The 56209-nt window shown below is 67.2% G+C and carries 58 protein-coding genes and 1 tRNA gene (2 of these 59 only partly in view); 32 read left to right on the forward strand and 27 right to left on the reverse strand.

The window, feature by feature from the left end; translation table 11 throughout:
* The 5 genes from JW805_17080 to JW805_17100 form a co-directional block, all read right to left on the reverse strand.
* On the reverse strand, positions 1–135 hold the beginning of the coding sequence (locus tag JW805_17080) for a TerC family protein (protein MBN2973723.1). Its footprint begins 513 nt before the window's first position; the window shows 135 of its 648 coding nt (coding positions 1–135); it begins with the start codon at positions 133–135; its stop codon lies off the left edge, out of view.
* Positions 136–189: 54 nt separating this feature from the next.
* Positions 190–501: a PilZ domain-containing protein gene (locus JW805_17085; protein ID MBN2973724.1), complete on the reverse strand. Its 312-nt coding sequence runs from the start codon at positions 499–501 to the stop codon at positions 190–192.
* Between the two features lie 219 nt (positions 502–720).
* On the reverse strand, positions 721–1977 hold the full coding sequence (gene rho / locus JW805_17090) for a transcription termination factor Rho (GenBank protein ID MBN2973725.1): 1257 nt from the start codon (positions 1975–1977) through the stop codon (positions 721–723).
* A gap of 298 nt (positions 1978–2275) precedes the next feature.
* Entirely contained in the window at positions 2276–2731 is a 456-nt protein-coding gene (locus JW805_17095; GenBank protein ID MBN2973726.1) for a CopD family protein, read from the reverse strand.
* On the reverse strand, positions 2728–3921 hold the full coding sequence (locus tag JW805_17100) for a uroporphyrinogen decarboxylase (GenBank protein MBN2973727.1): 1194 nt from the start codon (positions 3919–3921) through the stop codon (positions 2728–2730). The genes JW805_17095 and JW805_17100 overlap by 4 nt, the downstream gene beginning before the upstream one ends.
* Positions 3922–4068: 147 nt before the next feature.
* On the opposite strand from JW805_17100, the gene JW805_17105 reads away from it, so the two are divergent.
* From JW805_17105 to JW805_17155, 11 genes are all read left to right on the forward strand, one after another.
* Positions 4069–4893, forward strand: a complete 825-nt coding sequence (locus JW805_17105) for a kinase/pyrophosphorylase (protein ID MBN2973728.1) — start codon at positions 4069–4071, stop codon at positions 4891–4893.
* The gene (locus tag JW805_17110; GenBank protein MBN2973729.1) at positions 4890–5486 is read left to right on the forward strand and encodes a Maf-like protein; all 597 of its coding nucleotides are present in this window, start codon (positions 4890–4892) and stop codon (positions 5484–5486) included. The genes JW805_17105 and JW805_17110 overlap by 4 nt, the downstream gene beginning before the upstream one ends.
* Entirely contained in the window at positions 5483–6298 is an 816-nt protein-coding gene (gene aroE / locus JW805_17115; protein ID MBN2973730.1) for a shikimate dehydrogenase, read from the forward strand. The genes JW805_17110 and aroE overlap by 4 nt, the downstream gene beginning before the upstream one ends.
* Positions 6298–6996 (forward strand): dephospho-CoA kinase, encoded by a 699-nt coding sequence (locus JW805_17120; GenBank protein ID MBN2973731.1) that lies wholly within the window; start codon positions 6298–6300, stop codon positions 6994–6996. Before aroE ends, JW805_17120 begins: the two co-directional genes overlap by 1 nt.
* Before the next feature lie 8 nt (positions 6997–7004).
* Positions 7005–7694, forward strand: a complete 690-nt coding sequence (dnaQ, locus tag JW805_17125) for a DNA polymerase III subunit epsilon (GenBank protein ID MBN2973732.1) — start codon at positions 7005–7007, stop codon at positions 7692–7694.
* A gap of 56 nt (positions 7695–7750) precedes the next feature.
* Positions 7751–8344 carry a ribosome-associated translation inhibitor RaiA gene (raiA, locus tag JW805_17130; GenBank protein ID MBN2973733.1) on the forward strand — a complete coding sequence of 198 codons (594 nt, stop codon included), beginning with the start codon at positions 7751–7753 and terminating at the stop codon, positions 8342–8344.
* Between the two features lie 21 nt (positions 8345–8365).
* The gene (locus tag JW805_17135; GenBank protein ID MBN2973734.1) at positions 8366–8839 is read left to right on the forward strand and encodes a PTS sugar transporter subunit IIA; all 474 of its coding nucleotides are present in this window, start codon (positions 8366–8368) and stop codon (positions 8837–8839) included.
* Positions 8826–9299: a PaaI family thioesterase gene (locus tag JW805_17140; protein ID MBN2973735.1), complete on the forward strand. Its 474-nt coding sequence runs from the start codon at positions 8826–8828 to the stop codon at positions 9297–9299. The genes JW805_17135 and JW805_17140 overlap by 14 nt, the downstream gene beginning before the upstream one ends.
* The gene (locus JW805_17145) at positions 9296–9625 is read left to right on the forward strand and encodes a DUF1491 family protein (GenBank protein MBN2973736.1); all 330 of its coding nucleotides are present in this window, start codon (positions 9296–9298) and stop codon (positions 9623–9625) included. Before JW805_17140 ends, JW805_17145 begins: the two co-directional genes overlap by 4 nt.
* Positions 9626–9799: 174 nt before the next feature.
* Positions 9800–10483 carry a cell wall hydrolase gene (locus JW805_17150; protein MBN2973737.1) on the forward strand — a complete coding sequence of 228 codons (684 nt, stop codon included), beginning with the start codon at positions 9800–9802 and terminating at the stop codon, positions 10481–10483.
* Between the two features lie 51 nt (positions 10484–10534).
* Positions 10535–11035, forward strand: a complete 501-nt coding sequence (locus tag JW805_17155) for an MmcB family DNA repair protein (protein MBN2973738.1) — start codon at positions 10535–10537, stop codon at positions 11033–11035.
* A gap of 43 nt (positions 11036–11078) precedes the next feature.
* Here JW805_17155 and JW805_17160 read toward each other — a convergent pair whose 3' ends face one another.
* On the reverse strand, positions 11079–11678 hold the full coding sequence (locus JW805_17160; protein ID MBN2973739.1) for an ankyrin repeat domain-containing protein: 600 nt from the start codon (positions 11676–11678) through the stop codon (positions 11079–11081).
* 6 nt (positions 11679–11684) lie between these two features.
* On the opposite strand from JW805_17160, the gene JW805_17165 reads away from it, so the two are divergent.
* From JW805_17165 to JW805_17175, 3 genes are read left to right on the forward strand one after another with little or no spacing between them, the layout of a single operon-like run.
* Positions 11685–12341 (forward strand): SCO family protein, encoded by a 657-nt coding sequence (locus JW805_17165; protein ID MBN2973740.1) that lies wholly within the window; start codon positions 11685–11687, stop codon positions 12339–12341.
* Positions 12338–12778, forward strand: a complete 441-nt coding sequence (locus tag JW805_17170) for a YcgN family cysteine cluster protein (protein ID MBN2973741.1) — start codon at positions 12338–12340, stop codon at positions 12776–12778. Before JW805_17165 ends, JW805_17170 begins: the two co-directional genes overlap by 4 nt.
* On the forward strand, positions 12775–13458 hold the full coding sequence (locus JW805_17175; GenBank protein MBN2973742.1) for a M48 family metallopeptidase: 684 nt from the start codon (positions 12775–12777) through the stop codon (positions 13456–13458). The genes JW805_17170 and JW805_17175 overlap by 4 nt, the downstream gene beginning before the upstream one ends.
* Here the strand turns inward: JW805_17175 and JW805_17180 are convergent.
* The 6 genes from JW805_17180 to JW805_17205 all read right to left on the reverse strand — a co-directional run bounded on the left by JW805_17180 (position 13431) and on the right by JW805_17205 (position 19521).
* Positions 13431–15596 carry a PBP1A family penicillin-binding protein gene (locus JW805_17180; protein ID MBN2973743.1) on the reverse strand — a complete coding sequence of 722 codons (2166 nt, stop codon included), beginning with the start codon at positions 15594–15596 and terminating at the stop codon, positions 13431–13433. The two genes, JW805_17175 and JW805_17180, sit on opposite strands and share 28 nt — an antisense overlap.
* 63 nt (positions 15597–15659) lie before the next feature.
* Entirely contained in the window at positions 15660–16058 is a 399-nt protein-coding gene (gene msrB / locus JW805_17185; protein ID MBN2973744.1) for a peptide-methionine (R)-S-oxide reductase MsrB, read from the reverse strand.
* Positions 16059–16090: 32 nt separating this feature from the next.
* Positions 16091–17170 carry an FAD-dependent monooxygenase gene (locus tag JW805_17190; GenBank protein MBN2973745.1) on the reverse strand — a complete coding sequence of 360 codons (1080 nt, stop codon included), beginning with the start codon at positions 17168–17170 and terminating at the stop codon, positions 16091–16093.
* Positions 17149–17838, reverse strand: a complete 690-nt coding sequence (locus JW805_17195) for a methyltransferase domain-containing protein (protein ID MBN2973746.1) — start codon at positions 17836–17838, stop codon at positions 17149–17151. The genes JW805_17190 and JW805_17195 overlap by 22 nt, the downstream gene beginning before the upstream one ends.
* Complete coding sequence (locus JW805_17200) at positions 17835–18983, reverse strand: type III polyketide synthase (protein ID MBN2973747.1); 1149 nt, start codon at positions 18981–18983, stop codon at positions 17835–17837. Before JW805_17200 ends, JW805_17195 begins: the two co-directional genes overlap by 4 nt.
* Complete coding sequence (locus JW805_17205) at positions 18907–19521, reverse strand: methyltransferase domain-containing protein (GenBank protein ID MBN2973748.1); 615 nt, start codon at positions 19519–19521, stop codon at positions 18907–18909. Before JW805_17205 ends, JW805_17200 begins: the two co-directional genes overlap by 77 nt.
* A 145-nt stretch (positions 19522–19666) precedes the next feature.
* Here JW805_17205 and JW805_17210 point away from each other — a divergent pair, with 145 nt between their 5' ends.
* A complete protein-coding gene (locus JW805_17210; protein MBN2973749.1) occupies positions 19667–20959 on the forward strand; it encodes an MFS transporter in 1293 nt (430 codons plus the stop codon).
* Here JW805_17210 and JW805_17215 read toward each other — a convergent pair.
* On the reverse strand, positions 20928–23228 hold the full coding sequence (locus JW805_17215; protein ID MBN2973750.1) for a CDC48 family AAA ATPase: 2301 nt from the start codon (positions 23226–23228) through the stop codon (positions 20928–20930). The two genes, JW805_17210 and JW805_17215, sit on opposite strands and share 32 nt — an antisense overlap.
* A 332-nt stretch (positions 23229–23560) precedes the next feature.
* Here JW805_17215 and JW805_17220 point away from each other — a divergent pair, with 332 nt between their 5' ends.
* Positions 23561–24445 carry a LysR family transcriptional regulator gene (locus JW805_17220; GenBank protein ID MBN2973751.1) on the forward strand — a complete coding sequence of 295 codons (885 nt, stop codon included), beginning with the start codon at positions 23561–23563 and terminating at the stop codon, positions 24443–24445.
* Between the two features lie 189 nt (positions 24446–24634).
* On the opposite strand, the gene JW805_17225 is transcribed toward JW805_17220, so the two are convergent.
* A complete protein-coding gene (locus JW805_17225; protein MBN2973752.1) occupies positions 24635–25897 on the reverse strand; it encodes an aspartate kinase in 1263 nt (420 codons plus the stop codon).
* Between the two features lie 57 nt (positions 25898–25954).
* Here JW805_17225 and ubiG point away from each other — a divergent pair, with 57 nt between their 5' ends.
* The gene (gene ubiG / locus JW805_17230; protein MBN2973753.1) at positions 25955–26704 is read left to right on the forward strand and encodes a bifunctional 2-polyprenyl-6-hydroxyphenol methylase/3-demethylubiquinol 3-O-methyltransferase UbiG; all 750 of its coding nucleotides are present in this window, start codon (positions 25955–25957) and stop codon (positions 26702–26704) included.
* Here the strand turns inward: ubiG and JW805_17235 are convergent.
* Together JW805_17235 and JW805_17240 are read right to left on the reverse strand one after the other, a co-directional pair.
* Positions 26682–27710 carry a YihY/virulence factor BrkB family protein gene (locus JW805_17235; protein ID MBN2973754.1) on the reverse strand — a complete coding sequence of 343 codons (1029 nt, stop codon included), beginning with the start codon at positions 27708–27710 and terminating at the stop codon, positions 26682–26684. The genes ubiG and JW805_17235 overlap by 23 nt on opposite strands.
* A gap of 75 nt (positions 27711–27785) precedes the next feature.
* Entirely contained in the window at positions 27786–28157 is a 372-nt protein-coding gene (locus tag JW805_17240; protein ID MBN2973755.1) for a tRNA-binding protein, read from the reverse strand.
* Between the two features lie 48 nt (positions 28158–28205).
* Between JW805_17240 and ung the strand changes: the two genes are divergently transcribed.
* The 9 genes from ung (at position 28206) to JW805_17285 (ending at position 36440) form a co-directional block, all read left to right on the forward strand.
* Positions 28206–28889 (forward strand): uracil-DNA glycosylase, encoded by a 684-nt coding sequence (gene ung / locus JW805_17245; protein ID MBN2973756.1) that lies wholly within the window; start codon positions 28206–28208, stop codon positions 28887–28889.
* Positions 28890–28961: 72 nt separating this feature from the next.
* Complete coding sequence (locus tag JW805_17250; GenBank protein MBN2973757.1) at positions 28962–30446, forward strand: hypothetical protein; 1485 nt, start codon at positions 28962–28964, stop codon at positions 30444–30446.
* A 134-nt stretch (positions 30447–30580) separates the two neighbouring features.
* Positions 30581–31468, forward strand: a complete 888-nt coding sequence (locus JW805_17255; GenBank protein MBN2973758.1) for an alpha/beta fold hydrolase — start codon at positions 30581–30583, stop codon at positions 31466–31468.
* A 248-nt stretch (positions 31469–31716) separates the two neighbouring features.
* The gene (locus tag JW805_17260; GenBank protein ID MBN2973759.1) at positions 31717–32652 is read left to right on the forward strand and encodes a DnaJ domain-containing protein; all 936 of its coding nucleotides are present in this window, start codon (positions 31717–31719) and stop codon (positions 32650–32652) included.
* Positions 32653–32661: 9 nt separating this feature from the next.
* A complete protein-coding gene (locus tag JW805_17265; GenBank protein ID MBN2973760.1) occupies positions 32662–33633 on the forward strand; it encodes a YihY/virulence factor BrkB family protein in 972 nt (323 codons plus the stop codon).
* A gap of 8 nt (positions 33634–33641) precedes the next feature.
* Positions 33642–34433, forward strand: coding sequence for an enoyl-ACP reductase FabI (fabI, locus tag JW805_17270; GenBank protein ID MBN2973761.1), 792 nt, complete (start codon positions 33642–33644; stop codon positions 34431–34433).
* The gene (locus JW805_17275; protein ID MBN2973762.1) at positions 34430–34957 is read left to right on the forward strand and encodes a GNAT family N-acetyltransferase; all 528 of its coding nucleotides are present in this window, start codon (positions 34430–34432) and stop codon (positions 34955–34957) included. Before fabI ends, JW805_17275 begins: the two co-directional genes overlap by 4 nt.
* A complete protein-coding gene (gene aroC / locus JW805_17280) occupies positions 34954–36018 on the forward strand; it encodes a chorismate synthase (protein MBN2973763.1) in 1065 nt (354 codons plus the stop codon). The genes JW805_17275 and aroC overlap by 4 nt, the downstream gene beginning before the upstream one ends.
* A gap of 83 nt (positions 36019–36101) precedes the next feature.
* The gene (locus JW805_17285; protein ID MBN2973764.1) at positions 36102–36440 is read left to right on the forward strand and encodes a hypothetical protein; all 339 of its coding nucleotides are present in this window, start codon (positions 36102–36104) and stop codon (positions 36438–36440) included.
* A gap of 110 nt (positions 36441–36550) precedes the next feature.
* Here JW805_17285 and JW805_17290 read toward each other — a convergent pair whose 3' ends face one another.
* Both JW805_17290 and JW805_17295 read right to left on the reverse strand, forming a co-directional pair.
* Positions 36551–37840, reverse strand: a complete 1290-nt coding sequence (locus tag JW805_17290; protein MBN2973765.1) for an adenylosuccinate synthase — start codon at positions 37838–37840, stop codon at positions 36551–36553.
* Between the two features lie 37 nt (positions 37841–37877).
* Entirely contained in the window at positions 37878–41261 is a 3384-nt protein-coding gene (locus JW805_17295) for a PAS domain-containing protein (protein ID MBN2973766.1), read from the reverse strand.
* Between the two features lie 97 nt (positions 41262–41358).
* On the opposite strand from JW805_17295, the gene JW805_17300 reads away from it, so the two are divergent.
* Positions 41359–42363, forward strand: a complete 1005-nt coding sequence (locus JW805_17300) for a fumarylacetoacetate hydrolase family protein (GenBank protein ID MBN2973767.1) — start codon at positions 41359–41361, stop codon at positions 42361–42363.
* 190 nt (positions 42364–42553) lie between these two features.
* Here JW805_17300 and JW805_17305 read toward each other — a convergent pair whose 3' ends face one another.
* The 5 genes from JW805_17305 to JW805_17325 form a co-directional block, all read right to left on the reverse strand.
* Positions 42554–43297, reverse strand: coding sequence for an extensin family protein (locus JW805_17305; GenBank protein MBN2973768.1), 744 nt, complete (start codon positions 43295–43297; stop codon positions 42554–42556).
* A complete protein-coding gene (locus JW805_17310; protein MBN2973769.1) occupies positions 43294–44049 on the reverse strand; it encodes an NUDIX domain-containing protein in 756 nt (251 codons plus the stop codon). Before JW805_17310 ends, JW805_17305 begins: the two co-directional genes overlap by 4 nt.
* 34 nt (positions 44050–44083) lie before the next feature.
* A complete protein-coding gene (locus tag JW805_17315) occupies positions 44084–44539 on the reverse strand; it encodes a YaiI/YqxD family protein (protein ID MBN2973770.1) in 456 nt (151 codons plus the stop codon).
* Positions 44540–44772: 233 nt separating this feature from the next.
* The gene (locus tag JW805_17320) at positions 44773–46482 is read right to left on the reverse strand and encodes a DEAD/DEAH box helicase (GenBank protein ID MBN2973771.1); all 1710 of its coding nucleotides are present in this window, start codon (positions 46480–46482) and stop codon (positions 44773–44775) included.
* Between the two features lie 104 nt (positions 46483–46586).
* Positions 46587–46662 (reverse strand) — tRNA-Ala (locus JW805_17325).
* Positions 46663–46915: 253 nt separating this feature from the next.
* On the opposite strand from JW805_17325, the gene JW805_17330 reads away from it, so the two are divergent.
* The gene (locus JW805_17330) at positions 46916–48061 is read left to right on the forward strand and encodes a DUF2171 domain-containing protein (GenBank protein ID MBN2973772.1); all 1146 of its coding nucleotides are present in this window, start codon (positions 46916–46918) and stop codon (positions 48059–48061) included.
* A gap of 126 nt (positions 48062–48187) precedes the next feature.
* On the opposite strand, the gene chrA is transcribed toward JW805_17330, so the two are convergent.
* Entirely contained in the window at positions 48188–49408 is a 1221-nt protein-coding gene (chrA, locus tag JW805_17335; protein MBN2973773.1) for a chromate efflux transporter, read from the reverse strand.
* Between the two features lie 245 nt (positions 49409–49653).
* Here chrA and JW805_17340 point away from each other — a divergent pair, with 245 nt between their 5' ends.
* Entirely contained in the window at positions 49654–50631 is a 978-nt protein-coding gene (locus JW805_17340; GenBank protein MBN2973774.1) for a Gfo/Idh/MocA family oxidoreductase, read from the forward strand.
* Between the two features lie 4 nt (positions 50632–50635).
* On the opposite strand, the gene JW805_17345 is transcribed toward JW805_17340, so the two are convergent.
* The gene (locus tag JW805_17345; protein MBN2973775.1) at positions 50636–51523 is read right to left on the reverse strand and encodes a neutral zinc metallopeptidase; all 888 of its coding nucleotides are present in this window, start codon (positions 51521–51523) and stop codon (positions 50636–50638) included.
* 109 nt (positions 51524–51632) lie between these two features.
* On the opposite strand from JW805_17345, the gene JW805_17350 reads away from it, so the two are divergent.
* From JW805_17350 to JW805_17360, 3 genes are read left to right on the forward strand one after another with little or no spacing between them, the layout of a single operon-like run.
* The gene (locus JW805_17350; protein MBN2973776.1) at positions 51633–52778 is read left to right on the forward strand and encodes a patatin-like phospholipase family protein; all 1146 of its coding nucleotides are present in this window, start codon (positions 51633–51635) and stop codon (positions 52776–52778) included.
* 31 nt (positions 52779–52809) lie between these two features.
* Positions 52810–53595 carry a 3-hydroxybutyrate dehydrogenase gene (locus JW805_17355; protein ID MBN2973777.1) on the forward strand — a complete coding sequence of 262 codons (786 nt, stop codon included), beginning with the start codon at positions 52810–52812 and terminating at the stop codon, positions 53593–53595.
* Positions 53592–54245 (forward strand): DUF4893 domain-containing protein, encoded by a 654-nt coding sequence (locus tag JW805_17360; GenBank protein ID MBN2973778.1) that lies wholly within the window; start codon positions 53592–53594, stop codon positions 54243–54245. The genes JW805_17355 and JW805_17360 overlap by 4 nt, the downstream gene beginning before the upstream one ends.
* 128 nt (positions 54246–54373) lie before the next feature.
* Here the strand turns inward: JW805_17360 and JW805_17365 are convergent, their stop codons facing one another.
* Both JW805_17365 and JW805_17370 read right to left on the reverse strand, forming a co-directional pair.
* Positions 54374–55165 carry an SDR family oxidoreductase gene (locus tag JW805_17365; GenBank protein MBN2973779.1) on the reverse strand — a complete coding sequence of 264 codons (792 nt, stop codon included), beginning with the start codon at positions 55163–55165 and terminating at the stop codon, positions 54374–54376.
* A 126-nt stretch (positions 55166–55291) separates the two neighbouring features.
* On the reverse strand, positions 55292–56209 hold the 3' portion of the coding sequence (locus JW805_17370; protein ID MBN2973780.1) for an acyl-CoA dehydrogenase family protein. Its footprint extends 243 nt past the window's final position; 918 of the gene's 1161 nt are visible here — the last part of the coding sequence; its start codon lies off the right edge, out of view; its stop codon occupies positions 55292–55294.

The following is a 56209-nucleotide window of genomic DNA, read 5'->3' on the forward strand; positions in this document are numbered from 1 at the left end:
CAGGGCGCCGACGACGATCGCATTGTCGCCCGCCAGCATGACGTCGATCAGCAGCACCTGAAGAAATGCGCTGAGCGCGGCCGGCGAGCCGATATTGCTGAAATCTGCGACGATATGTTGCCAAAGCTCGGTCATGACCGCAGCGATAGCGGGGAACGCGGCGGCGGGATAGCCATCAAAGGGGCCGCGTCATTGCTTGCCGTAGGCGTCCTGCATTTCAGCCAGCCAACCGGTGCGTGGCACGATCGCCCCGGTGTCGCGACGACGCTTGCGCGCCTCGACCACGTCGATCGGCTCGACGAACGCCAACGCCACGGACGCCTCATCCACACGCACGACGCGCGCGAGGACACTTTCGACCAGGCCGATCGTCACCGCGACCATCTCGCCGATCTTCAGCCCTTCTACCGCCGACATGCGCAGACCCGTTGCCGACAGATTGACCACGCGGTGCGTCGTCGGCGTCGTCTTGTTCTGACGGTGCAGAACGCCGGTGAGCATCACGCTGGCTCGATCGGCTCTGAGAGGGCGGGTCGGCTGTTCCATGACTGTGCGGATAGCCGAAGAAAGCTAATCTACGTTTAATGACGATCGATGCCGCGCATGAATTTTGGTGCGGAGCACAAAAAGGCGTGGGCAAAGCCCACGCCGTCGGCCGGGTTGCACCCGCCGGCCGAACCGGTGCGAGTCCCGGCACAGCGTGCGCCGGGCCGCAGCCGGTTATTGATTCATTGAGTCGAAGAAGTCGTCGTTGGTCTTCGAATTCTTCATCTTGTCGAGCAGGAACTCCATCGCGTCGACCGTGCCCATCTGCATGAGGATACGGCGCAGCACCCACATCTTGGTGAGCTTGTCCTTCTCGACCAGCAGCTCCTCCTTGCGGGTGCCCGACTTGCCGACGTCGAGCGCCGGGAAGATGCGCTTGTCCGCCACCTTGCGGTCCAGGACGATTTCCGAGTTACCGGTGCCCTTGAACTCTTCGAAGATGACTTCGTCCATGCGGCTGCCGGTGTCGATCAGTGCGGTGGCGATGATCGAAAGCGAACCGCCCTCCTCGATGTTGCGCGCGGCACCGAAGAAGCGCTTCGGACGCTGCAGTGCGTTGGCGTCGACACCGCCGGTCAGCACCTTGCCCGAGCTCGGCACGACGGTGTTGTAGGCGCGGCCGAGACGGGTGATCGAATCGAGCAGGATGACGACATCCTTCTTGTGCTCGACCAGGCGCTTGGCCTTTTCGATAACCATTTCAGCAACTTGCACGTGGCGTGTGGCAGGTTCGTCGAAGGTCGAGCTGACGACCTCGCCCTTCACGCTGCGCTGCATGTCGGTGACTTCTTCCGGACGCTCGTCGATCAGCAGGACCAGCAGGAAGACTTCCGGATGATTGTCGGTGATCGCCTTGGCGATGTTCTGCAGCATCACCGTCTTACCGACGCGCGGGGGTGCCACGATCAGCGTACGCTGGCCCTTGCCCTGGGGCGAGACGATGTCGATGACGCGCGCCGACTTGTCCTTCTGCGTCGGATCGAGCTGATCGAGCACCAGCTTCTGTTCCGGGTACAGCGGGGTCAGATTGTCGAAATTGACGCGGTGACGCACCGCATCGGGATCGTCGAAATTCACCTTCAGTAGCTTCGTCAGCGCGAAATAGCGTTCGCCGTCCTTCGGCCCGCGGATCTCGCCCTCGACCGTGTCGCCGGTGCGCAGGCCGTACTTCCGGACCTGGTTGGGCGAGATGTAGATATCGTCCGGCCCGGCCAGATAATTCGCTTCCGGCGAGCGTAGGAAGCCGAAGCCATCGGGCAGCACCTCGATCGTACCCAGACCCATGATCTGGTCGCCGTTCTCCGCCAGCACCTTCAGGATGGCGAACATCAGATCCTGCTTGCGCAGGGTCGATGCGCTCTCGACGCCCAGCTCCTCGGCCATGCTGACCAACTCGGCGGGGCTCTTCTTCTTCAGGTCTTTGAAATGCATCTGTGGCGTCCGGACTTGGAGGCTGTCGGGGGATTTCGGGCGCTGGGGGTCGAAAATCGACGGCGGCGCGTACGAGAGAGGGAGGAAAACGCGCCCGCGAGGCTGCGGTTCGCGCTCTTGAGGCGAGTTAGGAGTCGGCCGGGCCCAAGTCAACCCGCCTCGGGCGCAGGATCTTCATTCTATCTTCCGTTCGTCCTGAGCATATCGAAGGACCGTCCTTCGTGCTGCGAAGGTCCCGCGGGCGCATCGCAGTTCGGTCCTTCGACAGGCTCAGCACGAACGGGGTGACCGGAGAACTTTAGAACGGTTTCACTACCACCAGTACAACGATCAGGATGGCGGCGAGCGCCGGAACCTCGTTGATCAGGCGCAACTGGCGTCCGGTCAGCGTCGCATGGCCCGCCTGGAGCTTACGCGCATAGCCGATCGCCCAGCCGTGATAGCCGCTGAGCAGCACGACGATGAGCAGCTTGGCGTGGAGCCAGCCCAGCCCCGGCACACCATCGAACAGCCCGGCGTTGGCCGCGAGCAGCAGCCCGAGCACCCAGACGATAATGAGCGACGGCGTCAGGATCATGCGACGCAACACGCCCTCGCGCTTCGTCCAGCGGGCTTCCTCGGCCGCGTCGCCCAGTCCTTCCTGGTGATAGACCAGATAGCGCGGCAGCATGAACAGCCCGGCCATCCAGAAGATCACGAAGACGATGTGCGCCGCCTTCACCCACAGATAGGATTGGCCGAGGAGATTGGTCATCGCGGCGACCGTACGTGATCGATCAGCTGCTGAACATGCTCGATCGGGGTGAATTGCCCGATGCCGTGGCCGAGGTTGAAGATGTGCGGACGGCCGGTGAAGGCGTCGAGAATGCGGTCGATCCCGGCGTCGAGCGCGGCGCCGCCGGCGAACAGCGCGATCGGGTCGAGGTTGCCCTGCACCGGCAGGCCGGTCGGCAGCACCGCGTTCGCCCAGGCGGGGTCGACCGTTTCGTCCAGGCCCACCGCATCGGGCCGGACACCCGCGACATAATCGACCAGCTTCGCGCCTGATCCCTTGGGGAAGCCGATCACTGGCGTGCCGGGGCACCGCGCGTGCAGTCGCTCGACGATGCGCGCGTTCGGGGCAATCACCCAATCCTCGTACTGCGTCGGGCTAAGGCTGCCGGCCCAGCTGTCGAACAGCTGCACCGCTTCGACGCCGGACGCGATCTGGTTCGCGAGATAGTCGACGGTCAGATTTACGATCGCATCGACCAGCGCCTCCATCGCGCCGCGATCGGCATAGGCGAGCGTCCGCGCCTCGGCCTGATCCTTCGACCCCTGGCCGGCAATCATGTACGTCGCGACCGTCCAGGGCGATCCTGCGAAGCCGAGGAAGGTCACCTCGGGTGGCAGCGCCGCAGCGACGCGGGTGCAGGTGTCGTAGATCGGCTGGAGCTTGGCCGTGTCCGCCACACCCAGCGCATCGATCGCCGCATGGGTCGTCAGCTTCGGGGCGAGCCGCGGCCCCTCCCCCGCTTCGAACCACAGATCCTGGCCCAGCGCCCACGGCACCATCAGGATATCGCTGAACAGGATCGCGCCGTCGAAGCCGAAGCGGCGGATCGGCTGGAGCGTGATCTCGGCCGCCGCCTCCGGATCGGTCGCCAGGGCCAGGAACCCGCCCTTTTCTGCTCTCAGTGCACGATACTCCGGCAGATAGCGTCCTGCCTGGCGCATCAGCCACATCGGCGGCACCGATGGCATATCCCCCCGGAGCGTCTGGAGGAGCGGTTTCGAAGGCGCAGATCCGGTCACGTCGCGTCCCAACTTAAAAAGAAGAAGAGAGATATAAGGGTTGTTGAAGGTTGTTGGGGCGTGGGTAGCGGGGTTTCTCTCCCCGTCCAGACTCTGCCAACAGATTGACGCTCGAAAAGCGCCGAAACGCGCGCGATTCGATTCCGTCATCCCCGTTATCCACAGCCTGTGCGCACATCGGCAAATTGTGATGTGCGTTGTGGATATCGGTGGATGAACCGGCCGGATTTTGCCGGTTTGGTTGCCGGGCCGAGTTACGCTATCCGCCGTCCCCATGTTGTCCACAGATCGCTCCCGCTGATGCGTCTGCACCTCCACCTCCTGTCGGATTCGACCGGCGAGACGCTGGAGAACATCGCCAAGGCGGCGCTCGCGCAGTTCGACGATGTCGATACCCAGCGCCACTTCTGGCCGATGATCCGCAACGAGGCGCATCTGGAGCGCGTGCTGGCCGAGATCGGCCAGCATCCGGGTCTCGTACTGTTCACGCTCGTCAATCCGGCGATCCGCACGATGCTGGAGGAGCGGTGCCGCGTGATGGGGCTGCCGGCGGTCGCGCCGCTGGACGGCGTGAATGACGCGCTCTCGGGGCTGCTGGGGCAGGAAGCCAAGGCGCGGCCGGGGCGTCAGCATATGCTCGACGCCGCCTATTTCGCGCGCGTCGAAGCGATCCAGTGGACGATCGCGCATGACGACGGCATCGCATCGGACGATTGGGAAGAGGCCGATATCGTGCTGGCCGGGGTCAGCCGGTCGTCGAAGACGCCGACGTCGATCTACCTCGCCAACCGTGGATACAAGGCGGCGAACATCCCGATCGTGGTCGAAAGCCCCCCGCCCCCGATCCTCTTTTCGCTGAAGAAGCCGCTGGTCGTCGGGCTGACGACCAGCACCGACCGGCTGGTCCAGATCCGCCGCAACCGCCTGTTGTCGCTGAACCAGAAGACCGAGACGGCCTATGTCGAGCAGGAATCGGTGGCGCGCGAGGTCGCCTATGCCCGCCGCTTGTTCGCCGACAACGGCTGGCCGGTGATCGACGTGACGCGCCGCTCGATCGAGGAGACGGCGGCGGCGATCATTGCGCTGGTCAGTGAACGCAATTTGCCGAAGGTGGAGCGATGAAACTGATCCTGGCGTCCGGCAGTGCGTCGCGCCGTACGATGCTCGAAGCGGCCGGCGTGACTTTCGCGGTCGAGCAACCGAATGTCGACGAGGATGCCGCCAAGGCGTCGCTGCTCGGCTCCGGCACGGCCCCGCGCGACGTGGCGGACGCGCTCGCGCAGTTGAAGGCAGTGAAGGTGTCGGCGCGCGAACCGGCGGCATTGGTGCTCGGGTCGGACTCGGTCGTCGAACTGGCTGACGGGACCATGCTCGACAAACCGACCAGCCGTCAGGACGCCGCCGACCATCTGCGCCGGATGTCGGGCAAGCGCAGCCGTCTGCATAGCGCGGCAGTGATGGTCGAGGGGGGGCGCCCCGTCTGGCGCGAGGTCGACACCGCGCAACTGTTCGTGCGGCCGCTGTCCGACGCGTTCATCGAGGCGTATCTCGACGTCGAATGGCCGGCGATTTCAGGATGCGTCGGCTGTTTCCGGATCGAGGGGCCGGGCGCGCAATTGTTCTCGCGGATCGACGGCAGTCAGTTCACCGTGCTCGGCCTGCCGCTGCTGCAGGTACTAGATTATCTGCGCGTGCGTGGCGTGCTGATGTCATGACGCCACCGCGCGCCGAGGTGATCGGCGATCCGATCGCGCAGTCGAAATCGCCGCTGATCCACAGATTCTGGCTCGATGCGTTGAGGCTAAGCGGGGATTATCGCCGCGTCCATGTGACCCCCGACGCGCTGGCGGACTATATCGCGCGGTCGAAGGACGATCCTGACTGGCGCGGATGCAACGTCACCATCCCGCACAAGATCGCAGTGATGGACCTGGTCGACGATCCGGGCGACGTGCGAACGTCGATCGGCGCGATGAACACTGTGGTGCGCGCGTCGGATGGGTCGTTGGTCGGCACGAACACCGACGCTGGTGGCTTTGCCGCGCCGCTGGCCGGGCTGGATCTGGTCGACCGTGATGCCGTCGTGATCGGCGCTGGTGGTGCAGCGCGTGCGGTGCTGTTCGCGTTGGCCGAGCGGCAGGTCGGGCGGGTGACGATGCTCAACCGCTCGACCGAGAAGGCTGCCGCGTTGCTCGACCGTTATGGTCTGCAGGGCGAGGCCTTGCCTCTCGACGCGCCGCTCCCGCCGACCGCGACGCTGGTCGTCAACACCAGTGCGCTCGGGATGACAGGGCAACCGCCGCTCGATCTCGACCTCTCGCCGCTGGGGTCGGATGCGGTGGCGTACGACATCGTCTATGCGCCGCTCGAAACGCCGTTGCTTGCGCAGGCGCGAGCGCGGGGGATGGCGACGGTCGACGGGTTGGAGATGCTGATCGGGCAGGCGGCGCTGGCGTTCGCACTGTTCTTTGGAGCCGAGCCACCGCGCGAGCGCGATGCCGAATTGCGGGCGCTGCTGACGGCGTGATGGATCGCCCTCACCCTTCCGGCGCTACGCGCCTCCCTCCCTCTCCCGCTAGGAGAGGGAAGGGGCCCGCTCGCGAAGCGAGCGGGAAGGGTGAGGTTAACCGTCCCCTGATTCTCGGCCTCACCGGATCGATCGGCATGGGCAAGTCCACCGTCGCGGCCATGTTCGCTGACGCCGGTGTGCCCGTGTTCGATGCCGACGCCACCGTCCATGCGCTGCAAGGCCCCGGCGGGCGGATCGTCGCGGCGATCGAGGCGCGGTTTCCCGATACCACCGGGCCGGACGGGGTGAACCGCACGGCGCTGGGCGAAGCGGTGATCGGCAAGCCTGAAGAATTTGCGGCGCTGGAGGCGATCGTCCACCCGGCGGTTGCCGAAGAGCGCGAGGCATTCCTTGCCGCTCATGCCGATGCGCCGCTCGTCGTGCTCGACGTGCCGCTGCTGTTCGAAGCGGGCGGCTGGCAGGCGGTGGACAAGATCGCCGTCGTTTCCGCCGCCCCGGACGTGCAACGCGCCCGCGTGCTCGCTCGCCCCGGCATGACTCCGGCGCGGTTCGATGCGATCCTCGCCAGGCAACTGCCCGATGCCGATAAACGCGCCCGCGCCGACGTCATCATTCCGACGGACGGTTCGCTGGATGCGACACGTTCCGCGGTCGGGCGTGTCATCGCTTGCCTGACAGGCGCGACGGGAGGATAAGTCCTGTCATGCGCGAAATCGTGTTCGACACTGAAACCACCGGCCTCAGCTTCGCCGGTGGCGACCGGCTGGTGGAAATCGGCTGCGTGGAGCTGGTGAACAAGGTTGAGACCGGGCGAACGTTCCACGCCTATCTCAATCCCCAGCGTGACATGCCTGAAGAGGCGGAGCGGGTGCATGGCCTGTCGGCCAAGTTCCTGTCCGACAAGCCGTTGTTCGCGCATATCGTCGCCGACATGCTCGATTTCCTGGGTGACGCGCCGTTAATCGCGCACAACGCCGGGTTCGATTTTTCCTTCCTTAACGGCGAACTGACGGCGCACGGCCATGCCGAGATCTGCCGGACGCGGATGGTCGACACGCTGATGATCGCGCGGACCAGGCATCCCGGCTCCAAACATACGCTGGATGCGCTGTGCGTCCGCTACGGGATCGACCGGTCCCACCGTATCGTCCACGGCGCGCTGCTCGACGCGCAACTGCTCGCGCAGGTCTATGTCGAGCTGACCGGCGGGCGGCAGATTGGCCTTGGCCTCGCGGTCGAGACCGTCGTCGATGCCCCCGCCGCCGTGGCCACCGTCCGCGCCGAGATGCGCCCCCCGCGGCCGCATGCCGCGACCCCGCAAGAGCTCGCTGCCCATGCTGAGTTTATGAAGGGGGTCAAGGAACCGCTGTGGGGGGGCGCCGCGTTCGGTTGACGGAACGGGGGGCCATTCCTAGGTCCCCCACCCCAGAACGAGAAAAGGAGACGCTCATGGAAATCCGGGTTTCGGGTCATCAGGTCGACACCGGCGATGCGCTGAAGAGCCACGTCGAGGACCGCCTCCAGGGCATCGCCGACAAGTATTTCTCGCGCGCCATTTCCGCCCAGGTGACCTTCGGCAAGGGACCGCACGATCACGGCTTCACCTGCGATATCGTCGCGCATGTGATGCAGGGCCTGGTGTTGAAGGGCCATCATTCGAACGCCGGCGACGAAGCGCGCCTGGCTTTCGACGGGGCCGCCGACAAGATCGAAAAGCAGCTGCGCCGCTACATGCGTCGCCTGAAGGACCGTAATGCCGGCCAGGCTGCCGAATTCGCCGAGGCGAACGGCTATGACAATGCGGGCTACACCGTGTTCAACGCGGGCGTGGAGGAAGAGGCCGAGGTCGCCGACGCGCCGCTGATCATCGCCGAAACGCGTGTCGACGTTCCGGACGCCAGCGTGTCGGATGCGGTCATGATGCTCGATTTGCGCAACACCAACGCGTTGCTGTTCAAGAACAGCGGCACGGGCAACTTCAATATGGTCTATCGCCGCCACGACGGAACGATCGGCTGGGTCGAGCCCAATCGGGCCGGCTGATCGCACGATAAAGGGGGCAAGATGACGACGGCCGATCTCGGCGACCTGCTGGTGCCCGATGCGGTGCTGGCCGATGTCGCGGCGGGCAACAAGCGCGCGCTGTTCACCGCGCTGGGCGCCGCTGCGGCCAGGGTCTGGTCGCTCGACGAGGGCGTCGTCGCCACCGCACTCGCCGCGCGCGAGAAGTTGGGTACGACCGGCTTCGGCGGCGGCGTCGCGGTGCCCCACGCCCGAATCGACGGGCTGGAGGCGGTGCGCGGCATCTTCGTGCGGCTGCCGCGCCCGATCGAATTCGATGCGGTCGATTCGCTGCCGGTCGACCTCGTCTTCATGATGCTGTCGCCGCCCGAAGCGGGGGCCGATCATCTCAAGGCGCTCGCCCGCGTGTCGCGCCGCCTGCGTGACCGGGCATTTGCCGAGAAGCTGCGCGGAGCGGGATCGCGCGACGCGCTCTACGCTCTGCTGACCGCGGCCGAGACGCGTGACGCCGCCTGAAAGCGTCCTTTCGGGGGCCGAAGCGCATTTCCGCGCGCTCGAATCGCTCTACGCTTCGGCACCGATCAACGCGCTCTTCGAATCGCGGCTGACGATTCCGGCCGCGGGGCTCAGCCGGATCGCCTTCACGCTCGACGAACGGCATTTTCATGCCGCCGGGGCGGTGCACGGCACCGCCTATTTCAAGATGCTCGACGACGCGGCCTTTTATGCCGCGAACAGTCTGGTGACCGACCGGTTCCTGCTGACGACCGCGTTCAACCTGCTGTTCACGCGGCCGCTCGGGCCGGGCGCGGTGACGGCGGAGGGGCGGTGGGTCAGTGGACATCGCCGCGTCCTGATCGCCGAGGCGCGGATGATCGACGCCTCGGGAGAAGAGGTGGCGCGCGGGACCGGCACCTTTATGAAATCGCGCATCCCGCTCGCCGGGCTCAACGGCTATGGCAGCACTGCGGGATGACGCCGCGGCTGACCAGCGAATTCCGTGCGAAGGCGCTGATCCGCCGGGTCCACGACGCCGGCGGATCGGCGATGGTGCTGGCAAAGGGCGATGCGATGTCGGGCGCGATCCTGGTGGTGGCGCTCGACCGCGGCGCCGATCCGACGTGCTGGGAACGCGACGTGACCGGCATCGGACTCACCCGTTGTGGTCCGACAACTGCCGACCCCCAAGATGTGGCGGCATATTGGCAACGGCGCCGCAAAAACGATCCCGATCTGTGGGTGATCGAACTGGATATCGCAGCAGCCGAACGGTTCGCCGCTGAAACGATCACGTCGAATTGACTCTGAACGCCCGGTGACCGAAAGGCCGGCTTCCTAAATTCGCGTTGTGCCGCGCGGGGTGCGATCCCACACGGTTACGCAGTCGGGGGGACTACCCGCGACGGCACCGGGATAGGTGAAATACACCGCCCGCCCACGCCGTCTCGCGTGCCAACCGCATAATATCGAAGTTGAATGTCGCTGTTCGCTCGCGCCGCATCCGTTGCGGCCGTAACTCTATGTGCCGGTCTTCTGCTGGGCACGACCTCGCCGGGTTTCGCGCAGGAAGTCCCTTCCGCGCATGTCTCGACGCTGAATGCCCTGGCGCTGCCCCAGGTCCCGATGACGCCCACCGCGCCGGACACCGCCGCAGCTGCTCCCCAAGCCAAATTCCAGCCTGCCGTCATCCAGACGGTGCAGTCGCTTCCCGAACCCACCCCTGCCGTTGTCCAGGACGATGAGGACGAGAGCTATGACAGCCTCGCCGATGCCGTCGCGGACCAGTCGGCCGCGCTCGAGGATGCAGAAATGCGCTGCCTCGCCGCCGGCGTGTACTTCGAATCGAAGGGTGAGCCGCTCGCCGGCCAGCTGGCGGTCGCGCAGACCATCATCAACCGCACCAAGTCGGGCCGTTTCCCCAAGTCGATCTGCGGCGTGCTGACCCAGGCGGGCCAGTTCTCGTTCGTGCGCGGTGGCAACGTGCCGACCGCCGAAGGCCGCGCCGGCTGGCAGACCGCGGTTGCGGTGGCGAAGGTCGCAGCCAACGACCTGTGGGACGGTGCCGCGGATAAGGCGCTGTTCTTCCACGCCCGTCGCGTTTCGCCGGGTTGGCGCGCGACCAAGATCGCGGCGATCGGCAACCACGTCTTCTACCGATAAGACGATCGCGCGGGGTTTCCCGCGTTCGCCAGATGTTCTACAAGAGGCGCGATGGCTTCCGTCGCGCCTCTTGTCGTGTCCGATCCCGTAGACCGTCTGGTCGCGACGGACGTCGCGCGCGGTGTATGTCGGATGCTGCTGCGCCACGATATCGTCGCGATCGCCGAAGTGCCGCTCGACGGCGGCCGTCGGGCTGACCTGATGGCGATCGGGCCGAAAGGCGAACTGGTGATCGTGGAGATCAAGGTTTCGCGTGCCGACCTGCTCGGCGACGGCAAATGGACCGAGTATCTTCCGCACTGCGACCGGTTTTTCTGGGCGGTGCCCGCCGGGTTCGACGCGTCGCCGCTGGACGGAGAAGCGTTCCTGCCCGAGCGATCGGGCGTAATCGTTGCCGATCGCTACGACGCGGCGATCGTGCGCGAGGCGGCGGTGGTGGCGATGCCGGCGACGGCGCGGCGCAAATGTACGACAGCGCTCGCAAGGCGCGCGGCGCGGCGCGTGATGGGGTTGGTGGATCCCGAAGCCTTTGGTGCCTTCCCGCGCGGCTAAGGCAGTTAGCCCCTCCCCTAAAGGGGAGGGGAGCACGCAAGATTTAAAGCTTCGGTCCCGACACCGCCCGCGCGCCGGCCTTGGACGCATCGGTCAGCAGCTTCGTCAGCGCCGGCGAGCGGTTGTCCTGCCGGGCATAGTCGCGCGCGCTCATGCCGGCGACGCGGTCGGCCTGGTCGGGGTTCGCACCGGCCTTCAGCAGTTTGTCGGCCAGGTCGAGGTTGCGCAATTGTACCGCGCGGATCAGCGGCGTTTCGCCCGACGTGTTGGGCATGTTCACATTTGCTTTGCGCGTCAGCAGACTGTCGACGCAATCGTCGCAATTCCCGTTGATCGCGATCATCAGCGGCGTGTTCCCGCGGGTGTCCTGCGCGTTGATCGCGGCGCCACGGCTCAGCAGGAACCGGATATAGGTCGCATCGTTGCGGCGGGTGACGATATGCAACGCGGTGTCGCCGCTGCTCGTCTCCTTCGTGTTGATCAGCGTCGAGCCCGGCTTGTCGAGCATCTGCGTCACCTTGGTGCCGTCGGCTTCCTTCACCGCCTTCAAAAACTCGTAGCTGTCGGACATGCGCTGCGCCGGTGCGGCGGCGGGCAGAGTGATGACGGTCGCGGCAAGCAGGAGGGCGAGGGGACGGAACATGGGCAGATGGCCTCTGGCGATGGCTTGGGGTTGCAGCGCGCGGCCTATCAGATCATGGCTGGCGATGCCATGAACAGCTTCAAGCCTGCGATTGCCGCCTTCGCCTTCGCGCTGGCCGCGTGCAACCCGCAACCGACCGGCGCGCCCGCCGAACCCCCGTTGGCCGGAGCCCGGATCGGCGGCCCGTTCACGCTGAGCGACGGCGACGGCAAGACGGTGACCGACCGCGACTTCGCCGGCAGATATCGCATCGTCTATTTCGGCTACACCTTCTGCCCCGATGTCTGCCCGGTCGACGTGCAGACGATCGGTGCGGGGCTGAAGGCGTTCGAAAGGCGCGATCCGGCCAAGGCGCGTGCGGTCGTGCCGATCTTCATCACGGTCGATCCAGAGCGCGACACTCCGGCGGTGGTGAAGGCCTTCGTCGCGAATTTTCATCCGCGCATGGTCGGGCTGACGGGTACGCCACAACAGATCGCCGGCGTTGCCAAGGCCTATGGCATCTTCTTCCAGAAGGGGAAGGTGGCACCGGGCGGCGGCTATATGATGGATCACAGTCGCCAGGCCTATCTGATGGGGAAGGATGGCCAGCCGATCGCGCTGTTGCCTGTGGAGGGCGGCGCGGAGAAAGTTGCCGACGAACTGCAACGCTGGGTTCAGTGACAGATACCGATAACTTCTGGGAATCGACGCCGCTCGCCAAGCTCGATCGCGCGCAGTGGGAGGCGCTGTGCGACGGGTGTGGAAAATGCTGCCTGCACAAGCTGGAGGATGAGGAGACCGGCGAGCTGATGCCGACCAATGTCGCGTGCCGCCTGCTCGACCGGCGGATGGGCATGTGTTCGGATTACAAGCATCGCCATGCTTATGTCGCCGAATGCGTCCGGCTGACCCCGCGGCTGGTCGACGAGCTCGACTGGCTGCCATCGACCTGCGCGTATCGGTTGCGCGGCGAGGGGCGGCCGTTGCCCGATTGGCATTACCTCGTCTGCGGCGACCGCGAAGCGGTGCATGCCGCCGGCGAATCGACTCGCGGCTGGACGATCAGCGAGGACGATGCCGGCGACTTCGAACATCACCTGGTCGAGCGGGAGTTGTGAGCGCGGGCGCCGACGTCGAGGTCGTCCGCCACCCCCGCGCGCGGCGGATGAAACTGGCATTCGATCCGGCGAACGGCCGGGTGCGGCTGGTGCTGCCGACGCGGGCGAAGCTGGCGGCGGGCCTCGCCTGGGTCGAGCAGCATCGGGACTGGATCGCCGAACAGCGAGCGAAGCTACCCGCGGGACGCCCCTTCGTGCCGGGCGCGGCCGTGCCGATCGGCGACGTTGACGTCATGCTGGCATGGGACGAAGCCGGGCCGCGGTCGCCGCGACGGGTTGACGGCCAGCTGATCGTGGGTGGGCCGCGCGAAGGCTTCGAGGCGCGAGTCCAGCGTTGGCTGCGACGAGAGGCCCTGCGCATGCTGTCGCAGGAAACCGCCGACTATGCGGCAAAGGCAGGCGTCACCGTTACAGCCGTCGGCGTCGGCGACACCCGATCGCGGTGGGGCAGCTGCGCGTCATCGGGCGCCATCCGGTACAGCTGGCGATTGATCCTGGCGCCGGCCGCGGTCCGTCGGGCGACCGTCGCGCATGAAGTGGCGCATCGCGTCCACATGAACCACTCGCCGGCCTTCCACGCCCTGGTCGCGCAGCTTTATGGGCGAGATCCGACGCCGGAGCGCCGCTGGCTCAAGACCAACGGCGCGACGCTTCATTGGTACGGGCGCGGAGCATCCTGATCACGCTGGACTGCCGGCGGAAGCTGGCGGACGGGCGCTTCACGTGGAGCATCGGGTCGTCGCTGCGGCGGCAGGTAGCGGGCGTCACGCGCATCGCGTGGCGGCGCGCGGCCCGTGACCCGGTCCAGCCATTCCTGGTCGAGCCGCTGCTGCTCTGCGTCGGGATCGCCCGACCCGGGCGGCGGTGGGATGTCATCGTCGCGACGCGGTTGCTCGGCCGCGCCGTCGGGCGGCAGCGGATTGCCATCGGCATCGACGAAGGCGCCGGCGTCGGCATTGCCGTAATAGGCCTCATCATCGGGTTCGAGCTGCCAGTCGGGCAGGGTAACCTGCGTGTCGAACTGCTCGACCGGGCGGCTGGCCACTGCCTGGCGCATGAAGGCGGCAAAGGCACGCGCCGGCGCGGTGCCGCCCTGCAGGCCGGGGATCGCTTTGGCATCGTCGCGACCCATCCACACGCCGGTGGTCAGCCCGCTGGAAAAGCCCAGGAACCAGCCGTCCTTGTTCGACGACGTCGTTCCGGTCTTGCCCGCGACGGGACGGCCGATCTGCGCCGCACGTGCGGTCCCGGTATTGACCGCAGTCTGCAGCAGGTCCGTCATCTGCGCGGCGACCTGCGGCGACACGAGCACGCGGCTGGTGTCGACCTGATGCTGGTAGATGACCTGGTTGTTCGCGGTGACGCGGGTAATGCCATAAGGCGTCACTGCCACGCCCTTTTGCGAGATGCTGGCAAAGGCGCGGGTCATGTCGATCAGACGGACGTCGCTCGTCCCCAGCACCATCGACGGCTGGGTGTTGATCGGCGTCGTGATGCCGAACCGGCGCGCCATGTCGGCGATCGCGCCGAAGCCGACCTCCAGACCGAGCTTCGCCGCGACCGTGTTGATCGAATAGGCAAAGGCGGTCCGCAGATCGATCGTACCCGAAAAGCGTCGCGACGAATTGCGCGGGCTCCAGCCCTGGATCGTCACGGGTTCGTCGACGATCTGATCGTCGGGCTTGCGTCCGGCCTCCAGCGCGGCGAGGTAGACGAACAGCTTGAAGGCGGAGCCCGGCTGGCGGGTGGCCTGGGTCGCGCGGTTGTAGATCGACGCGACATAATCCTTGCCGCCGACCATCGCACGGACTTCACCGCCGCGGTCGAGCGCGACAAGCGCCCCCTGTGCCCCGCCCGGCGTATTGCCCCGGACCGCCGCATCGGCGGCGCGCTGCATCGACAGGTCGAGCGTCGTCCACACTTCCAGCGGCTCGACCGTCTCGTCGATCAGCATTTCGAGCTGCGGCAGAGCCCAGTCGGTGAAATAGCGCACCGAATTCTGCATCGGTTCGGGTGCCAGCTTGACGCCCTGGATATCCTCCGCGCTCACCTGCGCGGCGCCGGCGACGCCCTGTTGCTGCATCAGGCGCAGCACGACCCGTCCACGCTCGACCGCGGCGGAGGCGTCGGCAGTGGGCGAATAGTTGCTCGGTGCCTTCACCAGCCCGGCGATGATCGCGGATTCGGGCAACGTCAGGCTGGTCGCCGGATGGCCAAAGAATTTCCGGCTCGCCGCATCGATGCCATAGGCGCCGCCCCCGAAATAGGCCTTGTTCAGATAGAGTTCGAGGATCTGGTCTTTGGTGAACTTGCGTTCGAGAGCGAGCGCCAGAATCCCTTCGCGCACCTTGCGGCCATAGGAACGGTTCGAGGTCAGGAAGACGTTGCGCGCCAACTGCTGGGTGATGGTCGATACGCCGGCAACGCGCTTGTCGCGCTCGAAACTGACCTGGATGCCACGGGCGATGCCGACCGGATCGACACCGATGTGGCTGTAGAAACGGCGATCCTCGACCGCGACCATCGCGTCGCGCATCGGTTCGGGAATCTGCGAATAGGGAATCCATTCGCCGTAGCTCGGCCCCAGCGAGACGATGACGGTGCCGTCGGCGGCGTGCACGCGGATCATCTGCCCGTTGGGCGACGACTTCAGCGTGTCGAAACTGGGTAACGACGCGCGCGCCGTATAGACCGCGATGACCAGCGCCAGCAGCCCGAGCACCGCGGTCGTCAGGCCGATGCCGACCGTCCATTTGAGGACGCGGCGCCAGCGGGCGGGCTTTTTCGGGGTGTTGCGGGGGCGGGGACGGTTAGCCATTGGGATCGGCTCAAGCGATTACGCGCTTAGCGAACCCTGAACAAGCGCCCCCGCACGGCGAAATCAGCCCTCGCGCGGGCGGAAGTCGAGGCTGACCGAATTGATACAGTAGCGCAGACCCGTCGGCGGCGGACCGTCGGGAAAAACATGGCCCTGATGCCCGTCGCACGCGGCGCAACGCACCTCGATCCGGCGCATGCCATGGCTGGTGTCGCCATGCTCGGTCACCGCCTCCGGCGAGATCGGCTGGGTAAAGCTTGGCCAGCCGGAGCCGGAGTCATATTTGTCGTCACTGTCGAACAACGGATTGGCACAGCCGGCGCAGCGATAGATACCATCGGCCTTGTTACCGTCGTACTTGCCCGCAAAGGCGCGTTCGGTACCGGCTTCGCGCAGGACGTGATATTGCTCGGGCGTAAGCTTGCGGCGCCATTCGGCTTCGGACAGGTTGACGTGATCCATGTCCGCGAATGTGTGCGGCGCGTCTCGCTTCGTCAATGGCTTGGGTGGGCGATCCTGGTAAGCCGCGCCGCCAGGCGGGCAAGGCCCGGGATTGGGGTTGCGGCAAGCAGCAGTCGCGCGCCCAGCGTATGGTCGGCGGCGGCACGGATCAGCCCGGCGGCGGCGAGCGGACGCGCCGCGCGACGGGCGAAGCCAGCCTGATAGTCCGCAGCAGAACGTCCGGCGGCGACGGCATCTGCGGCCATGACGCCACTTGCCAGCGCAATTCCCAGGCCCTCGCCAGCCAGCGACGGTATGACCGCGGCCTGATCGCCGAGGCGGTAGACGTCGTCGACCGTCGTCGCGGTACGCCAGCCATAAGGGACGTTGGCGACGGCATCGATCGGGGCGGCGGGGTCGAGCCGGGCGAGCCGATCGGCAAGCAGGGGACTTTCGGCGGCGAGCGCGCGCAGCAGCGCGTGGGGGTCGCCCGCGGCCTGCAGCCGCGACCGGGCAACGGCCATGCAGAAATTCGCGCTGCCGTCCTCCTGCACAGCGAGTCCGACGTAGCCGCCATCGAACAGGTGAAGCTCGACCGCATCGCCGATCGCGCGCGAGGCGGGCAGGCGGACGCGAATGCCGAGGATCGGGTCGGCGAGAGGAGTGGGATCGCGCGGGCTGCCCCGCAGGTCGTGCTTGCCGGTCGCGAGCAGCAGCGTGTCGCCGGTCAAGGCGGCGCCATCGCCCAGGCGGACGCTGCGCCCCTCCAGCGCGCGGATCGTGACGCCGCGTTCGATCGCGACGCCCAGCCTTTCCACGCGGTCGAGCAGGAGCGTGTCGAGCCGGGCGCGCGACACGGCGCGGGCCGGGGCGGGGAGGGGGGCTTCGGCGACACGGCCGCCCACGCAGATCCGCACCCGGGTGATGACGTTCGGGTTGAGCGTCTCCGGTGCGAGTCCCAGTCGCTCCGCCGCGGCCAGTGTCTGCCAGCTGAGAAAGCCGCCGCATAGCGCATCGGGCGTCTCGCGCGCGCGCTCCAGGATCGTCGCCTGTATGCCGTGTCGCGCAAGCGCAATCGCCGCCGCGGCGCCGGCCGGACCACCGCCCAGGATCAGCGCCGGCGGTCGACGCATAGCCGGAACGGAAAGACGCGACGGACGCGGGCATCCGCGATGCCGGCCTCAGCCAGGATCGGGGGCCATTCCATGGGGCGATAGCTGCGCGCGATCGACAGATGGCCGTCGTGACGGACAATATCGTGCCAGCGAAATGCGCGCGCGAGCCAGGGCCAGGCGGCATGGGCGAAACCGTGGCGATGCAGATCATTGATCAGCCAGCCGCGCGTCGCCTCTGCCTCCATGAAGCGCAGGAAGGCGACGAGCTGGTCATGCGTCATGTGGTGAGCGACGAGGCTGGAGACGATCGCATCCCAGCCTTCGCCGGCGAGGTCGCCATAGTCGCCGGTGCGATAGTCGATCGCCATGTCGCTCGGCGTATGGGCGCGGGCGGCTGGCGCGCTCGAAGGGTTGAGGTCGATACCGGCCAGCTCGACGGTGATACCGCGACGCTGTGCCCAGCGCGCGATGCGGCGGAGCATGTCGCCGTCGCCGAAGCCGACGTCGAGGATCTTCAGCGAAGTTGCGCCGCGCGACATCTGCTCGAGGAAGGCGAGGGTGGCGCGGGCGGCGAGAGTCACCGTGTTGACCTGCGCCAAATCCCCCAGCACCGCGGCATAGGTGTCTGCCGGCAGGTCGGGCGCGTCCATCAGCTCCTCGGCCTCGGCCCGGATGGCGAGCGTCATGCGCTGTGGAAACCCAGGCCTTCGGCGGCGAGACCGGGCCCGAAGGCGAGCGCAACGCCGCGGTCGATCGGCCGACCGATCATCCGGGCAAGTGCGAACATCAGCGTCGCCGACGACATGTTGCCGTTGTCGCGCAGCACGGCACGCGAATCGGCCAGCGCCGCCTCGGGCAGGGCAAAGGCGTGCGCAACGGCGTCGAGGATCGACCGCCCGCCCGCATGGACCGCCCAGGCATCGATCGTTGCCGGATCCCGCCCTCCGGTAGCGGCACTTGCGAAGTCGGGATCAGCGAGCCCGGCGGCGATCCGTGCGGGCACTTCGCCCGACAGGTGCATGGCGAAGCCACGGTCGGTGATGTCCCAGCGGATCAGCGCGTCCGAATCGGGCAGCGTCGTCGCGAACGGCGCGTCGAGCGCGAGGCCGCCGGGGTCGGCCGTGACCAATGCGGCGGCGGCGCCATCGCCAAACTGGAGCATCGCCAGCAACGGTTCGACCGCGTCGACCGCCTGCAGGTGGAGCGTCGAGAGCTCGACCGTCACCACCAGAACGCGCGCATCAGGTTCGGAGCGGACGATGTGCCTGGCACTGCGCAGCGCGGTGACCGCGGCGTAGCAACCCATGAAACCGACGAGCAGCCGCTCGACCGACGAATCAAGTCCCAGCGCGCGGGCGATGCGCTGGTCGATTCCCGGCGCGACGAACCCGGTGCAGCTGGCGACGACGAGGTGGGTGATGCCGGTCAGGTCGGCCCGGCGCGACAGGTCGGCCACGGCCTGCAACGCCAGCGCCGGCGCGGCATCGGCATAGATCGCCATTCGCGCAGCGGTGCCGGGCAGGACCGCATCGGCATAGAAGCCGTCAGCCGCGACGGGCGAGCCACCGGTATCGGTCGGCGGCAGGACCGACCAGCGATGCTCGATCCCCGACCGCGCCGCCATTCGCGCGAAGACCGCAGTGGTCCGGGGATCGGTCAGCCGGCGTGCGGCCCAGTCGATGAAGGCTTGGTGGATGTCATGATCCGGGACGGCGGTCCCGATCGCGGCGAGGTGCGCGGTGGCTGACGTACGATCAGTCCTTCCACGCCCACCAGAGCTGGGCTGGCGGCACGTTCCACCATTCCATCGCCTGGTCGATGCGGTCGAAATGCGGAGTCAGGAAATTCTTAACCCGCGGATTGAACTGATAGACCAGGAACGCGCCGCCGGGGCGGATGACGCGCTGGGTGGCTTCCGCGATCGTGTCGCCCACGCCCGGCGGCAGGGTGGAAAAGGGCAGGCCCGACAGCACGAAATCGGCGGATTCGGCGCCGTGGTCGGCCACGATCTGCCCGACATCGGCGGCCGACCCATGAACTGCGGAGAAGCGCGAGTCGCGAATGCCGTCGCGCAGATAGCCCACGAAGTCCGGGTTGGTATCGATCGCGATCAGCTGCGCATCGGGCGCCAATCGGTCGAGGATGTGGCCGCAGAAGGTGCCGACGCCCGGACCATATTCGACGAACACCTTGCAGTTCGCCCAGTCGACGGGGCCCAGCATGCGCGCGATCAGCCGGTCGGACGACGGCATGACCGAACCGACCATCACCGGATGCTTCAGAAACCCACGGAAGAACATTCCCCAGGGGGAAGGCCGACCGGCGTGGCGCTTGCGCAGCTGCGCCGCAGTCGTGGCCGATGAGTTCATGGAAATCCCTGTAAGCAACCTGAAGTCCGGGCAGCGTGCGTTGCAAGTTTGCGGGCAGTTTGCAAGCACATGCATGCGGGGACGAAGCGCGCAGGTCGCGGAAAGGTTGCGTTGGTGCGGCCATCCGACCAGGGTCGTGCGGGCAATGTCCGTCCGTCCCGCCCGTCTCGATCGCACCTTTGGCCTGATGTTCGCGGTGATGCTGGTGCTCGCCGCGGGCAACACCGCCTTGCAGTCCGTCCTGCCCGCGCTCGGCCGGTCGCTGCGGGTGGCCGATGGGGCGGTGGCCGCAGCCTTTTCGGTTTCGGCGCTCGCCTGGGTGGTGTGCGCGCCGCTATGGGCCAATCGATCCGATCGCTACGGGCGCCGGGCGATGGTGCTGCTCGGGCTTGCCGGGTTCACCGCGTCGCTGGGACTGTGCGGGCTGTTCCTGATGGCAGGCATCAACGGCTGGATCGGCGGTACGGCAGCGTTCGCAGCCTTCGTCGCCGGGCGGATGCTGTACGGCATCTTCGGGTCGGCGGCGCCGCCGGCGGTGCAGGCGATCGTCGCCGGACGGACGACGCGCGAAGAGCGCACCCGGGCGCTCGCCCTGCTCGCCTCCGCCTTTGGGCTGGGAACGATCCTGGGCCCGGCGATCGCCCCCTATCTGGTCATCAGGCAGGTCGGCCGTATCGAGATCGGCCTCGCCGGGCCCGCCTTCTTCGCAGTGCTGATCGGGGCGGGGATGCTGGCGGCAGTCGCGACGATGCTGCCGCGCGACAGTCTGGGCGGGCATGGCGCGGCGTCGGCCTATCCCTCGATCGGCGGGCAATCGACCGGCGCCAGCGTCACCGCGGCAACTTCGGCGGCGGGCGAACGCGTCGGCTATTTCGATCCGCGCATCCGGGTGTGGGTCATCGTCGGGCTGCTGATGGGCCATGCGCAGGCGATGACGGGGCAGGCGATCGGCTTCCTGGTGATCGATCGGCTCGATCTGCCCCCGGTGGAGGCACTGCAACCGACCGGCTTGGTGCTGATGATGGGCGCCGGTGCCGCGCTGCTCGTGCAATGGGGACTGATCCCGCTGCTCGACCTGAAGCCGCGCGCGCTGGTGCAGATCGGGCTGGTCGTCGCCGCCATCGGCTGTGCATGGACGGGATTGGCGACATCGCTCTACGGCATCGCGACCGGCTTTGCGCTGTCGGCGATGGGCTTCGGCTTCGTCCGGCCGGGGTATACCGCGGGATCGTCGCTGGCGGTCGGACCCGAGGCGCAGGGGGCGGTCGCAGGCAAGATTACTTCCGTCAACGGCGCCTCGTTCGTGCTCGGCCCCTCGATCGGGGTCGGCCTGTACGAACTTGCGCGGCCACTGCCCTATCTGGCTGCAGCGGCCGCGCTCGTCCTGCTTTTCGGCTATGCGCTGATCAGTCTGCGCCCTTCGGCCCGCGACCTTTGAGCGTGCCCGGCGAAATGAAGCCGAGCGGCTGGATCGCCACCGCATCCTGCTTCAACCGCGCCGACATCGCGCGATAGTCCTCCTCCATCTCCGGCGTCACCGACGCGCGCGATTCGCCGAGCGCCTTTTCGAAGTCGGCCATCGTGACATGCGCGGCCGAGAGCGATCGGCGAATCGCGATCAGACCGGCCCGGCGGACGACATCCTCCAGGTCCGCACCGGTGAAGTGATCGGTCCGGCGCGCGATCTCGCCGAGGTCGACGTCGCCATCGAGCGGCATCTTTTCGGTCTGAATGCGCAGGATTCTCTCGCGACCGCCCACATCGGGCACGCCGACATAGATCAGTTCGTCGAACCGCCCCGGACGCAGCAACGCGGGATCGATCAGGTTCGGGCGGTTGGTCGCGCCGATCAGCACGACCGACTGGAGCTCCTCCAGCCCATCCATCTCGGCGAGGATGGTATTCACCACCCGCTCGGTCACCTGCGGCTCGCCAAGACCGCCACCGCGGGCCGGTACCAGCGAATCGAGTTCGTCGATGAACACGATGCAGGGGGCCACCTGGCGAGCGCGGGCGAACAGGCGGGCGATCTGCTGTTCGCTCTCGCCATACCATTTGCTGAGCAGGTCGGACGACTTGGCGGCGATGAAGTTCGCCTCCGCCTCCCGCGCGACGGCTTTCGCCAGCAATGTCTTGCCGGTGCCCGGCGGGCCGTAGAGCAGGAACCCCTTGGCCGGACGGATGCCCAGACGCCGGAAGGCATCGGGATCCTTCAGCGGCAGTTCGACACCTTCCTTCAGCCGTTCCTGCGCGTCGTCGAGACCGCCGACGTCGTCCCACCGGACGGTCGGCGCCTGGACCATGACTTCGCGCATCGCCGACGGCTGGACGCGCTTCAGCGCCTCTACGAAGTCGTCTCGGCTGACCGACAGCGTGTCGAGCACGTCGGCCGGGATGCTGCGATCCTCGAGGTTCAGCCGCGGCATGATGCGGCGCACCGCCTCGATTGCGGCCTCGCGCACCAGTGCGGCCATGTCCGCCCCGACGAAGCCGTGGGTGGTGCGCGCGAGTTCGTCCAAATCGACGCCTTCGCCCAGCGGCATGCCGCGGGTGTGGATGCCCAGGATTTCGCGACGCCCGCGCTGATCCGGTACGCCGATGACGATCTCGCGATCGAACCGACCCGGCCGGCGTAGCGCCTCGTCGATCGCCTCGGGACGATTCGTCGCCGCGATGATGACGATGTTCGCGCGCGCCTCCAGCCCGTCCATGACGGTCAGCAGCTGGGCGACAAGGCGCTTCTCGGCCTCGCCCTGCACGCGGTCACGCTTCGGCGCGATCGAATCGATCTCGTCGATGAACACGATCGACGGTGCGTTGGCGCTCGCTTCCTCGAACACCTCGCGCAGCTTCTTTTCCGATTCGCCGTACGCCGATCCCATGATCTCGGGGCCGTTGATCAGGAAGAAATTGGCGTCCGATTCGTTGGCGACCGCGCGGGCGAGGCGGGTCTTGCCGGTGCCGGGCGGGCCATGGAGCAATACCCCCTTGGGCGGATCGACGCCCAGACGCTGGAACAGTTCGGGATAGCGTAAGGGAAGTTCGACCATTTCGCGCAGCTGGTCGATCGTGCCCGCCATGCCGCCCAAGTCGTCATAGGTCACGTCGGCGCGACGCGATTCCTTGGGCTCTTCGTAATCGGCGCGTAGCTCGATCTCGGTGTTCTCGTCGACATGGACGATGCCCTTCGGCACCGTCGACACCACGCCCATACGGATTTCCTGGAGCGCATAGGCCGGTGCATTGAGCATCTGCGCGATGTTGGGGGGCAAATCGCCCCCGGCGACCCGCTGCTGGCCAACGGTTGCGACGGTATCGCCGGCGCACAGCGGGCGTCCGATGAAGCTGCGCTTCAACGCGGCGGGGTGGCCCTGGAGCCGAACGTTTTTTGCTGCAGGTGCGAAGACGACGCGTGTTGCGGGCTTCGATTCGCCCCTACGGATTTCGACGAAATCGCCCGATCCCACCCCTGCGTTAGCGCGCTGGAGGCCGTCGATGCGCAAGATTTCGAGACCTTCGTCCTCCGCATAGGGCAGCACGGCCCGCGCCGGTGTCGTGCGCTTGCCGACAATCTCGATCACGTCGCCCTGCGTGACGCCCAGCGCCGCCATCAGCGTTCGCGGGATATGCGCCAGGCCGCGCCCGGAATCTTCGGGCCGCGCATTCGCCACCTGAAGCTTGCGGGTCGGTGTCTCGTCGTCGGCCATGCGGCCCCTCCCTGTCGTTGCCTGAACTTCGGAAAGCGCGCGACATAGGAAGCCGGTTCCGGCTGCGCGAGGGGGGCGACCGCCGATGTTCACATCACTGTCGCGAAACCGGGATAGACCGGTGGTTGACGCAGGCCAAAAAAAAAGGCCGATCCAAGGGGACCGGCCGGAAAGTTTTAGGAGAGGATGCCTGAAAGGCCCGCCCTATGTGCGCCGCAACAGGTCGTTGTGCAAGTGCGAAAGAAAACGAGTGACTTGCAATTTTTGCAACTGTGATACCGGTTGCATTGCAGTTTTGACAAACGGAGTTGTTGCGATGCACAATTCGCCCAATGCGTAGGCTGCCGCCCCTCACTGCGATCGAGGCGTTCGTCCAAGTCGCGCGGCTGGGCTCGATCAAGGCCGCGGCCGAAGAGCTGGCGTTGTCGTCGCCAGCGCTCAGCCGTCGGGTGCAGGCGCTGGAACGGTTCATCGGCAAACCGTTATTCGAGCGGCGGCACCAGGCGCTCAAGCTCAATCCCGACGGCGAACGCCTGCTTCAGGGCATCGCGCCTGCGCTCGACACCATGTCCGATGCGGTCGAAGCGATGACGAGCGGTGTCGAACTGTTACGCCTGCGGCTGGGCGTGTTGCCGCTGTTCGCCACACAGCGCCTGCTGCCGCGGCTGGGCGAGCTGAAGCGGCGGCATCCCGAGCTGCATCTGGACGTCGATACCGGGGGGCATGGCACCACGCGGCTGGGTGACGGGCTGGACGCTGCGATCGTCATTGCGCGCGAAATCGATCCGATGCTCTATGCCCGCCGACTCGACCACAACCGCGTCTACGTGATCGGCCACCGCTCGCTGATCGAGGGACCGAACCCAGTCACCAATCCCGAACAGTTGAGCCGGCTGACGGTCCTGCTCCACCGCGACATGCCCGAAACCTTCAGCGAATGGCGCGCGGCCGCCGGCTTTCCGGGGCTGGAGCCGTTGGCGTTCGATTATTTCGATTCTGGCTCGCTGATGCTGGAGGCGGCAGCGCAGGGGCTGGGCGTCGCGTTCATGCTCGAATCGCATTACGAGGCGGCGCATGATAGCCGCCTGGTCCAGCTGTTCGGCATCACCGTCGAAAGCGACTACAGCTACTGGTTCGTCTGCCGCCCGCGCGCACTCCAGACACGGCCGGTCCGGCTGTTTCACGACTGGCTGGTCGAAACCGTGGCCGCGGATTGACCAGCCACTCAGCGGCCAGGATCACGCTATTCCTACCCTACAAGGGGAGGGCCATGCGAAACATGGTGGCGGGGTGTCGCCGCGTGCGGTGTCGACCGCAGCTAACCCACCGGGACACCCTGCGTCAGGCCTTCGACCTGCCACCTCCCCTTGCCGGGGAGGAATGGTCATTTTCGGAGGGCAGCTGCGTCAGGCCGCGGGGTCTTCGGCATCCAGACCATAGGCCGTGTGCAGCACGCGGACGGCGAGTTCGGTCTCGTCTTCGTGAATCAGCACCGACACCTTGATCTCCGACGTGGTGATCGCCTGGATGTTGATGCCGCGCTCGCCCAGCGTCGTGAACATCTTGGAAGCGACGCCCGCATGGCTGCGCATGCCGACGCCGACGACGGAGATCTTGGCGACGCGGGTATCATGGACCAGCGACTCATAGCCGATGTCGACCTTCGCCCGGCCCAGCACGTCCAGGCTGCGTGCCAGATCGGACGACGGCACGGTGAAGGTCACGTCGGTCGATCCGGTCGAATGCGCGATATTCTGCACGATCATGTCGACGTTGATGTTCGCATCGGCCAACGGTGCGAAGACGCTGGCGACCGCACCCGGCTTGTCGGGGACCGAGGTCAGCGTGATCTTCGCCTCGTTCTTGTCGTGGGCGATGCCGGTGATGAGCTGGCGTTCCATGGCTTCCACTTCCTCTTCGCCGACGATCATCGTCCCCGGCAGCGTGTCGGCGGCGGGGGCGTCGTCGTCGACGAACGACGACAGCACCTGCACGCGGACGTTTTCCTTCATCGCGAGGCCCACCGAGCGCGTCTGCAGCACCTTGGCCCCGACGCTGGCGAGCTCGAGCATTTCTTCGTACGTGACGCGCTTCAGCTTGCGCGCGCGCGGAACGATGCGGGGATCGGTCGTATAGACCCCGTCGACGTCGGTGTAGATGTCGCAACGGTCCGCCTTCAGCGCCGCCGCCATCGCGACCGCGGACGTGTCGGAGCCGCCGCGGCCGAGGGTCGTCACCCGCTCGCCTGCCGCCAAGCCCTGGAAGCCGGGGATGACCGCGACCTCGCGGTTGGCCATCGCGCCGAGCACGCCCGTCGTCTCGATTTCGCCGATGCGGGCCGAGGCATGACCGTCGGAGGTGCGGATCGGCAGCTGCCAGCCGAGCCAGCTGCGCGCGGGCACGCCGATCGCCTGAAGCGCAATCGCGAGCAGGCCCGAGGTGACCTGCTCCCCGCTGGAGACCACCACGTCATATTCGCGTGCGTCGTACAGGGGCGAGGCTTCGCGGCAGAAACCGACCAGTCGATCGGTCTCACCCGACATGGCAGAGACGACCACCGCGACCTCGTTGCCCGCAGCCCATTCGCGCTTCACGCGGTTGGCGACCGAACGGATGCGTTCGATGCCCGCCATCGACGTGCCGCCGAACTTCATCACGATCCGTGCCATGCTATACGCCCGATCTGCCCCTTGGACCCCAGAGTGCGCGCCTGATAGGAGTGCGGCATGACCGACGCAACCGTAACAACCGCGACCATATCCGACGGCATCGACGCGCGCGAGGCCGCGCATTTCGGCAAGTTGGCCGCCGACTGGTGGAATCCTGCGGGCAGTTCGGCGATGCTCCACCGGCTGAACCCCCCGCGCCTGGCCTATCTGCGGGAGCGGGTGGACGCGCATTGGGACGGCGACAGCGCGAGCTTCACGCCACTAAAGGGCAAGCGCGCACTCGACATGGGGTGCGGGGCGGGGTTGCTGAGCGAACCGCTCGCCCGGCTGGGTGCCCAGGTGACTGCGGTCGATGCGGCGCCCGAGAATATCGGCGCCGCGCGGGCGCACGCCTCGGCGGTCGGGCTTGCGATCGACTACCGCGTCGGCACGACGGACGCGGTGGCGGGCGAGACGTTCGACCTGATCGTCAGCTTCGAAGTGATCGAGCATGTCCCCGATCCGGCCGCCTTCGTGTCGGCCCTTGCGGGCAATCTGGCGACCGGCGGCCTGCTGCTGCTCTCGACCCCCAACCGTACGCCGCTGTCGAAGCTGGCGATGATCACCATCGCCGAGGGGATCGGGCAGATCCCCAAGGGAACGCACGATTGGGAGAAGTTCCTGACGCCCGAGGATCTGGGCGGGCTGCTGTCGCGCGCGGGCCTGAGGGTCGTCGATACGCGGGGTCTGTCGTTCTCGCCAGCTGCGGGCTTTCACCTCAGCGACAATGTCGCGCTCGACTATTTCATCGCGGCGGTCGCCGCCTGACGCCGCGCCAGGCGATGATGGCGGCCAGCGCGAGGACCGCGACGTCGGCGGCGCCCGTCCTGCGCGACGACGCGACCGGGGGCGGCGCGGGGCTCGGGATCGCGGGCGTCCCGGCGGCAGCCTCGCCTGCGACCTGCCGTTCCAGCTCGGCGTTCAACTCGGCGCCGAGCAGGAAGACATAGGCGCTGAGCCATAGCCAGGTCAGCAGCACGATCACCGCCGACAACGATCCATAAGTCGCGCCGTAATTGCCGAAATTGGCGGCATAGAGGCCAAAGGCCGATGTGCCGGCGAGCCACAGCGCGGTCGCCCCGATCGATCCGGGCGATAGCCATACGAAGTGCGGCTGCCGCTGGGCGGGCCCGACGTAGAACAACAGTGCGGCCGCGGACATGACGAGGGCGGCGAGCAGGATATAGCCGCCCAGGCGGATGAGGATCAGTACCGCCTCCGGCGCGCCCGGGATCAGACTTTCAAGAAAGCCGATCATCGCGGTTGCCAGGATGGCAAGGAAGATCAGCGTCACACCCCCCAGAACGACACCGAAGTACAGCAGGTTCAAACGCACCAACCCGCGCGTTTCGCGGACGTCGTTGGCGACGTTCAGCCCCGCGATCACGGCGGACGCCCCCTTGGTCGCGCCGTATAGCGCGATGACCAGCGCGAGCGCGAGGCCCAGGCCCTGCTTGCCCTTCGACGATTCGACGACGGTCAGCAGCTGGTCCGTCACCACCGACGCCGCCTCGCGCGGAAGCACGCTGAAGATCGCGGTGATGTTTCGCTGAACCGTCTCCCCTTCGGCGAACAATCCGTAGCTCAGCACGACCGAGGCAAGCAGCGGGACGATCGCGGAGAAGGCATAGAAGGCCACGCCGGCCGCGATGATCGCGACATTGTTGTCGCCGGTGCGGGTCCAGGTCCGCTTGAGGATCGCCAGCCAGCCTTCCTTCGGCACCGCGAAGGGCGAGCGGGCGTCGATGCCCGCGGTATCGTCGGCATGGATCATCGCAGCCCCTTTCACATCCTCAACCGACGACTGGCGTATTCGTGCCCGCCGAACCATCCAAGCTGGATCAACGGGTCAGAATAGCCGTCCACCGTTCGGCACCGGCACGGTCGGGGTGACCAGCACGACCTTCCCATCGGCATCGGGAAAGCCGAGCGTCAGCACTTCACTCATCACCGGGCCGATCTGGCGTGGCGGAAAGTTGACGACGGCGGCGACCTGTCGCCCGACCAGGTCGTCGAGCGAATAATGCTCGGTGATCTGTGCCGACGACGTCTTGGTGCCGATCGTCGCGCCGAAATCGATCGTCAGCCGGTAGGCGGGCTTGCGCGCCTCCGGGAAGGGCCGCGCCTCGACGATCGTGCCGATTCGAATGTCGACGGCCAGGAACTGGTCGAAGCCGATCTGCGGGGCCGCGGGCGCGCTGCTATCGTGGGTCATGTGCATGGCGCCGCTCTGTTGCCATGCGCGCGCCCGATCGCCTACCCCTCGCCCATGGCCGACATCCGCCTTCACCCCAGCTGGCGCGAACCCCTGCAGCGCGAATTCGATCAGCCCTACATGGCCGAGCTTCAGCGGTTTCTCGCAGACGAACGGGCAGCGGGGGCGACGGTCTTTCCACCGGAATCCGACTGGTTTGCCGCGCTCGACCTCACGCCGCGCGACAAGGTGCGCGTCGTGATCCTGGGGCAGGACCCGTATCATGGGCAGGGGCAGGCGCATGGCCTCGGCTTCTCGGTCCGTCCCGGTGTCCGCGTGCCGCCGAGTCTGGTCAATATCTACAAGGAAATGGAAAGCGATCTGGGCATCCCGCGCGCCGACCACGGCCATTTGCGCCACTGGGCCGAACAGGGGGTGCTGCTGCTCAACACGACGCTGACCGTGCGGATGGGCAGCCCGACCTCGCACGCCGGGCGCGGGTGGGAGCAGTTTACCGACGCGATCATCCGGCTGGTCGACGCCGGCCCGCACCCGGTCGTCTTCCTGCTGTGGGGCGCGCACGCACAGAAGAAGGCGGCGTTCGTCGACACGACGCGTCACTGCGTCATCCGCAGCGCCCATCCCTCGCCCCTGTCGGCGCGCGGCGGATTCTTCGGCTCGCGGCCGTTTTCGCAGGCCAATGCCTTCCTCGCCGCCCATGGTCGCGGCACGATCGATTGGGCCTTGCCAGATGCTTGAGAGCGTGGTTCAAATTTCCTCTGACATAGATCATCTTTTCTGCTAAGCGCCTGTTTCGAGAGAGGAATTTTCATGAAGCTCAGGCGTATCGGGGCGGCGGCCTCCATTCTTGCTATGCTCGGTGCGTGTGGCGGCGGCGGCACCGGAACCGGAAGCGTCTCGGGGAGCTTCACCTCCAGCCCTGCGCCTTCGCCGACGCCAAGCCCGACCGCCAGCCCGTCACCGACGCCGACAGCGACCGCAGGCTGTTCCCTGCGCGAACGCCAGGACTGGGTCGCCGCGCAGTTGCGCGAATGGTACCTGTTCTACGAGACGCTGCCGACCACCCTGGACCCGACGCCCTATACTACCGTCGATTCCTATATCGATGCACTGACGGCGACCGCGCGCAGCCAGCGGCGCGACCGCTATTTCACCTACGTAACCTCGATCGCGGTGGAAAATGCCTATTACGCGTCGGGGGAGACGGCCGGGTTCGGTTTCCGCCTGTCGAACAACAGCACGACGCGCCGGACCTTCGTCGCCGAGGCGTTCGAGGGCGCGCCGGCGCTGAACGCGGGTGTCGATCGCGGTACCGAAATCCTCGCCATCGGCACCACCAGCGCCAATCTGCGGGCGGTCAGCGACATCATCGCGTCGGAAGGAGCCGGCGGGGTCACGACCGCGCTCGGGGCGAACACGCCCGGCACGACCCGCCTGTTCCGCGTCCGCAATCCTGCCGGCACCGTTTCCGAAGTGTCGATCGCCAAGGCGGACTATGCGCTGACTCCAGTATCGAGCCGCTATGGCTACAAGATCCTGGACGATAACGGGAAGAAGGTCGGGTACATCAACCTGCGCACCTTCATCTCGACCGCCAACGACGGGCTGCGCACCGCCTTTGCCGCGCTGAAGGCGGCGGGCGTGACCGAAGTCGTCATCGATCTGCGGTACAACGGCGGCGGGCTGGTGTCGGTCGCGGAGACGTTCGGCCGCCTGCTCGGCGGCAACCGGTCGACCAGCGACGTGTTCAGCTATACGACCTTCCGACCGGAAAAATCGTCGCAGAATAGCGTCGCCTATTTCGCGCCGCAGACGCAGTCGATCGCGCCGACCAAGATCGCGTTCATCGGCATGAGCGGAACGGCCTCGGCCAGCGAGTTGCTGATCAACGCGTTCATCCCGTATCTGGGGTCGAACATCGCGCTTGTCGGCAGCAACACCTATGGCAAGCCGGTCGGCCAGATCGCGCTCGACCGGGCCAGCTGCGACGATCGGCTGCGCGTGGTCGCGTTCGCGACGCAGAACAAGGATCGCTCGGCGGCCTATTTCGATGGGCTCGCGACGGTGGTGCCCAGGACCTGCCAGGCGACCGACGACTTCACCTATCCGCTGGGGGATGCCCGCGAAAGCTCGATCGCGGCGGCGCTCAATTTCCTCGGTGGGCGCAGCTGTACGCCGATCACCGCAACCGCGCAGACCAGCGCCGTTGCGCGCAGCCGGCCGGTCGGCAGCTTCGAGCTGCTGACGCCCGATCGCCCGAACACCGCGCAGCGCGAGGTGCCGGGCGCGTTCTGACGCTGCGAGCGTACGGCGCGGGAAGGGCGCCGTACGCTTGTGCCGGTCCTGATCGAGTACAGACCCTAGGCGCGGCGGTATAAGTCCAATACCGATGGTCCGACGGTCGCGTTCCGCTGCCGGGGAGCACGACCATGACCGCCATCACTGCCAACGGCATCACCCTCGAATATGAAGACGACGGCGATCCCGCGGCCCCGCCGCTGCTGCTCATCATGGGGCTCGGGGCGCAACTGACGCTGTGGCCCGTCGAGCTGGTCGCAGCGCTCACCGCGCGCGGATTTCGCGTCATCCGCTTCGACAACCGCGATATCGGGCTGTCGACCAAGTTCGATCGCGCCGGTCTGCCCGACTTCGCCCAACTGATGGCGGCGATGATGACCGGCCGGGTGTTTGCGCCGCCCTACACGCTCGGCGACATGGCCGCCGACGCGGTCGGGCTGCTCGATGCCCTCGCGATCCCCAGCGCGCATATCGTCGGCGCATCGATGGGGGGCATGATCGCGCAGCTCATCGCAGCCGACCACCCGGACCGGGTGCGGTCGCTCACGTCGATCATGTCGACAACCGGCAACCCGTCGCTGCCGCCCTCCAGGCCCGAGGCGCTGGCGGTCCTGACCGGCCGGCCGATGACCGGCGATCGCGAATCGATCGTCGCGCACGGGATGAAGACGGCGCAGGTGATCGGCAGCCCCGCCTATCCCTACGACCTCGATCGCCTGCGCGCGCGCGTCGAGCGCGATTTCGACCGCAGCTTTTCCCCCGCCGGCGCGATGCGCCAGATGGCCGCGGTCCTGGCCGACGGCGACCGTCGCGAGCGCCTGCGCCGGATCACCGCGCCGACGACCGTCATCCACGGCGACGCCGACCCGCTGGTACCGGTCGAAGGGGGACGCGACACCGCAGCGGCGATTCCGGGCGCGGAACTCGTCATCCTGCCCGGCATGGGCCACGACCTGCCCCTGCCGCTGATCGACGACATCGCCGACGCGATCGCGGCGACGGCGGCGCGGGCGCGGTAGATCAAGAAGGAAGAGTGTTTGGGCGCCCCTGTGGCGCGCAAGGCGCGAAGGCGCGAAGGCGCGAAGGTGTCCGACCCTTGGCTGCGCAGCAGCCCTTGTCTCTGGCGTTCGCAGGTCATCCGATCGCGGGCGTCGGGCAAGCCGTCTTGGCGCCTTTGCGCCTTGTGCCCGAAGGGCACACCGAAAATCACTTCTTCTTCGTCTGTTCTTCCTTAAATAGACCGAACCTACCGACACAGGGATATCGTGTGGCCGATCCTTACCAGACCTTGGGCGTCGCCCGCGGCGCGAGCGAAGACGAGATCAAGAAGGCGTATCGCAAGCTCGCCAAGGAGCTGCATCCCGACCGGAACAAGGACAATCCCAAGGCGTCCGAACGCTTCAGCCAGGTGACGCAGGCGTATGACCTGCTGACCGACAAGGACAAGCGCGCCCGGTTCGATCGCGGCGAGATCGATGGCGACGGCAACCCGACTGCGCCCTTCGGCTACGGCCCGCGCCCCGGTGCCGGCGCGCGTCCGGGCGGCGGGGGCTTCTCCGCCGACTTCGGGGGCGGGGATACCGGCGACTTTTCCGACATCTTCGAAAGCATCTTCGGCGGCGCCCGCGGTGGTGCCGGGGGCGGGTTCCAGGGCGGGTTCGGGCGTCGCCCGCAGCCCAAGGGCGCCAACGTCCCCTATCGCCTGACCGTCAGCTTCGAGGATGCCGCCGCCCTTGCCACCCAGCGAATCACGCTGCGCGACGGCAAGACGATCGACCTGAAGCTGCCCGCCGGGGTCGAGAGCGGCACCCAGATGCGCCTGTCGGGCAAGGGCGATCCGGGCCCTGGCGGCAATGGCGACGCGATCGTGACGATCGAGGTCGGCCAACACCGGTTCTTCACCCGCGACGGCGACGACGTCCGGCTCGACCTGCCGGTCAGCCTGGCCGAGGCGGTGCTGGGCGGCAAGGTGCCGGTGCCGACGGTCGAGGGCAATGTGATGCTGACCGTACCCAAGGGCGCGTCGTCGGGCAAGACGCTGCGACTGAAAGGCCGCGGTTTCCACAAGAAGGGCGGCGAGCGGGGCGACCAGCTGGTGACGCTGATGGTCGAGATTCCTGCCAATGATGCCGAGCTGATCGCGTTCGTCGAGGGTTGGTCGGGCCGGGATGCGGGGAACCCGAGGGCGCGCCTGGGCGTCTGACGCTCCTGGATGACCGATGTAATCGCCCCCCAGACGCCCGAAGCGCGCGCGCGGCACGGCGGACGCGCCCGTGCCCGGATGCAGAAGGAATGGAAGAAGCTCGGCCCCGGCAGCCGTGCCTGGGAAATCCTGAAGCGCGTGCTGATCGGCGTCTATAACGACGGCTTCATTCACGCCGGAAACCTCGCCTATCTGTCGTTGATGACGGTGTTTCCGTTCTTCATCGTGACGACCGCGATCGCATCGATATTCGGTCAGAGCGAAGAGGCGCAGCAGACCGTCGGCTCGTTCCTTCACGTGCTGCCCCCCGACGTCGCCGACATCCTGCGCAAGCCGATCGCCGACGTGCTGAGCGCGCGGACCGGCAATCTGCTGCTTCTCGGCGGGCTGGTGGGCCTGTGGACGGTCGGCAGCTTCATCGAGACGATCCGCGACATCTTCCGCCGCGCCTATGGTACCGTCTTTGCCAACCCCTTCTGGAAATACCGGCTGGGGTCGGTCGTGGTCATCGTCTGTTCGGTCGTGCTCGCGCTGGTCGCCTTCCTGATCCAGGGCGTGCTGACAGCGGCCGAACAGTTCATCTACCAGCTGCTGCCGTTTGCCAAAGGTGTCGCGGGGTGGATCGGGCTTAGCCGCGCGATCCCGGGTCTCGTGATGTTCGGCGCGCTCTACATGCTGTTCTATTCGGTCACGCCGGCGAAATATCGCTACTCGAATTGTCCCAAATGGCCCGGTGCGCTGTTCACCGCCGGTTGGTGGGTGTCGATGACCGCTTTGCTGCCCAAGATCCTGGGGCTGCTCGGCGGATATGACCTGACCTATGGCAGCCTGGCCGGCGTCGTCGTCATGCTGCTGTTCTTCTTCCTGATCGGCCTGGGCATCGTGTTCGGCGCCCACCTGAACGCAGCACTGGCGGAACCGCCCGCACCTGCGGTAGACGCCCCCGAAACGATGGCTGCAGCGGAAGGGTCGGCGGGGTGACGGGATTGATGCAGGGCAAGCGCGGGCTGATCATGGGCCTGGCCAACGACAAGTCGCTCGCGTGGGGCATCGCCAAACAATTGAGCGATGCGGGCGCCGAACTCGCGTTCAGCTACCAGGGCGCGGCGATGGAAAAGCGCGTACGTCCGCTCGCCGAACAGCTGGGTGTCGCCCGCCTGTTCGATTGCGACGTGTCAGACATGGACGCGCTCGACGCGACGTTCGACGCGCTGAAGGCGGAATGGCCGACGATCGACTTCGTCGTCCACGCGATCGTCTTTTCCGACAAGTCGCAGCTGCGCGGGCGCTATTACGACACCACGCTCGACAATTTCCTGATGACGATGAACATCTCGGCCTATTCGCTGGTCGCGGTGGCGAAGCGCGCGCGCGAGATGATGCCGAACGGCGGCTCGATCCTCACGCTGACCTATTACGGCGCCGAAAAGGTCATCCCGCACTATAACGTCATGGGCGTCGCCAAGGCCGCGCTGGAGACGAGCGTCAAGTATCTCGCGGTCGACTTGGGCCGCGACAACATCCGCGTGAACGCGATCTCGGCCGGCCCGATCCAGACGCTCGCCGCGCGCGGGATCGGCGATTTCAACTACATCCTGAAATGGAACGAGCTGAACGCCCCGATGCGTCGCACGGTCACGATCGAGGACGTCGGCGGCGCGGGGCTCTATATGCTCAGCGACCTGTCGTCGGGGGTGACCGGTGAAATTCACCACGTCGATGCCGGCTACAACGTGATCGGCATGAAGGCGGAGGACGCGCCGGACATCGCTCTGGCGTGAGCTACGCCATCCGCGCCGCGACCGGTGGGGACGTCGCGGCGATCGAGGCGTTGCTCGCCGCGGCATTCCCAGAACCGGCCGAAGCGATGCTGGTCCGCCGGCTGTGCATCGACGGCGACATGGTGCTGACGCTTGTCGCGGACGACGAGGATACCGGCGCGCTCGCGGGCATGATCGCGTTCAGCCGCATGACGGTCGAGGTCGAGGGCAAGCCCGTCCCTGCCGTCGCGCTGGCGCCGATCGCGACTGCCGCGGCGCATCGCGGGCGCGGCATCGCCGATCTGCTGGTCCGCACCGGCCTGCGCGACCTGAAGGCAGCGGGCGTCGTGCTGTGTTTCGTGCTGGGCGAGCCTGATTTCTACGGCCGCCATGGCTTTTCGGCCGATTGGGCGAAGGGCTTCGACAGCCCGTATGCCGGCGACTATTTCCTGGCCCTGCCGCTACAGGACGGGAAGATGCCGTGCGGGGTGCGCGGGGGCGCCGCCCATGCGATGGCCTTTGCAAGCTTGGGGGGACACGCGTGAGCTACAACACCTTCGGCCGCGTGTTCCGCTTTACGACCTGGGGCGAGAGCCACGGGCCGGCATTGGGCGTCGTCATCGACGGTTGTCCGCCGGGGATTGCCCTGAGTGAGGCCGACATCCAGCCCTGGCTCGACAAGCGCCGCCCGGGCACCAGCCGCTTCACGACGCAACGCCGCGAGCCCGACGAAGTTCGCATCCTGTCGGGCGTGTTCGAGGGCCGCACCACCGGCACCCCGATCAGCCTGATGATCGAAAACGTCGACCAGCGATCGAAGGACTATTCGAACGTCGCGCTCGCCTATCGCCCGGGTCACGCCGACTATGCGTATGACGCGAAATACGGCTTCCGCGATCACCGTGGCGGCGGGCGGTCGTCGGCACGTGAGACCGCGGCGCGGGTCGCGGCGGGCGCGGTCGCGCGGCTCGTCATCCCCGAAGTGACGATTACCGGCTGGGTCGAGGCGATCGGCGGCGATGTGGCGACCGGTTTCGACGCGAGCCAGATCAGCGAAAATCCCTTCTTTGCCGCCGACGCCGCAGCCGCGACGCGGTGGGAGGCGCTGGTCGATGGCGCGCGCAAGGCCGGATCGTCGCTCGGCGCGGTCGTCGCCTGCGAAGCCATCGGCGTACCCGCCGGCTGGGGCGCGCCGCTCTACGCCAAGCTCGATTCGGAACTCGCCGCCGCCGCCATGTCGATCAATGCGGTGAAGGGCGTGGAAATCGGCGACGGGTTTGCCGCCGCGGCGCTGTCGGGCGAGGCGAACGCCGATCCGATGCGGCCGGGCGCGGACGGTGCGCCGGCGTTTCTCGCCAACCACGCCGGTGGCATCGCGGGTGGTATCTCGACCGGCCAGCCAGTGCGGCTGCGGGTCGCGTTCAAGCCGACGAGCTCCATCCTGACCCCGGTGCCGACTATCAGCAACACCGGCGAAGCGACGGAAATCGCGACGAAAGGCCGGCACGATCCCTGTGTCGGCATCCGCGGCGTCCCCGTCGTGGAAGCGATGATGGCGCTGGTTCTGGCCGACCAGAAGCTGCTTCACCGCGCACAATGCGGGTAGGACGTGGCTGAACAGGGATAGGCGGACTCTCCTTTCGCTTCGTGGCGCGTTGATACGCTACGGAATTTCTAGGAGAGACGATCATGACGAAGCTACTGCTTGCCGGCCTTTTGGCCGCCGGCGCGTCGACGGCTGCCCTTGCGCAGACCACGACGCCGCAGACGACCCCGATGCCGGGCACGACGCAGACGGTACCGGCCACGCCGGCGACGCCAGCCAACCCGGCAACGCCGGCTGATCCGACGATGTCCCCGGCGACCCCGGCCGATCCTGCGACTCCGGCCACGCCGGCGGATCCGATGACGACCACCACCACGGATACGACGACGACAACAACCAGCACGCCGACGACCACCGACGATCCGGCGATGACCCCGACTGACGGCGAGAAGCCGAAGAAGGACAAGAAGCGTCCGCGCTAAGCGCTGACGTGCTGAAACGAAAACCGCCGCGTCGACCCTCGGGTCGGCGCGGCGGGCGTCTTTCGGCGGCCAGTTCCCACCGTTGCGGGGTGGCGACGGAGGCGTGCTCTTCAGTCCGCGAACGGATCGCGGACCAGGATCGTGTCCTCGCGCTCCGGGCTGGTCGATACCAGCGCCACCGGGCACTGGATCAATTCCTCGACCCGGCGGATATATTTGATCGCCTGCGCCGGCAGATCGGCCCAGCTGCGCGCACCCGCGGTCGTCTCGGACCAGCCGGGCATGGTTTCCCAGACCGGTTCGACCTGTGCCTGATCGGCGGCATGCGCCGGGAAATGGTCGAGCATCTGGTCGCCAAGCCTGTAGCCAGTGCAGATCCGCACTTCATCGAACCCGTCGAGCACATCGAGCTTGGTCAGCGCGATACCGGTCACGCCCGACACCGCGACCGACTGGCGGACCAGCACCGCGTCGAACCAGCCGCAGCGGCGCTTCCGGCCCGTGACGGTGCCGAATTCATGACCACGTACGCCCAGCCGCTCCCCGGTTTCGTCCTCCAGCTCGGTCGGAAAGGGGCCCGATCCGACGCGGGTGGTATAGGCCTTGGCGATCCCCAGCACGAAGCCGACCGCGCTCGGGCCCAGGCCCGATCCCGCCGCCGCGGTGCCCGCGACGGTGTTCGACGAGGTGACGAAGGGGTACGTGCCGTGATCGATGTCGAGCAGCACGCCCTGCGCGCCCTCGAACAGCATCCGGCGGCCCTTGGCCTTGGCCTCTGCCAGCAGCTTCCAGGCCGGCTTGGCGTAGGGCAGCACGAAGTCGGCGATCTCGCGCAATTCACCGAGCAGCCGCTCGCGGTCGATCGGCGGCTGGCCGAAGCCGGCGCGAAGCGCGTCATGGTGCGCGGTCAGGCGGTCGAGCTGCGGCCCCAGCGCATCGAGGTGCGCCAGGTCGCACACGCGGATCGCGCGTCGGCCGACCTTGTCCTCATAAGCCGGACCGATTCCGCGGCGGGTCGTGCCGATCTTGCCCGCGCCGCTCGCATCCTCACGCAACGCGTCGAGATCGCGATGGAATGGCAGGATCAGCGGGCAGGTGTCGGCGATGATCAGCGTGTCGGGCGAAATCGCGACACCCTGTCCGGTCAGTTTCGCAATCTCGTCACGCAGATGCCAGGGATCGAGCACCACGCCGTTGCCGATGACGCTGGGCGTGCCGCGGACGATGCCCGAGGGCAGCAGCGACAGCTTGTAGACGTTTTCCCCGACCACCAGCGTATGGCCGGCGTTGTGGCCGCCCTGGAAGCGGACGACCATGTCGGCGCGTTCCGCCAGCCAGTCGACGATCTTGCCCTTGCCCTCGTCGCCCCATTGGGCGCCGATCACCGCGACGTTGGCCAAATCCCATACCCCGATGTTCGTGAAAACCGGGGCGCCCCTAGCCCAGGCGGGCGCCCGCGTCGAGCGTCTGGCGTATCCGAAGCGCGAGCGTCAGCACGTCGAACGGCTTGCGCAAGACGTACGGGTCCAGCGCTTCTCCTTCTTCGCGCGTGTAGCCGCTGGTGAACAGTACGCGCAGGTCGGGGTGTCGCTCGCGCACGGCGGCTGCCAGTTCGCGGCCGGTCATTTCCGGCATCACCATATCGGTGAACAACAGATCGGGGACCAGTCCCCCATGTATCAGCGCAAGCGCGCTTGGGCCGTCGCATGCCGCGGTAACGCTGTAGCCGAGCTCCTCGAGCGCTTCGATGGAGAAGTTGCGGACGCGGTCCTCGTCCTCGACCAGCAACACCTTTTCACCGCGTCTTGCTTTCGGCGCATCCGGGTTGGTTGGTGCCGGGGCGGTCGGCACACGGCCGCTTGCATCGCGCGGCAGCAGGATGGTGATGCACGTGCCCTCGCCCGGCGCGGTGTCGAGCGTGATGTGACCGCCCGACTGGCGGACGAAACCGAAGACCTGGCTGAGCCCCAGGCCGGTTCCCTTGCCGACGGACTTGGTTGTGAAGAACGGATCGAATGCACGCGCCGCGGTTTCGGCGTCCATGCCGGTACCCGTGTCGGACACCGCGATCATGACATAATCCCCGGGCATCATGCCCTTCGTCGCGGCTTCGGCCGAATTGATCGGCCTGTTGCCGGTCGCGATCGTCAGACGCCCGCCCCGCGGCATGGCATCGCGCGCATTGACCGCCAGGTTGACCAGCGCGTTTTCGAGCTGGCTGCGATCGGTACGTGCCGCCCAGGTATCGAGCGCCAGCTTGGTTTCGACATGAATACCCTCGCCCAGCGTCCGGTCGAGCAATTCTGTCATGCCGTCGATCAGCAGCCCGAGGTCGGTCGGCACCGGGTCGAGCGCGGTCTGACGCGAGAAGCTGAGCAGCCGCTGGGTCAGCGCCGCGGCGCGCGTGGCGCCGTCGCGCGCGGCCTCGACATAGCGGCCGACGTCGGTCCGCCCCTGCGCCACGCGGCGTTCGAGCAGATCGAGCGCACCGATGACGACCGCGAGCATGTTGTTGAAATCGTGTGCGATCCCGCCAGTCAACTGACCGACGGCTTCCATCTTCTGCGCCTGGCGCAGCTGCGCTTCCGCCGCCATCAGCTGTTCGGTCCGTTCGACGACCGCCGTCTCCAGGTCCGCACGCGAGCGGGCGAGCACCTCGCGCGCCTCGACGATTTCCTGAATGTCCGTGCAGGTGCCGAACCAGCGGACGATCGCCCCGGCCGCGTCGCGCACCGGCAGCGCGCTGCCCAGGACCCAGCGATAGGCGCCGGTGCGGTGGCGCAGGCGATATTCGATGCGATACGGTTCGCCGGTCGTCAGGCTATGGTTCCACGTCGCCCACGCCCGGTCCTGGTCGTCGGGGTGGAAGATGCCCGCCCAAGCCTCGCCATCGGTCGACCCATGCGGCACGCCGGTGAAATCGTACCAGCGTTCGTTGAAATAATCGTGGAAGCCGTCGGCGCGGGTCGACCAGACCATCTGGTCGATCGAATTGGCGATGGCACGGAACTTCGCTTCGCTTTCGGCGAGCGCCGTCACCGCATTGGCGCGGTCGACCGCATCCCACGCCGCTTCTGCCACCGCTTCGATCAGCGAGACCTCGTCCGCGCTCCAGCGCCGCGGGCGGTCCTGATTGACGTAGAGTCCGGCGACCCAGCGGCCGTAACGGAGCAGCGGCACGCCGACGCCCGCGCCGGCGACGACGTGCATCCGTTCGTCGTCGTGCAGTTCGCGCCCCTCCGCGACATGATCGACGATCACGCGCGTTTCGCCCTTGCGATACGTCGCAAGCGCTTTGGTCCCCAGCCGGTCGAGTGGCAACGTCCCCGTCAGCGGCGGCATCGCCTCGCTGGTCCAGCAGGTGTCGAAATGCACGCTTTCGCCATCGATCCGGACGAAGCCCACCCGGTCCGCGCCCAGCCGCCGGCCGAGCGCGGCGGCCGCGATCCGCTTGATCTCGTCGGCCAGCCCCAGCCGGCGCATCTGGTCGTTCAACCGGTACAGGAAATCCTGCGCCTCGGTTGCCACGCGCAGTTCGCGGGCGGCGTCGCGCGCGGCTTCTTCGGCATTGCGCCGCGTGGTGATGTCGAAACTGACCCCCGGAAAGCGGATCGCACGCCCTTCGGAATCGAACTGCGCGCGTCCCTGGGCCACGACCCACAGCGTCCGGCCACCGGTGCGGACCAGGCGATATTCCTCGATGAACGGGGCGCCGGTCGTCAGCGTCGCGTCGATCGCAGACTGAACCCGCGGCACGTCGTCGGGATGGATGCCGCCGAAGAAGTCGTCGATCGGCGCGCCGGCCGCCGCCATGGCCGGATCGACGCCGTACAAACGGGCGAATCGATCGTCGGCGGTCACCCGGTTATTCGCGACGTCCCAGTCCCAGGTCCCGATGCTGAGCGACGAGCTGAGCGCCAGTTGCAGCCGCTCCTCGCTCTTGCGCAGCGCTTCCTCGGCACGGGCACGGTCGGTGACGTCGTTTGCCTGGACGAAGATGTCGGTGACCTTGCCGTCGACCCCGCGGATCGGCTGGTACACGACGTCGAGCTGGCGGATTTCGCCCAACCCCCCTTCCGTCGCGAAGATCGGCACCGGGGCCGCATCCGCGCGATAGGGCTCGCCGGTGTTCCACACCTGCCGCAGCAGCGTGTCGACGCCGGTGTCGACGACCTCGGGCAACGCCTCGATCAGCGGTTTGCCGATGATGTCGCGGTTGCCGACCAACGCGCCATAGGCTTCGTTGGCGAAATCGAACACGAAGTCGGGGCCGTGGAGCAGCGCGACGGCGCTCGGCGCCTGGTGGAACAGTTCGCGCAGGCGGCCCAGCTCGCGCGCGCTTTCTCGCTCGGCAAGAACCAGCCGGGTCGTCTCGTTGCCCTGGTTGAAGATGCCGACGATATCGCCGTGTTCGTCGCGGATCGGCGACAGGCTGTAGGTGAACCACGTCTGCACGGGTTCGCCGTTGCGCAGGAACGTCAGTGGCTGGTCATAGGCGGCGATGCTCTCGCCGGTCGCGATCACCTGATGAAACTGGGGGCCGACGATGTCCCAGATATCCTGCCACACATCGGCGGCCGGTTCGCCCAGGCACCCCGGGTGACGCTCGCCGGGAATGACCGACCACGCGTCGTTGTAGAGCAGCCGCATCTCCGGCCCCCAATAGACGCAGGTCGGGTGGTTCGACGACAGGCCGACGCCCAACATGGTGCGCAGCGTCGCCGGCCACGCCTCGATCGGGCCGAGCGGCGTCGACGACCAGTCGCGGTCGCGGATCCGCCGTCCCATTTCTCCGCCATGATCGAGGAAGCGCAGGCCCATGTCCCGGCTGGTCAATCAGTCACGCACATCTGTCAACATCGTCATCGACACCGCTCCCTTGCACGGGCATGAAACGTCCGAAGCAAGGAGATGATGCATGAAGGTTGCGAGCCTGAAGCACGGCCGGGACGGCCGGCTGGTGGTTGTGTCGAACGATCTCGCCTGGTGCGCGGACGCGACCCATATTGCGCCCACCCTGCAGGCCGCGCTCGACAATTGGGACCAGCTGCTGCCGGATCTGAAGAACCTGCAGACCGATCTCGACCACGAAGTCATCCCGCGTATCCGGTTCCACGAACATGACGCCGCGTCGCCGTTGCCGCGCGCGTATCAATGGGCGGACGGGTCGGCGTATGTGAACCATGTCGCGCTGGTGCGGCAGGCGCGATCGGCGGAAATGCCGGAGACGTTCTGGCACGATCCGCTGATGTATCAGGGCGGCTCCGATGGCTTTCTCGGGCCGCGCGACCCGATTCCGCTGGCGGACGAGAGCTGGGGCTGCGACCTGGAGGCCGAAGTGGTCGTGGTGACCGGCGACGTGCCGCTCGGCGCCACCCGCGAAGAGGCGCTCGAGGCGATCCTGCTCGTCGGGCTGACCAACGATGTGAGCTTGCGCAACCTGATCCCCGGCGAACTGGCCAAGGGCTTCGGCTTCTTCCAGTCGAAGCCGGCGAGCGCCTTCTCGCCCGTCTTCGTGACACCGGATGCGCTCGGCGACTGGTGGCGCGACGGCAAGCTCCACCGCAAGCTGATGGTCGACCTGAACGGCAAGCCGTTCGGTCGCGCGGACGCGGGCGTCGACATGACCTTCGATTTCGGCACGCTGGTCGCGCATGCGGCGAAGACGCGAAAGCTGGGGGCGGGGACGATCATCGGATCGGGCACCGTCAGCAACCGCGACGCCGACGGCGGGCCGGGCAAGCCGATCGCGGACGGGGGTGTGGGCTATTCCTGCTTGGCCGAAGTCCGCACGGTCGAGACGATCCTGCGCGGCAAGCCGGAGACGCCGTTCCTGAAGGCGGGCGATACGGTGCGGATATGGGCGGAGGATGACAGGCATCACCCGATCTTCGGAGTGATCGAGCAGGTGGTTGGTCAGTGAATTAGCGAACGCTAATTCACGCCTCGGACCTACCGCCGGCCGGCGGGCTTAAGCCCGTCCGACGACGCGGCTTTGCCGCGGCGGCACCATAACCTTTTAAGCGAAGGGTAGCGTCACGGGAGTAAATCCCGTGACGTCGGTCGCCGCTGTAGCGGCGCCGGCCGGGCTGGCGGGCGTGCCTTTCAGCGCGCTACCGGCACGCCCGCCACCCCATCGCTCCGCGATCCGCCTGGTCCAGGTGGAAATGATCCCGGTGCGCCGCATTGTAGTCCGGCGACAGCGTGGTCGCGAACAGCTTGCACGCGCCATCGCGCACCTCGCGCAGGAACGCCGCCTTCTGCGCGCCCTTCGGCCCTGACCCGTCCCAATCCCCGACGACCGTGACCCGCGTCCCGTCGCGCAGCACGAAGCCCGCGATATCGATCGCATTCGCCGTTGCGTGCTGGCTGTAATCACCGGAGCTGCGCCCATAGAGCCGCCGGCAATTATAGCTTCCGAAATGCTCGATCGTCCGAACCGGTGATCCGAAATGCGTCTCGGCCGCGGGCTGGATGACGTTCCATTCGAGCATCGCCATGGCGGCGGCCACCGGGCATGCCATGCCGAGCCCGGCCGGCGCATAGCTTAGGGCCGCCGCCCCGCCGGTCGGTCGCACGCCATTGTCATACCCGCAGGCCGCCTGCGCCGGTTGCACCGGATCGAGCACGGTGTAGCGCACGCCTGCCTTGTCCATCAGTGCGCGGCACTGCGCGAAGTCATCGCCCAGCGCGGCGAGCTTGCGGCCGGTGAACATCCCCGGTTTTTCGGCAAGGTCGAGCGGCGTCCACGGCAGGTCCTGCGGGCGGGACTTCACCAGGGCGTAAATGGCGAACACGCCCGCGAGAATCACCGCGGCGACCGTCATCGCGATCAGGAACTGGCGCACGCCCTTCACGCGCGGCGCACCGTATCGGCGGGTTCGGCCGTGACCGGATAGCCCTGGTCGTCGGGAATGCAGAGGTGCCGCACGCCGCCGCGATCCTCGAACCACGGTGTGATCGCGCGAATGTCGTGCGCGCGGGCGTGGGCGACCGCCGCGGCATAATCGTCGAACAGCGCAAGGCGTTCGAGATTGCGCCGGGTGGGAAAGATGATCTGGGCGCGCCCCGCATCGGCCTCCGCCAGCATGGCGGCGGCAGTGGTCCAGACCAGGCGACTGTTTTCGGTCGCATCGACGATCGGCTCCGGTGCGCCGTCGGGCATCCGCGCGAGGTAGAAGAGCGTGTCGAAGATCCGCGCGCGCATGCCAAGGGGTAGCCAGCGCGAAAATGGAACGAGCGCTTCTGGATCGAGCGTCGCGCCGACCGCTTCGAGCGCCGCCCCTATCGTCGTGCCGCCGTGGAGCAGCGCGCGCAATCGCATGATCGTCGCGGCGTCACCCGGCGTCACACCGGGAGCGACACCTGCCTCCTCGATCGATTCGCGTACGGCGGCGATCCGTCCGGGGCCGTCCTCGTCATCGAGACCCAGCTCTGCCGCCAGCGCCTGGTCACCGGAATCGATGCGTCCGCCGGGGAACACCATCGCTCCACCGGCAAAGGCCATCGTTGCCGAACGCTCGACCATCAAAAGGTCGGGCGGCGCACCCGCACGGTCGCGAAAGATCACGACCGTCGCGGCAGGGATCGGGGTGGGGTCGGCGGTCATGTGTCGCAGCGAACGCGCAAGACCGCCGATCGCTTCACGCGCGGCGCAAGCGTACGATAGCGGCGTCGAGCGCGGAGAGAAAACGCGAGCGATCCTCCTTCGAAAACGGCTTCGGCCCGCCGATCGGGTCGCCCATCGCGCCGGCACGCAGATCCGCCATGATCGCTCGCGTCGCGACCGCCGCGCCGATCGAGCTGGCGGTAAACGGCTTGCCGTTGGGCGCGATCACGGTCGCGCCCGCCTTGATGCAGCGATCGGCGAGAAGGATGTCGGCGGTGACGACGATCGCCTGGCCGTCGCTGTTCTCGGCAATCCAGTCGTCGGCCGCGTCGAAGCCGTCCGACACGGTGACCTGCTTGACCAGAGGATGATCGGGCACCCGCATGCGGCTGTTGCTGACGATCGCGACGGGGACGTCGGTGCGCCACGCGACGCGGTAGATTTCTTCCTTCACCGGACAGGCGTCGGCGTCGACGAGAATGCGGAGCATGGGAGGGCGATAGGGGATTTGGGGCCGCTGTGAAACCGCCCCAACGATCGTTCGTCGTCCCCGTCATCGCCCACGCTCCACCCACCGTCATCCCCGCGCAGGCGGGGATAAATTCCGGCTGAACGCCGTGAGTCTCACGGCCACCAGCGACTATTTATCCCCGCCTGCGCGGGGACGACGGTGGAGAATGGAGATGACGATGGAGGATGGGGTGACGGTGGAGAGTGTTCGTCTTACCCCCGCCGCGGCCCACGCGGACCGGCGGGCTTGGCACGATACGGCGCCCCACCGCCCGGACGCTGCTGCGGGCGGTTCGGGCCGCCGCGCTGGCGCGCGCTGCCGCCGCCCTGCGCCGGCGGGCCATCCGAGGGGATGATCGTCACTTCGTCCTCGCCCGCACTGCGCTTCACCGCGTCAAAGAAACGGTCGGCGATGCTGCGCGGGATCTGGAAGCTCGTTTCCATCTGGCCGATGCGGATCGCGCCGACCTCCGCCTTGGTGATGTGGCCGCGGCGGCAGATCAGCGGCAGGATCCAGCGCGCGTCGGCGTTCTGGCGGCGGCCGATGTCCATCTTGAACCACACCGTATCATCGAAGCCCGGACGATGCCCCTTCTGCTCCATCGGCGACAGCGCGGTGCGATCGACCAGTTCTTCGGGCGCAGGCAGCGCGGCGCGGTGCGCGCGGACGAGCGCCGCGGCGATCTCAGCGGGCGACTTCTCGGCCATCAGCCGTTCGGCCAGCGCGGTATCCTCCTCATCCACCTCGACCGGTGCCAGCAGGTCGGCGAGCAGGCGTTCGCGGTCCTGCGCGCGGATGTCTTCGACGGTGGGCGGGTCGCGCCACTCGGCGTTGATCCGGGCGCCCTTCAGCATCATGTCGACGCGGCGGCGGCGCGGGTATGGGACGATCAGCACTGCGGTGCCCTTCTTGCCCGCGCGACCCGTCCGGCCCGAGCGATGCTGCAGCGTTTCGGCATCGCGCGGCATTTCGACATGGACGACCAGGGAGAGCGTCGGCAGATCGATTCCGCGCGCGGCCACGTCGGTCGCGACGCAGACGCGAGCCCGGCGGTCGCGCAATGCCTGCAGCGCGTGGTTGCGCTCGTTCTGGCTATGCTCGCCCGACAGCGCGACGGCGGCAAAGCCACGCTCGACCAGGCTGGCGTGCAAATGGCGGACATTGTCGCGCGTCGCGCAGAACAGCATCGCCGTCTCCGCCTCGTAGAAGCGCAGCAGGTTGATGACCGCATGTTCGATGTCCGACGGCGCGACCGGCACCGCGACATAGGCGATGTCGCCATGCCCGCGGTTCTCGCCCACGGTCGAGATGCGCAGCGCATCGCGCTGGTAGCGCTTGGCGAGCGCGACGATCGGCTTGGGCATCGTCGCCGAGAACAGGAGCGTGCGGCGCCCCTCCGGCGTGGTGTCGAGGATCGCCTCGAGGTCGTCGCGGAAGCCCATGTCGAGCATCTCGTCGGCTTCGTCGAGCACCGCCACGCGCAAAGAGCCAAGGTCGAGCGCCCCGCGCTCCAGGTGATCGCGCAGGCGCCCCGGCGTGCCGACGACGATATGCGCGCCACCGTTCAGCGCACGACGCTCGCGGCTGGCGTCCATGCCGCCGACGCAGGTCGCGATCCGCGCACCCGCCCCGGCGTACAGCCAGCCGAGTTCGCGGCTGACCTGCAGCGCGAGTTCACGGGTCGGCGCGATGACGAGCGCGAGCGGCGCGCCGGCCGGCGGCAGCTTGCCGTCTTCCAGAAGGTCGGGCGCGGCGGCGAGGCCGAAGGCGACGGTCTTGCCCGACCCCGTCTGCGCCGACACGATCAGGTCGCGGCCGACCGCTTCGTCGGCGGTGGCCTCCGCCTGGACGGGGGTGAGGGCTTCGTACCCACGCGCAGCGAGCGCGTCGGCGAGGACGGTAGGCAGATTTTCGAACGGCATGAGGCAACCTAAATGGGAAGGACAGATAGCGCGAGCAAGGCGCTAGGAACCCGTTTCCACATGGGCTGGCAGCGACAGGCAAAGCGAACACGATCGAGAGCGGGTGGTGGAGCTGAGGGGAATCGAACCCCTGACCTCTGCAGTGCGATTGCAGCGCTCTCCCATCTGAGCTACAGCCCCGCACTCTCGAAACCGGCCACGCCTGAAGCGTCGCCGGGGCCGCTCCCTTACCGACATGCCTGCCGCAATGCAACGTCTGGACGTCGCATTTCGCGCGAGCGCACATCGGCGCGCCGACGCCTCGCTTCATCGGTTCGATACGATTTCGATCAGGAACAAATCGACCCTCTCAAGCCTTTCAGAGCCAACGTCCGCACGGAGAGGAAGAGACATCCGCCGTGCGCCCGCAACTCTCGTGCAGGAGGCTTGTCCTATGGCGAACGACCGCAATTATGATTTCCCGAACAACTACGACCGCGATTCGCAGGATTACGGGCGGGATTATGGCTCGGGACGCGACTATACCTATTCGAGCGCGCGCGAATATCGTGCCGCCGGCGAAATGAGCGGTGGTCGCGACGATCGTAACTTCCGCGGCGGCGGCACCGGCTATGGCGGCCGCGATTCTGGCAACCGCGACTATCGCCCGGACAATTGGGGTGGCCGCGAGAGCTACGGCTCGGGCAACCGCGACTATTACGGCAGCAACCGCGACCAGAACCGTGACCAGGGCCGCGAATATAATCGCGGCAGCTATGGCCAGCAGCGCTTCGGCGGCGGCAGCAGCGACTGGCACGGCTCCTACGGGCACGACGGCCACCGCTTCACCGAAACCGGCGATTACGGCCGCAACAGCTATGGCCGCGACCGCGACTGGGGCCAGCACAACGACCGCGGCGGCTGGCAGGGTCAGAACCAGAACCGCAACCAGCAGCGCGACTATGGCCGTGCGCCGCAGGGCTATGACTATCAGGAACGCGGCTTCATGGCGCGTGCCGGCGACGAGGTCCGCTCGTGGTTCGGTGACGAAGAGGCCGAGCGCCGTCGCGAGTACGACCAGCGCTATGACGAGCGCATGGGCAACACCAACGCCTATGGCCGGGACGACGATTATCACAATTGGCGCCGCGGCCAGATCGAGGCGCTCGACCGTGACTACAGCGAATATCGTCGCGAAAACGGCAAGAAGTTCGAAAGCGAATTCAGCAGCTGGCGCTCGAACCGCCAGACGCAGCGCGATTCGCTGTCGAAGGTGACCGAACATATGGAAGTCGTCGGTTCGGACGGCACGCATGTCGGTACCGTCGACAAGGTGCGCGGCGACCGCATCATCCTGACCAAGAACGACGTCGATGCCGGCGGCCGCCACCACTCGATCCCGTCGAGCTGGATCGCATCGGTCGACGACAAGGTGAAGATCACCAAGTCGTCGGACGAAGCCAAGAAGCAGTGGCGCGACGAGGAAGAATCGGCCGCGATGTTCGGCGATACCAACACGGCCAGCAACCGTGCCGGTTCGCGTGACACCGACGACAGCGGCAAGACGAACCTGAACAAAAGCTTCTCGGGCACCTACTGAGCCCAGAGCATTCGTTTCCCGTCCGTCCCAAGCCGAACGGGCCACGCAGGCGGCCCGGGCAGCGATGCCCGGGCCGTTTTTGTCAGGTCATCCCGCTCCCGCACAGGCGGAAGCACGGGGCAAGTGTCAGACCCCCACAACCCACCCGACGACTCCGGCAACCCCCAGTATCACCGGCACGACCCAAGCGCCCTTCACCCGCCACACCACGACCAGCGCCGCGACGAACAGCGCGATCGCGATGGGCAGCAGGCTTACGCGCGTTACGGTCGCCGCGCCGATCTGCACCCAGGTCGCCGCGATGATCCCGACCACCGCCGCCGCGACGCCCGCCAGCAGCCGATGGAATGCGGGCCGCTCGACGATCGCTTCCAGCCGTTCGAAGAAGATCAGCGAAAAGGCGAAGGCGGGCAGGAACATGCCGAGCGTGATCGCCACCGCCCCGCCCAGGCCCCCGGCGACATAGCCGACGAAGGTCGCGAAGATGACCAAAGGCGCCGGCAGCACGCCGGCCAGCGCGATCCCGTCCAGGAAGGTCGCATCGCTCAGCCACCCGCGCCCGACCGTATCGGCGCGGACATAGGGTATGGCGGTATAGGCACCGCCGAAGGTCAGCAGCCCGCCCTTCAGCCCCGCGACGAATAGCATCACGGTGGTGACCGCCCCAGCCGGACCCGTGGCCACGGCCGGTTGTGGCGGGACCAGGGCAAAGAGCATCGCTGCCGCAATCGTCGCCGCGATGGTCCCTGCCACCCATATCGGCCGCGCGGCGACCGCGTAGACCGCACCGCCTGCCACCAGCAGGATCGCGAAGGGCACCCCCACCAGCGTCGCGATCAGAGCCGCCGCAGCAATCGCCCACAGCCAGCGATCTTCCAGGATATGCTCACCGATCCGCACGACCGCGCGCGCGATGATGGCGAGCACCGCGATCTGCACGCCCAGCAGCGCGCCCCCCAGCACGACCTGGCCGGCGACGAACGCGGTATAGCTCCAGGCCGCCAACAGCATCAGCACGAATCCCGGCAGCATGAAGCCGAGCCCCGCGAGAAGCCCGCCCAGCCGCCCGCGCGCGACCATGCCCAGATGCACGCACAGCTCATGCGCTTCCGGCCCCGGCAAGACCTGCAGCACTGCAAGCAGTCGGTTGAATCGCGCCTTGTCGATCCACCCTTCGCGCTCGACCAGCGCCTCGCGCACCATCGCGATCTGCGCAACGGGTCCGCCGAAAGCGAGGCAGCCGAAGCGCAGGAATTTCAGGAACAGCGCCGTCAGGCCGATGGCCGGGGGACGGACGGGGGCAGTTATCGTGGAGCCAGGATCAGCGGTGGCAGTCTCGATCGTCATACACGCTCCCAAAGGCCGCAGGCGCGACCGGTGGAGCGGAACTTGGACGGTCGCCGTCTGAACGGGCGTCCGCGTGAATGGCCCGTGATCGCGAAGATATGCCGGCACGGGAGCGAAGGTCAATCGGGGACAATTGCCTTCTGGACCTCGTCACGCTTGTCGAAGCCCCTGTCGATGAGGCACCCCCTCTCGATATGCTTGGGGCGAACGGCGTGAAGTTCGTCCGATCGATGGGAAGGAAGACCATGCAACCCCCGATCCGCTGGGGAATGATCGGCTGCGGCGACGTGACCGAACGCAAGAGTGGTCCCGCCTATCGGCTGGCGACAGGATCGACGCTGGCCGGGGTCGCCGCGCGCCGGCCCGAAGCAGCGGCCGACTATGCCCGCCGGCACGGCGTGCCGCGAGTCTTCGACGATATCGGCGCGATGATCGAATCAGCCGATATCGACGCGGTCTATGTCGCGACCCCGCCCGACAGCCACGCCGATTATGCGCTGGCGGTTGCTGCGGCCGGCAAACCATGTTGCGTCGAAAAGCCGATCGCACCGAATTCTATCGCGGCGCAGCGCATGGTCGCCGCCTTCGACGCCGCCCGGCGGCCGCTGTTCGTCGCGTATTACCGCCGCGCTCTGCCGCGGTTCGACCAGGTTCGCCACTGGCTGAGCGCCGACGCGATCGGCGCAGTTCGCCATGTCCAGTGGACGCTCACCCGTGCGGCGAAGCCGCCCGAAGCCGGCGGCTGGCGCGTCGCTCCGGAAACGGCGCCGGGCGGCTATTTCGACGACCTTGCCTGCCACGGGCTCGACCTGTTCGACGACTTGCTAGGCCCGATCGCCGGTGCATCGGGTGTCACGCACAACCAGACGGGGATAGGCCGCGTTCCTGATGCGGTCGCCGCATCGTGGCGACACGACAGCGGCGTGACGGGCACCGGCATATGGAATTTCGCGAGCGATGGCGTTCGCGATGCGGTGACGATCATCGGCGACCGCGGTCAGATCGACTTCGCGATCTTCGACGAAGCGGACGTGACGCTCCGCTCGACCGAGACGACCGCGAGCGTCGCGATCGCCAACCCCGATCCGATCCAGCTTCACCATGTCGAGCGCATGACTGCGCAATTGCTCGGCGGCCCGGCCTATTCCGCAACCGGCCATGCGGCGATACGGACCGCGCGCGTGATGGATGCGATCCTGGGGGTTGGCGAAGAACGGCTCTGACGTTTCAGATCGCCCCCGAGAACGTGTCGCACTGCGCGGGATCGCCCGTATCCAGCCCACGCTTCAGCCAGCGGACGCGTTCGGCGGACGATCCGTGGGTGAAGCTGTCGGGCACCACCGCGCCGCCGCTCTGGCGTTGCAGCGTGTCGTCGCCGATCGCGTTCGCCGCGGTCAGGCCTTCCTCGATGTCGCCGGGTTCCAGCCGACCGCTCAAACGCGCCCAGACACCGGCGTAGCAGTCCGCCTGGAGTTCGAGGCGGACGGAGGCGGCGTTGCCCGCGCGCTGATCGCCGCTGCGCTGAATCTGCGACACGCGCTGCGCGGCGCCGGTCAGGTTCTGGATATGGTGGCCGACCTCATGCGCGATGACATAGGCCTGCGCCGCGTCGCCCTTCGCACCGAAGCGGTTCGACAATTCGTTAAAGAAGGTGGTGTCCAGATAGAGGTTGTTGTCCGCCGGGCAGTAGAACGGCCCCGCTGTCGCTGACGCTTGGCCGCAGCCCGATCGCACGCCGCCCTGATAGAAACTGAGCGTCGGCGCCTGATAGCGCTGACCGTTCTGCGCGAAGATGCGCTCCCACACCTGCTCGGTCGACCCGAGCACGCGACACGACAGCAGACGATCCTCGGTGTTGCAGACCTGCGCACCCGACTGGCCCGCCGTCGTCGATCCGCCGGTGCGCTGGCCGCCGCCGCCACCGGTCAGCGAGCCGAGCCCGCCTGAGAACAGCAGGAAGGCGCCGACGATGCCGATCAGCACCAGCGACCCGCAGCCCATCCGCCCGCGAAACAGGAACGGCAACAACAGACCGAGGATCGGAATCCCCCCGCCGCCGCCACCGGAGCCGAGATCACGGACGTTGTCGCTGGGATCGAGATCGTCGAGACGCATCGCGCCTGCCCCCTGTTCGTTGTTCGGCGTTCGTTTCTTGTCCGTCACATAATGCTTGGACGCGTGTGGAGGTTGCAACCATCCGCGCCGGGAGCCATTGAGGGCGCCGATGGCCGACGCCGATCCCCGCCGCAACGTCCGCACGCGCGACGCCGCGCTGCCGCTGCCCGACTGCGTGGCGCTGGTGCTGCAGGGCGGCGGCGCGCTCGGCAGCTATCAGGCGGGCGTGATCGAGGCGCTGGCGGACACCGGCATCGCGATCGACTGGGTCGCGGGCATCTCGATCGGCGCGGTCAACGCCGCGATCGTCGCCGGCAACCCGCCCGAGCGACGCGTCGAGCGACTGAAGGCATTCTGGGACACGACGACCTCGGCGCTGCCCAGTTTCCCGATCTTCCCGCAGGATCAGGTTCGCGAATTCGTCCATGAATGGTCGGCGTGGAGCGTGATGGCGACGGGCGTGCCCGGGTTCTTCAGCCCACGCGGCGTGCCGCCGACCTTTGCCGCACCCGGCACGCCCGCGGCACTCAGCTTCTACGATTCGGCGCCGCTGGCAAAGACTCTCGACACGCTGATCGACTGGGATCTGTTGAATACCGGGCCGGTGCGGCTGTCGGTCGGCGCGGTGGACGTGGAAAGCGGCAACTTCCGCTATTTCGACACCAGTAGCGAGCGACTCGATGCGCGCCACATCATGGCGTCAGGCGCACTGCCCCCGGGGCTTCCCCCGGTCGAGATCGACGGGCGCTGGTATTGGGATGGCGGGATCGTGTCGAACACGCCGCTGACGCATGTGCTCGATCATCAGACGGCCGAAATGCTCGTCTTCCAGGTCGACCTGTTCTCCGCGAGCGCGGACCGGCCGAAAACGATCATGGACGTGATGGCGCGCGAAAAGGAGATCCGCTTTTCCAGCCGCACTCGTCAGGTGTCAGCGGAGAGGCTGAAATTGCGCAAGGAGCGCGAGGCCATCCGCACGCTCATCGCCAAGCTGCCGCCCGAACTGCGCAAGGATCCGGAAGTCGCAGCGCTCGCGCAGGAGGCCGATGAACCGCCGGTCAGCCTGGTCCACCTGATCTACCGCGCCAACGCCTGGGAAGGCGGCGCGCGCGACTTCGAATTTTCCGCCCGGACGATGCGCGAACACTGGACCGCCGGCCGCGCCGCGGTCGCCGAGACGATGGCCAAGTCGCGGCTGGTGGCGAGCAACATCCTCGACGGACGCACCGCGGCGTTCGACCTGACGCGGGGCTGAGCCCTTTACGACTGAACAGAAGGACACGCGCATGTTCCTGAAAGGCAAGACTGCCCTTATCACCGGCTCCACCTCGGGCATCGGCCTTGCCTATGCCAAGGCGCTGGCCGGCGAAGGCGCGAACATCGTCATCAACGGCTTCGGCGATACGGACGCGATCGAGAAGGAACGCGCAGCGCTGGAGCAAACCAGCGGGGGCAAGGCGCTCTATTCGGGTCACGACCTGACCAAGGTCGACCAGATCGAAGCGATGATGCGGCAAGCCGCGGACACTTTCGGCGGCGTCGACATCCTCATCAACAACGCGGGCATGCAGCATGTCGCGCCGGTCGAGGCGTTTCCGCTCGACAAATGGGACCTGATCATCGCGCTCAACCTCAACGCCGCCTTCCACACGACGCGCCTTGCGGTGCCGTATATGAAGGAGAAAAAGTGGGGCCGGATCGTCCAGACCGCGTCGGCGCACAGCCTGGTCGCCTCACCGTTCAAATCGGCCTATGTCACCGCCAAACATGGCCTGGCCGGCTTCACCAAGACGGTCGCGCTGGAGCTGGCGACCTTCGGCGTCACCGCCAATTGCATTTCGCCGGGCTATGTCTGGACGCCGCTGGTCGAGAACCAGATCCCCGACACGATGAAGGCGCGCGGGATGACGCGCGATCAGGTCATCAACGACGTGCTGCTGGCGGGCCAGCCGACCAAGCAGTTCGTGACCCCCGAACAGGTCGCCGCCACCGCATTGTTCCTGTGCAGTGATGCCGCGTCGCAGATTACGGGCGCAAATCTGTCTGTCGACGGCGGCTGGACCGCGGCGTGAGCGCATTCGCGTTCCTGACCGCGGCGCTGGCGGCCTGCACGCCCGTCCAGGACGGTGCCTCGGCACAAACCGGAGCGACCGCCCCGGCGACCGAGTGCCGCCTGCCGTCGGGCGCCAATTGGCGCGAGGTCGCGACGCCCGACGATCGTACTCGCCTGCGCACCTGGCGCGACGCATGGACGGCCGCGCTCGACACGATTCGCGCACGGGGTGGACTGGCGGCGGTGACGGGAGAAGGCGCGCTGCTCGAACCCGACCGCGCGCTCGGCACCGATCCGATGCCACCCGCGGGCGACTATCGCTGCCGCACCATCAAACTCGGCGTTCGCGACGAAACGCGGGCGCCCGTCGCTCCCCAAGCCGCACTGCCTTGCCGGATCGCGCGCGATGGCGACGTCCTGCGGCTGACGCAGGGGGAAGGACCGCAGCGGGTCAATGGAACACTCTATCCCGACACCGCAGTGCGCGGCGTGTTTCTCGGCACGCTGGCACTCACCGACGAGCCGACGCCGCTTGCCTATGGGTCGGACAGCATGCGCGACATGGCCGGGCTGGTCGAGCGCGTCGCGGATGGCAAGTGGCGCATCGTCCTGCCGCGGCCGGCGCTCGAATCGACGCTCGACGTGATCGAGGTGACGCCGGCGGGGTGACCCATCCTCCCCTGCACGGGGAGGTGGCAGGCCGTAGGCCTGACGGAGGGGTGTCCCGCTATCGAGAGGGCGACACCCCTCCGTCGCGCCGACGCGCGCCACCTCCCGTTACCAGGGAGTACTTTGCTTCAATGATCGATGCTGCTCCCCAGCGCGGCGTGCACCAGCCCGCCGTCGACGGTGATCGTCTCGCCGATCACATAATCCCCCGCCCGGCTGGCGAGGTAGATCGCCGCGCCCGCCATATCCTCGGCCTCGCCGATACGCCCCGCAGGAATGCTCTTGCCGACGGCGTCGCCGTGGTCGCGCGCGGCCTTGTTCATGTCACTGGCGAAAGCACCGGGCGCGATCGAGGTGACGTTGATCCCGTCGCGCACCAGCCGCGCAGCCATCCGCTTGGTCAGCTGGATCAGCGCCGCCTTGGATGCCTGATAGCTATAGGTTTCCCACGCATTCAGACGCATGCCGTCGATCGAGGTGATGTTGATGACCTTGGCGGGCCGCGTGCGCGCCGCCCCGGCCTTCAGCGCGGCATGGAGTGCCTGCGTCAGGAAGAAGGGCGATTTGACGTTCAGGTCCATGACCTTGTCCCAGCCGCTTTCGGGGAACTCCTCGAATGGCACGCCCCACGCCGCGCCGGCATTGTTGACGAGGATGTCGAGCGCGCTTTCCTGCTCCGCCAGCTGCTCGGCCAGCGCCTTGCACCCGGCGACGGTCGACACGTCTTGCGGCAGCGCGATGCAGTTGGGCCCGAGTTCCTCGGCGGTCGCGAAACACGCCTCGGCCTTGCGCGCGGAAATATACACCTTGGCGCCCGACTCGATGAAGCCGCGTGCGATCATCTTGCCGATCCCGCGGCTGCCCCCGGTGACGAGAGCGACGCGGCCGTCGAGGCGGAAGAGGGTGTTGGTGTCCATCATTATCTCCCTCTCCCCGTTCGGGGAGAGGGCCGGGGAGAGGGGCAGTCTCTCGATCCCGGCCCTGTCGCTTGTGGTTGTCGACTGCCCCTCTCCCAACCCTCTCCCCGAACGGGGAGAAGGCTTTGATTACCCGCCGCGCTTCATCGTCTCGCGGGCGATGATCAGTTGCTGAATCTGGCTGGTGCCCTCGTAAATGCGGAACAGGCGAACGTCGCGGTACAGCCGCTCGATGCCGTGGTCGGCGATGTATCCCGCGCCGCCATAGATCTGCACCGCCCGGTCGGCGACGCGGCCGACCATCTCGGATGCAAAATATTTGGCCGCCGCGCTTTCCAGCACGACGTCCGCGCCGCGGTCCTTCCTGTCCGCAGCGTCGAGCACCAGCGCACGGGCGGCCAGCGCCTCGGTCTTCGAATCAGCAATCATCGCCTGGACCAGCTGATGTTCCCCGATCGCCTTGCCAAACTGCTTGCGCTCACACGCATATGCGACGCTGTCGGCGATCAGGCGTTCGGCGACGCCGACGCAGACCGCCGCAATATGCAGCCGCCCGCGGTCGAGCACCCGCATCGCGATCTTGAAGCCTTCGCCCTCGGCACCCAGCCGGTTGGCGGCGGGGACGGGGACGTCGTCGAAATGGACGTCGGCGACCTTCGCGCCCTTCTGCCCCATCTTCTTCTCGGGCTCGCCGACCGACACGCCGGGCAGATCGCGGGGCACGAGGAACGCCGACACGCCGCGCCCGCCCGGATCGTCCCCGGTGCGCGCCATGACGGTAAACAGGTCGGCACGGTCGGCATTGGTGATATAGCGCTTCGTCCCCGACAGCCGGTACACATCGGCGCCGTTCGAATCCTTGGTTCGCACCGCGCGCGTCTGCACCGCGCCCGAATCGGATCCGACGTCGGGTTCGGTGAGGGCGAAGCTGGTCACCACCTCGCCGCTCGCGATCCGCGGCAGCCACGCGGCCTTCTGTTCGTCGGTGCCGGCCATCACCAGTCCCTGGCTGCCGATCCCGACATTGGTGCCGAACGCGGAACGAAA

It is taken from the genome of Roseomonas aeriglobus, assembly GCA_016937575.1.
Classification (GTDB): Bacteria; Pseudomonadota; Alphaproteobacteria; order Sphingomonadales; family Sphingomonadaceae; genus Sphingomonas; species Sphingomonas aerigloba.

Coding starts and splice junctions, on each gene's coding strand:
- JW805_17310 (MBN2973769.1), bottom strand. CDS start 44,049: ATGACCGCCGACCCCACCCCGATCCCTGCCGCGACGGTCGTGATCTTT.
- JW805_17165 (MBN2973740.1), top strand. CDS start 11,685: ATGGCCTCTGGCGATGGCTTGGGGTTGCAGCGCGCGGCCTATCAGATC.
- JW805_17095 (MBN2973726.1), bottom strand. CDS start 2,731: ATGACCAATCTCCTCGGCCAATCCTATCTGTGGGTGAAGGCGGCGCAC.
- JW805_17285 (MBN2973764.1), top strand. CDS start 36,102: ATGACGAAGCTACTGCTTGCCGGCCTTTTGGCCGCCGGCGCGTCGACG.
- JW805_17155 (MBN2973738.1), top strand. CDS start 10,535: ATGGCTTCCGTCGCGCCTCTTGTCGTGTCCGATCCCGTAGACCGTCTG.
- JW805_17190 (MBN2973745.1), bottom strand. CDS start 17,170: ATGCGTCGACCGCCGGCGCTGATCCTGGGCGGTGGTCCGGCCGGCGCC.
- JW805_17215 (MBN2973750.1), bottom strand. CDS start 23,228: ATGGCCGACGACGAGACACCGACCCGCAAGCTTCAGGTGGCGAATGCG.
- ubiG (MBN2973753.1), top strand. CDS start 25,955: ATGACCGACGCAACCGTAACAACCGCGACCATATCCGACGGCATCGAC.
- JW805_17295 (MBN2973766.1), bottom strand. CDS start 41,261: ATGGGCCTGCGCTTCCTCGATCATGGCGGAGAAATGGGACGGCGGATC.
- JW805_17265 (MBN2973760.1), top strand. CDS start 32,662: ATGACCGATGTAATCGCCCCCCAGACGCCCGAAGCGCGCGCGCGGCAC.
- dnaQ (MBN2973732.1), top strand. CDS start 7,005: ATGCGCGAAATCGTGTTCGACACTGAAACCACCGGCCTCAGCTTCGCC.
- raiA (MBN2973733.1), top strand. CDS start 7,751: ATGGAAATCCGGGTTTCGGGTCATCAGGTCGACACCGGCGATGCGCTG.
- JW805_17220 (MBN2973751.1), top strand. CDS start 23,561: ATGCGTAGGCTGCCGCCCCTCACTGCGATCGAGGCGTTCGTCCAAGTC.
- aroE (MBN2973730.1), top strand. CDS start 5,483: ATGACGCCACCGCGCGCCGAGGTGATCGGCGATCCGATCGCGCAGTCG.
- JW805_17255 (MBN2973758.1), top strand. CDS start 30,581: ATGACCGCCATCACTGCCAACGGCATCACCCTCGAATATGAAGACGAC.
- JW805_17150 (MBN2973737.1), top strand. CDS start 9,800: ATGTCGCTGTTCGCTCGCGCCGCATCCGTTGCGGCCGTAACTCTATGT.
- JW805_17350 (MBN2973776.1), top strand. CDS start 51,633: ATGGCCGACGCCGATCCCCGCCGCAACGTCCGCACGCGCGACGCCGCG.
- JW805_17235 (MBN2973754.1), bottom strand. CDS start 27,710: ATGATCCATGCCGACGATACCGCGGGCATCGACGCCCGCTCGCCCTTC.
- rho (MBN2973725.1), bottom strand. CDS start 1,977: ATGCATTTCAAAGACCTGAAGAAGAAGAGCCCCGCCGAGTTGGTCAGC.
- JW805_17240 (MBN2973755.1), bottom strand. CDS start 28,157: ATGCACATGACCCACGATAGCAGCGCGCCCGCGGCCCCGCAGATCGGC.
- JW805_17180 (MBN2973743.1), bottom strand. CDS start 15,596: ATGGCTAACCGTCCCCGCCCCCGCAACACCCCGAAAAAGCCCGCCCGC.
- JW805_17300 (MBN2973767.1), top strand. CDS start 41,359: ATGAAGGTTGCGAGCCTGAAGCACGGCCGGGACGGCCGGCTGGTGGTT.
- fabI (MBN2973761.1), top strand. CDS start 33,642: ATGCAGGGCAAGCGCGGGCTGATCATGGGCCTGGCCAACGACAAGTCG.
- JW805_17120 (MBN2973731.1), top strand. CDS start 6,298: ATGGATCGCCCTCACCCTTCCGGCGCTACGCGCCTCCCTCCCTCTCCC.
- JW805_17195 (MBN2973746.1), bottom strand. CDS start 17,838: ATGACGCTCGCCATCCGGGCCGAGGCCGAGGAGCTGATGGACGCGCCC.
- ung (MBN2973756.1), top strand. CDS start 28,206: ATGGCCGACATCCGCCTTCACCCCAGCTGGCGCGAACCCCTGCAGCGC.
- JW805_17365 (MBN2973779.1), bottom strand. CDS start 55,165: ATGATGGACACCAACACCCTCTTCCGCCTCGACGGCCGCGTCGCTCTC.
- JW805_17160 (MBN2973739.1), bottom strand. CDS start 11,678: ATGTTCCGTCCCCTCGCCCTCCTGCTTGCCGCGACCGTCATCACTCTG.
- JW805_17085 (MBN2973724.1), bottom strand. CDS start 501: ATGCTCACCGGCGTTCTGCACCGTCAGAACAAGACGACGCCGACGACG.
- msrB (MBN2973744.1), bottom strand. CDS start 16,058: ATGGATCACGTCAACCTGTCCGAAGCCGAATGGCGCCGCAAGCTTACG.
- JW805_17340 (MBN2973774.1), top strand. CDS start 49,654: ATGCAACCCCCGATCCGCTGGGGAATGATCGGCTGCGGCGACGTGACC.
- JW805_17205 (MBN2973748.1), bottom strand. CDS start 19,521: ATGAACTCATCGGCCACGACTGCGGCGCAGCTGCGCAAGCGCCACGCC.
- JW805_17225 (MBN2973752.1), bottom strand. CDS start 25,897: ATGGCACGGATCGTGATGAAGTTCGGCGGCACGTCGATGGCGGGCATC.
- chrA (MBN2973773.1), bottom strand. CDS start 49,408: ATGACGATCGAGACTGCCACCGCTGATCCTGGCTCCACGATAACTGCC.
- JW805_17320 (MBN2973771.1), bottom strand. CDS start 46,482: ATGCCGTTCGAAAATCTGCCTACCGTCCTCGCCGACGCGCTCGCTGCG.
- JW805_17210 (MBN2973749.1), top strand. CDS start 19,667: ATGTCCGTCCGTCCCGCCCGTCTCGATCGCACCTTTGGCCTGATGTTC.
- JW805_17315 (MBN2973770.1), bottom strand. CDS start 44,539: ATGCTCCGCATTCTCGTCGACGCCGACGCCTGTCCGGTGAAGGAAGAA.
- JW805_17100 (MBN2973727.1), bottom strand. CDS start 3,921: ATGACGGAATCGAATCGCGCGCGTTTCGGCGCTTTTCGAGCGTCAATC.
- JW805_17145 (MBN2973736.1), top strand. CDS start 9,296: ATGACGCCGCGGCTGACCAGCGAATTCCGTGCGAAGGCGCTGATCCGC.
- JW805_17110 (MBN2973729.1), top strand. CDS start 4,890: ATGAAACTGATCCTGGCGTCCGGCAGTGCGTCGCGCCGTACGATGCTC.
- JW805_17250 (MBN2973757.1), top strand. CDS start 28,962: ATGAAGCTCAGGCGTATCGGGGCGGCGGCCTCCATTCTTGCTATGCTC.
- JW805_17345 (MBN2973775.1), bottom strand. CDS start 51,523: ATGCGTCTCGACGATCTCGATCCCAGCGACAACGTCCGTGATCTCGGC.
- JW805_17330 (MBN2973772.1), top strand. CDS start 46,916: ATGGCGAACGACCGCAATTATGATTTCCCGAACAACTACGACCGCGAT.
- JW805_17135 (MBN2973734.1), top strand. CDS start 8,366: ATGACGACGGCCGATCTCGGCGACCTGCTGGTGCCCGATGCGGTGCTG.
- JW805_17355 (MBN2973777.1), top strand. CDS start 52,810: ATGTTCCTGAAAGGCAAGACTGCCCTTATCACCGGCTCCACCTCGGGC.